The organism is Aeromonas sp. ASNIH5, assembly GCF_002902865.1.
GTDB lineage: Bacteria > Pseudomonadota > Gammaproteobacteria > Enterobacterales > Aeromonadaceae > Aeromonas > Aeromonas caviae.
The window spans coordinates 4,208,689-4,265,576 of record NZ_CP026122.1 but is presented as its reverse complement, the minus strand read 5'-3'; the positions used below and the strand labels follow the sequence as shown (position 1 = coordinate 4,265,576).

Genomic DNA, 56,888 nt, shown 5'->3' with positions numbered 1-56,888 from the left:
GCAGGGGCAGACTCAGGGTCACCCACTTCTGCGGGGGCAACTGGCGCAAGGCCGGAGCAATCTCGATAGACTTGCCGCAGGGCCAGCCACACTGCAGCCCCAGCGTCATGTCCCCCGCTGGTGCCTGCTGCACCCGCAGCGTCACCTGCAGCTCGCTCTCTCCCTTCAGGTAGGTGCGACGGTCCGCCCCCTTGACCTGGGTGGTCTGCAACTGGATCGTGGCCCCGGAGTCGACACCCGGCTTGTCCGCCCCGAGGAAGGTGACCGCTCGCGCATCCTGCTGGCGCAGGTAGTCGATGGGCTGAACCTTGATGAAGGTCATCTCGGTCACGCTGTTGCCGGAGACTTCAGTCCCCGTCCAGTTGCTGGCATCCCCCATGCGCAGACGGTGTTCTTCACCCGCCTTTGGCCCGAACAGCTCGAGCACCTTGTCAGCGGCGCTCAGTTTGGCGGGGTCGCTCTCGTTGCAGCCGAAGGTACGATTATCCAGGGTCAGGGTATTGAGGTTGCTGACCCGGGCCGCCACAGGGGAAGGCTTGCCGTAGCTGAGCCCGTAGCCATAGGGGAAGAGCGGTGCGTACTCACCCGCTGGATCCTGCTCGAAGGCTGGACGCTGCCAGCCCGGGATATGGGTGGGCGTGCGATTGATGGTGGTGGCGCACTTGCTGAAGGGCCACGAGAAGGAGAGGCGTCCCTGGAAGTCATGGGCCACCTTGCCCTTGGCATCCCTGAACAGCAGATCGGTGATCCCCTCCCCCTCGGTGCCCGGCAGCCAGGCGGCGACAAAGGCGGAAGAGAGATTGAGCTCCTCATTGACGTAGAGCGGACGTCCGGAGAAAAGCACGGTCACCACGGGGATGCCGGCCGCCTTCAGCCGCTTGAGGGTCAACAGGTCCTCGTGATAGCTGCTCTTGAGATCCCCATAGGCAAGGGTCTTGTTGTCAGGAATGTCGCCGAACCACTCGGCATAGGGATCCTCCCCCATGACCAGGATGGCGACATCGGGCTTGGCTCCCGCAAACTCACCGGATCCCGTGCTCACCTGCACATGATCCGCACCGACGGTGGCGGTCACCGCATCCAGCACGCTCTGGGCACCGGGGAAATCACCGCGCCCGTTTTCGCTGCCTTGCCAGGTCAGGCTCCAGCCCCCCACCTGCTTGCCCAGATCGTTGGCGGCGCTCCCAGCCACCAGCACCCGGCTCTGCCGGCTCAGGGGCAGGATCCTGCCCTCGTTCTTGAGCAGCACCAGCGACTTGCGTACCGCCTCCCGGGCCAGCGCCTTGTGCGTCACGGCACCAAGTTCACCCTGCTTGCCCGCCAGCTCACGGGCCGACGGCATGGGTTTCTCCCACAGCCCGGCCCGCATCTTGACCCGCAGGATACGCGTCACGGCATCGTCGATCCGGCTCATCGGGATCTGTCGGCTCGCCACGCCATCGAGCAGGCTCTGGCGAAACTCCATCCAGTCCTTGCGCGCCGTGACCATGAAGATGTCGACCCCGGCCAGCACCGCAGGCAGGCAGCTCCCCATGGTGCAACCGGCGATCTCGCTGTGACCGTTCCAATCAGAGACGACAAGGCCATCAAAGCCCATCTTGCCCTTGAGCACGTCGGTCAGCAGATAGCGGCTGCCGTGCAGCTTGCCGTTGTACTCAACCCCGTCCTCTGGCAGCACATCGCGGTTGAGCTCGTTGTGCCAGCTGTTGAACGAAGCCATCACCACCTGGGCACCGGCATCCAGCCCCGAGAAGTAGCCCACCGCGTGCAGGTTGCGCAGGTCCTCTTCCGAATAGAAGTTCTGACCCCGGTCGACCCCGTTCAGGGTGCCGCCGTCCCCCACGAAGTGTTTCACGTTCGAGATGACATGGCGCTGGCCGCGCAGATCCGTCGTGGAACCTTGCAGGCCACGCACCATCTCGCCAGCATAGTGATAGACGATGGTGGGATCTTCGGAATAGCCCTCATAGGTCCGGCCCCAGCGATCATCCCTCGGCACCGCCACCGTCGGGGCGAAGGTCCAATCCAGCCCGGTGGCGGCCACTTCCCGCGCCGTCACCTGGCCGATACGGTAGATGAGATCCGGATCCCGCGCCGCCCCCAGGCCGATATTGTGCGGGAACAGGGTCGCCGCGAAGACGTTGTTGTGGCCGTGCACCGCATCGGTCGCCCACATGAAGGGGATGCGATACCCCCTGCCCTCAAAGCCCGCTTCCGCCGCCTGCCAATAGGTGTCGGCCTGGTGTGCCCAGTCCTGGGCCGACGCGTGTTTGTTGTTGCCGGGCCAGCCCCCTCCCCCGTTGAGGACGGAGCCAATCTTGTAGCGCGTCACCTCCTCAGGTGTCACTTCACGAAAGTCGGGCTGGATCATCTGGCCAACCTTCTCCTCCAGGGTCATCCGGGAGAGCAGAGCCTGGATCTGATGCTCCATCCCCTCGTCCCTGGCAATGGCGCTGTGGATCTGCGGCCAGGTGGAAAAATAGGGCATGGTCGACAACTCATCCGCCATCCCGGCACTCCAGATGCCGCAGCCCACGAATAGGCAGGTCATAGACCTGGTGAGACCTGTAGTTTTACGCATTTTCCTTATGACTCTCCGGATGTTCTCGTTCATCGCCTGGACTCATCGTTCATGGCGAGTCGTCTTGAAAAACAGTCAAATTTGAAATCGATTGCAAGAATATTAAATGGTAAACAGAAATCTCTTCGTCATTCCAGCAGTATCTTTGTCATGCCATGACAAAGATCCCGCAGAAAGAGAAAATAGTGATGCAACTCACAAACTCGGGGGCGTGCATCATCAGCAGAATACCCAGGAAGGAACAGAGAGAACGGGTAGACTCATGTCAGGAAAATCAACAAAATAAAATTAAAACAATAATTTAAATGCAATCCACCACATTGATTTGCCGCATGAGCTGCCTGGAACGACACCGATATGGCCAAACGACTGGGGAGTCAGAGGAATGTTGAAAGGATTCAATGGAATTCAATTCAAGTGCATGAATATATCAATAAACGAAAATTTGCCGTCTCCATCACATTTCATAAAAGCAAACTTGATCTGCCAAAAAATTTACTGTTACCTGAATTGTGAAATCGATTTCCACTCAGGGATTGTGTGTGAATCTTGACAGTGAAATGCGGACCGCAGGATGACTCGGTCATTTTCTGCGTGAGTGCGAAAATCGACGCCATTATTTCCGTCTGTGATCAAAGGGGTAACAATGAAAACATCTCGGCTTAGTGCCCTGACGCTTGCCATGTCTTGCGTCATTGGCTTGCATGGCTGCTCCCTGCCCAGCGCAGGGGCATCTGGTTCAGGTACCTCCTCGGCATCTGCCGGGCCTGTGGGTGAATTGCTGACCAATGGGGGCTTCCAGGGAACCGATGGATGGTGGACGGCCGGGGGGACCCTGAACGCCGAGAACCAGATGGGCTGTATCACCTTCACCGAGTCGGGCTCCAATCCCTGGGATGTCATCCTGGGTCAGTCCAATCTCGGCCTGGTGCAGGGGCAAACCTACAAACTCCATTTCACTGCCATGGCCAAGAGCGACATCAACGTCAAGGCCCTGATCCAGCATGATGGCGCCCCCTACACCAACTACATGGTGCAGGACCTCGCCCTCGGCAGCACGCCCAAACCGTTCGATATCCAGTTCACACCTTCTGCCACTGACGAGAAGACCCAGTTCCAACTTCAGATGGGCACCCAGACACCGACCACTGTCTGTATCGGTGAAGCCACGCTATCGGGCCCCTCCTTGATCAAGAAATCGGAGCTGGGCAGCGTGCGCGTCAACCAGGTCGGCTATCTCAGCAAGGCTCTGAAACGGGCGACCATCGCCACCGACAGCAAGGACTCGCTCCCCTGGACCCTGCGCAATGCCCAGGGTGAGACCATCGCGGAAGGCAAGACCACGCCCTTTGGCCTGAATGCCGCATCCGGCGAGAACGTACAGATTGCCGACTTCAGTCAGGTCACCACCCCGGGCACCGGCCTGGTACTGGAGGTCGCCGGCCAGAAGAGTCATCCGTTCAGCATCGGCGATGACATCTATCACACCATGAAATTCGATGCCCTCTCCTTCTTCTATCAGCAGCGTAGCGGCATCGACATCGAAGCCAAATATGTCCAGCGCCCCGACCTTGCTCGCCCGGCAGGACACAAGCCCGAGAACGTAACCTGCTTCAACAAGCAGGACGCCAAGGGCAACCAGTGGCCTGGCTGTGACTTCATGCTGGATGTGACCGGCGGCTGGTACGACGCCGGCGATCAGGGCAAGTACGTGGTCAACGGGGGGATCTCGGTATGGACCTTGATGAACCTTTATGAACGGGAGCAGCTGGCGAAAGAGGGTGACAAGAACGCCTTTGCCGACGGCAAGGTCAAGATCCCGGAACAGCACAACGGCTACAACGATCTGCTGGACGAGTCCCGCTGGATGATGGAGTTCTTCCTCGCCATGCAGGTGCCCGAAGGCAAGAAGGCCTGGGTGCCGGTAGGCGATCAGTCCAAGCAGCTCGACAGCCTGAAACTGACCGAGATCGATGCCTCCGGCATGGTCTTCCACAAGGTCGCCGACGAAGCCTGGACCGGGATGCCGCTCCCGCCCCACAAGGATCCACAACCCCGTTTCCTGAGCCACCCCAGCACGGCTGCGACTCTGAACCTGGCGGCCACCGCCGCCCAGTCCGCTCGCGTATGGAAGGATCTGGATCCGGCCTTCGCACAGCGCAGCCTGCAGGCAGCGGAACGAGCCTGGAAGGCGGCCAACCGCCATCCGGACGTCTATGCCTATGACAACTTTGTGGGATCCGGTCCCTATGATGACACCAACCTGAAGGACGAATTCTACTGGGCTGCCGCCGAGCTGTTTGCCACCACCGGCAAAGCCGAGTACAAGCAGGCCGTCCAGCAGTCCCCTCTCTATCTGGCTGCCCCCAAGGGGGATCGCAGCGCAAGTGGTGATCTCTACTGGCAGGATCTCAGCAGTGCAGGGACCATCACGCTGGCCATGGTGCCTAACAAACTGGGCAAACAGGAAGTGGAGAAGGCACGCGCCGCTATCATCGCCGCAGCTGACGGCTACCAGAAGAGCGTGGTGACGGAGGGTTACCTTATCCCCTATCAGGCGACCGAATACCCCTGGGGCTCCAACTCCAACCTGATGAACCGCAGCATCTTCCTCGGGTTGGCCCATGACTTCACGGGAGAGCGCAAATACCTGCAGGCCATGTCCGATGCCATGGACTATGTGCTCGGCCGCAACCCCCTCGACCAGTCCTATGTGTCGGGCTACGGCAGCCGTCCGCTGAAGAATCCGCACCACAGGTTCTGGGCTCACCCCATCGACCCCGCGTCTCCCCTGGTTCCGCCTGGTGTACTCTCGGGCGGACCGAATTCCATCAACTTCAGCGATCCCGTTGCCTCCACCCTCAAGGGCAAGTGTACCGGCCAGACCTGCTGGAAAGATGAGATTGGTGCCTGGACGCTGAACGAGGTCACCGTCAACTGGAATGCCCCCTTCTTCTGGACGGTCAGCGTACTGGATGAAGGTGGATTGACCCGCTGATCACCCTTCCAATGCTCCGTCCCCGTGACGGAGCATTGTTTTACTCCCCTGCCGTTCTTGCCCAGGACAGCTCCCGCACCGGTCGCCACCCTCCGCTTTACGTTTCCCTTTTCCCTTTTCCCTTTTCCCTTTTCCCTTTTCCCTTTTCCCTTTTCCGTCATCATTCAGAGGCTGACGGCAGCAGAACCCTCTCTTATCGATCATTTCATTGCATCTGACCGCACCTTCGCAACCCTGCCTTTTACATGTCCGTCTCTTGGCCACCTTATTTGCGCATCCACTTGATCCCTCATGTGCCATCAGATCTGCTGACGCCATCTGGGCATCACCCGCTCCCCGCCTCTTCTACAGTGCCCCGCGCGCGAAGAAGGCGGGAAAGCAGGATACCCGGCTCCTGAATCGGGTTTCGTGACCCTCAGCGAGAACCACAAGGAAACCCCAGGCTGAGCCCGCCATCTGAGCAAGACACTGTACAGAGCCCCTTAGCCGCCACCATGACGCCCTGCCACCAGAGGGTGAAGGAGCACGGCGATGGGCTCGGTTATCCAGGATTGCTGGCATGGGCGCCGGATCGGCGCCATGCCGAAAGCGCCCCCTGCATCATGCAGGGGTGCAGGAGTGCAGGAGTGCAGGAGTGCAGGAGCAGCATGAAAACCACGACAGACTTGAAATCGATATTTCAAAATACCAAGTCGAATAAACATGGCGTAAACCACATCATAAAAACAATTATAACTAAATGATAAATAACGATATTTTATTTTATATGCCTTATATCAGATATCCATCAAGTGATCGCGATCACAATTACAAAATCCGATTCGTGAAATCGATTTCCCACATTGTTGCATCGATCTATAGTGAGCCCAGCTTAATAACTGAGGAATGATCATGAAAAAAATCATGTTGTGCTGCTCTGCCGGGATGTCCACCAGCCTGCTGGTGAAAAAAATGCTGGTAGAAGCCGAAAAACGGGGCCTGGCTGCCGAGATCAAGGCTTTTGGCGCATCGGAGTTCGATGACCAGATGCCCCATTACCAGGTGGTCTTGCTGGGACCGCAGATCAAGTACATGCAACCGGAGTTGCAAGCCAAGGCGGCGGCTCACGGCATCAAGGTACAACCTATCGACATGATGGATTACGGCATGCAGCGCGGCGACAAGGTGCTGGACTACGCCCTCTCCCTGATTGGTTAAGCGTGCTCACAAGGAAGGACACACACTATGAGTTCACTCTATGGGATGCTGGTCAAGTTGATCGAACAACGGATCGGCCCATTGGCAGGAAAACTGGGCCAGCAACGCTATGTTCTGGCCATCCGTGACGGTTTTATTGCCGCGCTGCCGTTCATGATCGTCGGCAGCTTCATGCTGGTCTTCATCTTCCCACCCATCTCCAGCGAAACCACCTGGGGCTTTGCCAGAGCCTGGCTCGATTTTTCCAACACCTATCGTGCCGAACTCATGTTGCCCTTCAACATGAGCATGGGGCTGATGACGGTCTTCATTTCGGTGGGCGTCGCATCCAGCCTGGCCAAGCAATACTCCCTGGACCCCATCACCACAAGTCTACTCTCCCTGATGTCGTTCATGCTGGTGGCGGCGCAATATAAAGACGGCACCATCTCCACCCAGTATTTCTCCGGTCAGGGCATCTTTACCGCTCTCATTTGTGCCATCTATTCGACCGAGGTCTACGCCTGGCTCAAGCGCAACAACATCACCATCCGTCTGCCCGAGCAGGTGCCGATGGGAGTGGCGCGCTCCTTCGAGGTGCTGATCCCGGTCCTGGCGATTATCCTGACCCTGCACCCCTTCAACATGCTGCTGCAGGAAACCACTGGCATGATCCTGCCCGAGGCGATCATGGCCATGCTCAAACCGCTGGTGGCGGCTTCCGACAGCCTGCCTGCCGTCTTGCTGGCGGTGCTGTTGTGCCAGATCCTCTGGTTTGCCGGCATCCACGGCACCATGATCGTCACCGGCATCATGAACCCCTTCTGGATGGCAAACCTGGCCAGCAACCAGGCCGCATTGGCCGCCGGCCAAGCCATTCCCCACACCTTCCTGCCCGGTTTCTGGGATCATTTCCTCTTTATCGGCGGCGTGGGCTCCACCTTGCCACTGGCATTCCTGCTGATGCGCAGCCGCGCCGTGCACCTGCGCACCATAGGGCGAATGGGCGTGGTCCCCGGGTTCTTCAACATCAACGAGCCGATCCTGTTTGGTGCTCCCATCATCATGAACCCGGTCTTCTTCCTGCCCTTCATCCTGGTGCCGGTGATCAACGCCATCCTGGCCTGGTTCGCGGTGGATCTGGGTCTGGTTGAGAAGGTCGTGATGCTGACCGCATGGACCACGCCGGCCCCCATCGGCGCCTCCTGGGCGACCAACTGGGCCTTCAGTCCGGTCATCATGTGCTTCATCTGCATGGGGATCTCCGCCCTGATGTACTACCCCTTCGTGCGGGCTTACGAACGCACCCTGCTCAAGCAGGAAGCCGAGACGGCTGAAGCGGAAGAAGCCGCTAGATCAGAAAAAGCAGACACAATCACACCGATTCAGAGTCAGGCGTAAGCGCCAGGCGTGCGGGCGCCACGCCGCCTGCACGCCGGTCATCAAGAGGAAACTGCAATGCAATATACATTCCCCGAAGGCTTCTGGTGGGGTAGCGCCTCGTCGGCCGCACAATCGGAAGGGGCTGCCAATGTGGGCGGCAAGGCACCAACCATCTGGGATCACTGGTTCGAGACGGAGCCACACCGTTTCCATGGTCAGGTTGGCCCGGCCAACACCTCCACCTTCTACGATCGTTATCGTGAAGACATCGCATTGATGGAACAGATTGGCCACAACAGCTTCCGCACATCCATCTCCTGGGCCCGGTTGCTGCCGGATGGCCACACCGTCAACCAGGAGGCCGTCGACTTCTACAACAAGGTTATCGATGAGCTGCTGGCCAAGGGGATCAAACCCTTCATCGGCCTGTTCCACTTCGACATGCCGATGTACTGGCAGGAGCAGGGAGGCTGGGAGAGCCGCGAAACCGTGGCGGCCTATGCCGAGTACGCAGCGCTCTGCTTCAAACTGTTCGGTGATCGCGTCGCCTGCTGGATGACCTTCAATGAACCCGTTGTGGTAGTGGAAGGAGGGTATCTGTATGACTTCCATTACCCGAACCAGATGGACTTCAAACGGGCAGCCCAGGTGGCCTATCACATGATGCTGGCCCACAGTCTGGCGGTGAAGCGTTATCGCACACTCTCCCTGCCCGGCCAGATCGGCATCGTCCTGAACCTGACCCCCTCCTATCCGCGCTCTTCAAACCCGGCAGACTTGAAGGCCTCGTTCATTGCCGACCTGTTCTTCAACCGCGCCTTCCTCGATCCTGCGGTGAAGGGGGTTTATCCCCAGGAGCTGATCGATATCCTGCGCGAGCACGATCAGATGCCAGTTGTGCAAAGCGGCGACTGCGAACTGCTGGCCGCCGGCAAGATCGATCTGCTCGGCATCAACTACTACCAGCCGCGGCGAGTGAAGGCACGCATGACGGCCATCAACCCGGACTCCCCTTTCCTGCCTGACTGGTTCTTCGAGAATTACGAGATGCCAGGCCGCAAAATGAACCCTTATCGCGGCTGGGAAATATATGAGCGCGGTATTTATGACATATTGATCAACCTGCGAGATAACTATGGAAATATCCCAAGCTATATCTCCGAAAATGGTATGGGTGTCGAAGGGGAGCACAGATTCATTGGTGAAGATGGTCAGGTAAAAGACGATTATCGTATCGACTTCATTCGCGGCCATCTCCAGTGGATTCATACCGCCATTGCCGAAGGAAGTCATTGCCGTGGTTATCACCTGTGGACCTTTATTGACAACTGGTCCTGGATGAATGCCTACAAGAACCGTTATGGATTCATCAGCCTTGATTTGGAAAGCCAGCAGCGCACCGTCAAGAAAAGTGGTGAATGGTTCGCCAACGTCTCTCGTAATAATGGATTTTAAGGAGTCATAAATGATGGATCTTGAAGAAGCAGTCATGGGCATCATCGTCAATGCCGGCCAATCTCGCAGTCTCTGTTTCGAAGCCCTGCGTCAGGCTCGTGCTGGCCAGTTCAGCGAAGCGGATGCCTTGCTGCTCCAGGCCACCGACGCGGGGAAGGCTGCCCATGCCGTACAAACCAAACTGATTGAAGCCGATGAGGGCGAAGGCAAGACCAAGATGACACTGGTCATGGTACATGCCCAGGATCACCTGATGACCTCCATTCTGTGCCGCGAACTGGCCACCGAACTGGTCGAGATCTATCGCCGCCAAGCCAGCTGATTTTAACTCATCGGATCGGGAGTCCGTGCTTTTGCCACCGTTATATACGGTGGCTTTTTTTATTCTGGTTATACCAGCCAGCCGTCATGTCTTTCATACCTTTTTCAGGCAATTTCAAAAGTATGAAACTGTCATGACGCGATACCAGTATAAGTTTCAATATCTGTTTATGGCTATTCTGATGCTGCTTGTAGTCATCAATAAAACACTCATTAATAAACACACAGGAATGTGGATAATATGCGTAAACTTGGACTGATGTCAGTATTGCTGATGGCGGGAGGATTATATTCCACTCAGGCATCGGCATGGTGGTGGAGCAATCAGGATTGGCAGGTCTCTGATGGTTGGCGCAATGGCGGGTCAGAATTCGACTGCACCTGGCGCGCCGCCAACGTCTGGATGGAGTCCGGCACGGCCATCCTCCATGCGAAATCCGACAAAGGGAACAAGAGCTGTGCTGAGCTGCGAACCTACAACTACACCCGCAAGGGTCGTTATGAGGTGCAGATGCAGGCAGGATCGGTGCCCGGCACCATCAGCTCCTTCTTTACCTATACCGGAGATGCAGGCACCAGCTCTCACTATGAAGTCGACATCGAGCTGATGGGGGGCACCAACCTGCTCCATACCAACGTCTGGATCCAGGGGCGTCAGTATCCCCAGGACATCGACCTGGGCAAGTACGGTATCTCCATCTGGAACATGGAGCGCTACGCCTTCAACATCGACGAGGCGGGAGTCACCTGGCAGGTCTTCAGCCGCACCCAGAACAAATGGGTGAGCGTGCGCCGCGAGAGCCGCCCCGTCACCAGCTGGATGCAGACGTTTGTGAATAACTGGATCAGCGCCAACCCGAGCTTCCCGCCCAGTTCCTACAACGGCCAGCCCGTCTACGCCAAATACAAGTACGCCAATGTGACGCCCTGGGAGTGATCGCGATGGTCAACTAAATCCGGGCACACGGCGGCATACCCAAAACCGAAGACACAAAAAAGCCCAACTGAATAAATCAGTTGGGCTATATAGATGGCGGAGGAGGTGGGATTTGAACCCACGGATGGTCGCCCATCGCCGGTTTTCAAGACCGGTGCATTCAGCCGCTCTGCCACCCCTCCGCAGCAGTGCGACGCATATTACCCATGCCCCCAGCCCTTGTAAATCCCCACTCCGTTTGTTTGCCCATTTATTGGGCTATCTGGCGCACAAAACCGGCAAAACCGCTGCAAACCGTGCTTTTTCAAGCGGATGGCTTGACTTGAAAACAGACTCACCCACTATAGGGGCCACTACCACATCCCCAGCAAGATGGACTTATGAGAATCAAACATGCCCTGTTCGCCGCCCTGACCGGCGCGACCCTGCTTGCGGCGCCCGTTCAGGCGAGCGAGCTGACCAAGAGCGATGTCGAGCAGATCGTGCGCGACTATCTGGTCAAGAATCCGGAGATCCTGGTCGAGATGTCCAACGCCCTGCGTGCCAAGCAGGAGAGCCAGCAGGCCGAGAACGACAAGACGCTGATAGAAGCCCATGCCAAGCAGCTCTTCGCCAACCAGGATCCCGAGAGCGGCAATCCCAAGGGCAGCCTGACGGTGGTGGAGTTCTTCGACTACAACTGCGGCTACTGCAAGCGCGCTCATCCCCTCATTCAGCAACTGCTCTCTGAGGACAAGGAGATCCGCTACATCTACAAGCAGTTCCCCATCCTGAGCGAAACTTCCTACTACGCCGCCCGCGCGGCGCTGGCGGTGAAGCTCGGCCAGCCCGACAAATACCAGGCCTTCCACGACAAGCTGTACGCCCATCAGGGACCCCTTTCCGACGAAGCCCAGGTGAAAGACGTCGCCAGGGCCGCCGGCGTGGACTGGAGCAAGGTCGAGGCGAAGATCAAGGACGGCAGCATCGATCAGAATCTGGGTACCAACCGGGCGCTGGCCGAAGCCATGGCCATTTCCGGTACCCCGGCCTTTATCATCGGCGATCAGATCCTGCGCGGCGCACCGCGGGATCTGGCCAGCCTCAAGGCTATCATCAAGGATGTCCGCGCCGGCAAGAGCATTCAGTAACCCGCGCGTTGTGCATGAAAAAACGCCCCGGCATGCCGGGGCGTTTTGCTGTTCAGGCTGCAAACCATCAGGCCTGATGGGCCGTCGCAAGAAGCTGTCAGCAAGGCGAAGAGCAGCGCTGGGACCCGAGTCTATATGAATAAATGAGGTTCCCGAGCAGCCCATGACCCGTGATCACGGCTTCGCAGCAGGGCCATAACCGTTCGGATTCTGGCTTTGCCAGCGCCAGGTATCGATCATCATCTGCTCCAGACCCCGCTCAGCCTGCCAGCCCAGCTCGTCACGGGCCAGAGCCGGTTCAGCCCAGCACTCGGCAATATCGCCGGGGCGACGGGGCTTGATCTGGTAGGGAATGGCACGGCCACTGGCTGCCTCGAACGCCTTGACCATCTCCAGCACGGAATAGCCCTGACCGGTGCCGAGGTTATAGGTGAAGACGCCGGTATCACTCTTGATGCGGGCCAACGCTTTGAGGTGACCGATGGCGAGATCCACCACGTGGATATAGTCGCGCACCCCGGTGCCGTCCGGGGTCGGATAGTCGTTGCCAAAGACCCCCAGCTCCTTGAGCTTGCCCACGCCGACCTGACTGATGTAAGGCAGCAGGTTGTTGGGGATGCCGTTGGGATCTTCACCGATGAGGCCGCTCTCGTGAGCCCCCACCGGGTTGAAGTAGCGCAGCAGCACGATGGCCCAGCGAGGATCGGATTTGGAGAGGTCACGCAGGATCTCTTCAACCATCAGCTTGGAGCGGCCATAGGGGTTGGTGGCGCTGGTGGGGAAATCTTCCCGCAGGGGTACCGAGGCCGGATCCCCATAGACGGTGGCCGAGGAGCTGAACACCAGCCGGAACACGCCGGCCCTGGCCATCTCTTCGCACAGCACCAGGGTGCCGGTCACGTTGTTCTGATAGTAGGTGAGCGGGATCTGGCCGGATTCCCCCACCGCCTTGAGGCCGGCGAAGTGGATCACCGACTCAATCTTGTGGGTGGCAAACAGCCGTTGCAGGCAGGCTCTGTCCAGAATGTCCCCTTCCACGAAGGTGACCGGCTTGCCGGTGATCCGCTCGACCCGCTTGAGAGACTCGGGGGAAGCGTTGGAGAGGTTGTCCAGTACTACGACCTGCTGCCCGGTACCAAGCAGCTCGACCAGGGTGTGGGAACCGATGTAACCGGCTCCCCCCGTCACCAGAATTGTCATTTTTTATCCCGTACTTTGCTGAAACTGGGGTTGAGTCTACCCGCACGACCCGCCCGGGAAAAGCTCGGGATACCAATGACGCCCGTCAATACTCCAGGCTCACATCCCCTCTGGCGGTGCAGGAACAGGCCAGCGCCACCCCGTTCTCGAGGTCCTGCGCGCTCAGGGTCATCACGCTCTGGCGCTCGATTTCGCCTTCCGTGGTGCAGCGACAGGCGCCGCACACCCCGGCGCGGCAAGCGGCCATCATGGTCTCCCCCGCCCCCTCCAGTGCCGCCAGCAGGGTCTGGCCAGGCAGTATCTTCACCTTCTTGCCGCTCTTTTTCAGGGTCAGCCAGAAGTGGTCGCTATCGGCCGCAACTGGCGCCGCGCCCGATGTAACAGCAGGCAGACCGAATGACTCCTGGTGCAACTGTGCTGCCGGCAGTCCCAGCTCCGCCAGCATGGTGCAGACGGCGGTCATGTAGGGGGCTGGGCCACACAGATAGACATGGCGGCTCAAGAGATCCGGCGCCAGTTCCTTGAGCATCCCCGGTGTGAGCCGGCCAACCCAGGGATGAGCCGTTGGCGCCTCTTCCCCTACTTTCTCCAGCACTAAAGCATGGCGCACACCGGCATGAGCCTCGGCCAGCGAAGCCAGTTCCCTTGCGAAGATCACATCCCCGGGGGTTCTGGCGCTGTGAATAAAGCGAATGTCTGCATCCGGCCGTTTGGCCAGCTCGTCGCGCAGCATGGCCCACATGGGGGTGATGCCGGAGCCGGCGCTGAGCAGCAGCGGCCGCTCGCAGGGCAAAGCGGTCAGGTGGAAATCGCCGAAGGGGCCGTCTACCCGGATCTCGTCCCCCACTTGCAGGCTCTGGTGCAGATGGTGAGAGACCAGCCCCACATCCTTGATGGTGACCTGCCAGAAAGGATCCTGCGGGCTGGAGGAGAGGGTGTAGGCGCGGCAGTGGGGCTGGCCGTCAATCATCGTGTGCAGGGTGACGCACTGGCCAGCCAGCACGGAGGGCAGGTCGCCAGCCAGGGGTTCAAATTGCCAGCTCGCCACATCGTGGGTCTCTGCCCGGCGGGCTATACAGCGCAGGCTCAAAGAGGTGGAGGTCATCGCAAGGCTCCTCTTGCTCGGAAATAGCGTTGAAAAAAGGCGAGCCATCAGGCTCGCCAAAGGCTTACAACATGCTGAGCGTGTAAGGCTGTATCTTTGCTCAGGCCGCCAGGATCTCGGCGAGATCCGCGTCTGCTGTGGTGGTTCCTTTCAGGCCGAACTGCTCCTCCAGCACCTTGAGCAGGGCAGGGGTGAGGAAGGCCGGGGCGGTCGGGCCGGTGCGGATGTCCTTCACGCCGAGTGCAAGCAGGGTGAGCAAAATGACGATGGCTTTTTGCTCGAACCAGGAGAGTACCAGGGTCAGGGGCAGATCGTTGACGCCGCACTCGAACGCGTCGGCGAGCGCCAGGGCCAGCTGGATGGCAGAGTAGGCATCGTTGCACTGACCCACGTCCAGCAGACGGGGAATGCCACCGATGTCGCCGAAATCGAGCTTGTTGAACTTGTACTTGCCGCAGCCCAGGGTCAGCAGCAGGCTGTCCTGCGGGATCGCCTTGGCAAACTCGGTGTAGTAAGCGCGCTCGGCACGGTCACCGTCACATCCCCCCACCAGGAAGAAGTGGCTGATTTCGCCAGCCTTGACCTTGTCGATCACCGCAGGAGCGGCCTGCATCAGGGCGTTGCGGGCAAAACCGATGGTGATGAAGTGCTCGAGCTCAACGTGCTTGAAGCCTTCCAGCGCTTGCGCCTTGGCGATCACGGCGGAGAAATCTTCCCCTTCCAGGTGGGTGACCCCAGGCCAGCCGACGATGGAGCGGGTGAAGATGCGATCGCTGTAGTTGCCCACGTTCGGGTCGATGATGCAGTTGGAGGTCATCACCACGGCGCCCGGGAAGTTGGCAAACTCCTTCTGCTGGTTCTGCCAGGCGGAGCCATAGTTACCCACCAGGTGCGGGTACTGCTTGAAGAAGGGGTAGGCCAGGGCCGGCAGCATCTCGCCATGGGTGTAGACGTTGATGCCAGTGCCCCTGGTCTGCTCCAGGATGAGCTTGAGATCCACCATGTCGTGACCGGAGACCAGGATGCACTTGCCCGGAACCGGAGTGACGCGAACCTGGGTCGGCTCGGGGTGGCCGAAGGCGGTGGTTTCACCGAGATCCAGCATCTCCATGATCTTGAAGTTGAGCAGGCCAATCTCCATGGCGCACTTGAACAGCGGATCCAGATCGCAGGGATCCGTACCGAGCCAGCTCATGATGCGATGGAATTCGGCGGCTACCCCGGCATCCTGCTGATCCAGCACCCGGGCGTGCTCCATGTAGGCGGCGGCACCCTTGAGGCCGTAGAGGCAGAGCAGGCGCAGCCCCATGATGTCTTCGTTGACCTCGTTCTTGCCCCGGTTGACCGCGGTCTGCGGCGCCTGGGCAAGCTGGGCCAGCAGATCGGCACCCGGCTCGAAGCTGGCCGCGGCGGGCAGTGTGTCGGCCTGCACCGCCAGCGGTGCCAGCTTGGCGGCCAGTTGCTGGCGATAGGCCAGCGCCTGGTTGACGTAGGCGACGATGCGAGCGGAGTCGAAGTTGACGTTGGTGAGGGTGGCAAAGAACGCCTTGGGCACGAAAGCGTCTATTTCGCTGTCGACGATGCCGTGCTCGCGGGCCGCCAGGGCCCAGGCGCTGAGCCCTTGCAGGGTATAGATCAGCACATCTTGCAGGTCGGAAGTTTCCGCCGTCTTGCCGCACATGCCTTGTGCATAGGCGCAGCCATTGCCTGCCGGGGTACGAATAGTCTGTTCACATTGCACACAAAACATCATGTCTCTCCTAATTGGACATTTCAGTTATCTGTTTTGTGGCGATTCTATTCCCCTCCTGGAAAACTTAATAGGCATTCAATTTACCAATTAACATTTCATTGATGCAGATCAAATAGAAAAAAGCCGCCCAAATCGGGCGGCAAGCGGGTGGGAAATCAAGGAGAGACAACTCGGGTTTGCAACAACAGGGGCAATGATACGGGCCGGGGCATGGGCAGCCGGCCCCAGGTTCATCAGGCCAGATAGGCGCGCAGCATCCAGACCAGTTTCTCCTGCTGCTGCACATAGTCGGAGAGGATGGACGCAGTCCCTTCATCACCGGCATCGGCGGCCTGACCCAGGATGCGGCGCTGGGCAACCAGCAGTTCGCGGAAGCTCGCCAGCAGGGATTCCACGCAGGCACGACCGTCATGCAACCCCTTCTGCTCGGGGATGGCGGACACCTGGATGTAGTCGCTGAAGCTGTGCAGGGGCACCCCATCCAGGGTCAGAATGCGTTCGGCCAGGGCATCGACTTTCAGCAGCAGGTCGTTGTAGATCTCTTCGAATTTCAGGTGCAGCTCGAAGAACTGGTTGCCGCGGATGTTCCAGTGGAAGCCACGGACGTTCATGTAGAGGATCTGGTAGCTGGCCAGCAGCTTGTTGAGCTCGGCGGCCAGGGCTTGTGATTGAACGGTATCAAGACCAATGGGGCTCTTCATGATTCACCTCCAGGTGGTAAGCATTATCGGGAACGGAGTCAGCTTATCCAGAAGCAGACTCAAAGGACAATCGTCCGTGCCTTACCGATCCATAGCCAATGGCTATCGTCGGCAAAAAAATGCACCGGCTTTCATTGCTCAAGCCGTTCGATATAGAGGATCACCTCGCCGAGATGAATGCCGAACTTGCTGATCTTCGCGCGGTTGATCAGGCGGTCGTCGTCCAGCAGATACATCCAGTCATCAAAGCTCACCCTCACCACGCTCTCATCCGGCAGAGCCAGATCGAGTTGATAACGCCAATTGAGGGCAAAGCCCGCTGTCTTGCCTACCGCCTCCCCCACCACGTCTGAAGCCGTGCCGCGCCAGTGGCCATCCGCCCCCTTGCTCAAGAACCAGGTGCGGGTCTGCCGACGGCCATCATCAAAGTAGAACTGCTCGAACAGCTCCCCCTTGCCCTCTCGCCAGTGCCCCTGCATCTCGACCCGAAAGCGACTGGTCACTTCGCCGCTGCGGTCCGTCACCAGGCCATGGGCCACCAGCTTGCCATTGAAGAAACGGGCGAGATCCCAACCCGGCCGGGAGCCGCGATAATCGTCAAGACCCGCGCCGCAACCAGAGAGCCACAGCAGGGGCAGCAACCAGGCAAGACGCCACCAAGAAGAGAACTTCATGGAATACTCCATCAGGATTGGCCGCGCAGGCGGCGGGTCAGAGCGGGATCCCGGCTGTCGTCAGTCAGCCAGATAGCAAGAAACGCGGGGGCGAAGGCGGGATCATATAGAGATCCAAGGAGGCGATCTCGCAACCAGAAGTGGCCCGCCCCCTGCTCGTCCACATAAAAAACCAGCTTGTCGCCGGGGGCGACATCCGGCCAGAGCGTGGCCAGTCGAGCCAGCCAGCGTTGGCGCTCACTCTCGCTGCCAAGGCCGAGCCGCTGCCACTCGGCGGCGGTCGCCTCCAGCAAATCCTGGCGCTCGATGGCCCTCGCGTAGGTAATGCTGAGGGCCTGCGGGTAGCGCCCCGGCTGATAGCGGCCGCTCTCGCTGTAGAGGGTGGCGTCATAGAGCTTGAACCAGAGCCAGCGCATCTCCCCCTGTCCCACGGTGCGCAGCCCCTGCCAGGGGGCGGCAACGCTCTGGGCGGTCGCAAACAGTGGCAGGCTCAAGGCCGCCAGCAGCAGGCTAGTTCCACCCCATGTGCCAACGGGCGGGATCCTCCAGTTCATGCCAGTCCATCTCCTGTTCCTGCAGGGTGTTGATATCCTGCATCACCACACTCGCCAGATGCCCCTGGGCATCGCGCTGGCAGGCCACCACCAGGTAGAAACGCTCGGCCAGCTCGCACTGGCCATCCCTGGTCCACTTGGAAAACAACAAGGTGTCGGTCGAAAAGGTGTTCATCTCGTCTCACCCTCCAGCTTGACCGTTACCCACAGGAGTACGGGTAACCACCACATCCAGATCACCGCCAGCAGCACTGCGCTTGTCCAGATGCCCCAGGGTAAGTTTACTGCCCCCATGGCGGCCCCCGCCATATAGGAGGAGGCGCCCCCCACCATGCCGAACAGCCCCTGTTGCCAGCGCGGCAAGGGGCGAAGCCAGGGAAGGCCGTGGGAGAGGGTCAGGGCGAAACCGCACCAGAGCAGCAACAGCCAGAGCGGAAAACCGGACGGAAAGTGAAACAGGCCGAGGCGCCAGAGCAGGATGTCGAGCAGGCAGCCTGCCAGGGCGACCGGGATGAGGCGCCAGTCCTGCCCACGGCGGGGGGAGAAGATGAAATGGAGCAGCAGCATCCCGAGCAGCGGGCCCGGTTGCTGCCATGTCACCGCCAGCAACCAGTAGAGGTTGAATCCCAGCAGGTGGGCCCACTGCCACATGATCAGCGACCGCTTGCCGGCAAGTCCCCGGACCAGCCATGGGGCCCCGGCTTGGCAGCCTCCAGTTGCACCAGGCTGATGGCCCGCTCCCAGAATCCCCCTTCACAGTAGGCGAAGTAGAAGTGCCAGAGCCGGATGAAATCCTGGCTGTAACCGAGTTTGGGCAGCTCCGGGGCCAGCGCCAGGAAGCGTTCGCACCAGTGGGCCAGGGTGCGGGCATAGTGGTGGCCGTGATCGTGCAGCCGTACCAGCTGCATGTCGGTCTCCCGCGCCAGCAGACCCGCCATCTGGGAGACGCAAGGCAGGCAGCCTCCCGGGAAGATGTAGCGCTGGATGAAGTCCACCCCGCGCAGATACTGGGCGTGGCGCTGATCGGCGATGGTGATGGCCTGGATCAGCAGGCGTCCGCCGGGCTTGAGCAGGCGCGACAACTGGCGGAAATAGTCAGGCAGGAAGGCGTGCCCCACCGCCTCGATCATCTCGATGGAGACCAGCTTGTCATAGCGTCCCTCCAGCTTGCGGTAATCCTCCAGCAGCAAGGTGATGCGATCCCCCAGCCCCTCCCGCTCGATCCACGCCTTGGCATAGTCGTGCTGGGCCCGGGAGATGGTAGTGGTGGTGACCCGGCAGCCGTAGTGACGGGCCGCATAGACGGCAAGACCGCCCCAGCCGGTGCCTATCTCCAGCAGGTGGTCGTCCGGCCCAAGCTCAAGCCGCTCGCAGATGGTGCGCAGCTTGGCCTGCTGCCCCTCCTCCAGGGTGGCATCCGGGTGGGGATAGATGGCGCTCGAATACTGCATGTGATCGTCGAGAAAGCCCTGATAGAGGGTGTTGCCAAGGTCATAGTGGGCGGCGATGTTCGCGCGCGAACCGGTCAGGGTATTGCGATTGAACCAGTGGCGCACCTTGTTGAACGGGAAGCTGAGCCAGCCGAGGCGCCGTTCCAGGGCGTCGAGCAGCGGCAGATTGCGGGCTAGCAAGCGCACCAGTGCCACCGGCTCCGGGCTGGTCCAGAGACCCTCCACCCAGGTCTCTCCTGCGGCGATGCTCCCTCCCAGCAGCAGGCGGCGATAAAACGCCGGATCCTGCACCACCAGCTCGGCATGCAGGTCGCTGCCCGCCTTGCCGAAACGGTGGCACTCGCTGCCGTCGTGGAGCACCAGCTGGCCCTGCTCAAGGCGCGCCAGCAATTTGAGCAGCAGTTGCTTGGCCCCCTTGTCGATGAAAGAGGCAGAGAGGGTTGATTGAGCAAGTTCCATTAGCAGCTCTCCGAATGGGTCAAGAGTGGGGTCGTTCGGTTGGGATGAACCCGCACCATGAGCTGCTGACAACACCAGGAAGCGGAGTTAAACGGGTGTGTCAGCGTCACGGGCGGCTCTCCGGATGGGTGAAGATGGGGGTGCGTTTGATAAAAAGGCGCAGGGCCTGCCAGTAGATCCCGAGCAGCACCTTCAGGGTCATCCAGGGCCAGCGAGCCAGCAGCGCCGCCAGCCCCTTGCGCGACAGCGGCGCGCGGCGCAGGGCCAGGGTGGCGTCAAACAGCTTGCTCTCACCGGATACGGGGTGGCTCTCGATATGGATCAGCGCCTCCTCTTTCGGCGCCCGGATGCGCCAGTGGTAGCGCATCCCCAGCCCCATGAAGGGGGAGACATGAAAATCCTTGTCATGGGGGGAGAGCGCCGCCAGATCCAGCAGGTAGTAGTGACGCTCGTTCCAGGGGGTATTGGAGACCTCAGCCAGCAGGTAGCGGGTCTCCCCCGCCCGATCGCAGAAATAGAAATTAACCGGGCTGAAATAAAACCCGAGGCAGCGCACGTTGCCAAGGAGCAGCACCCGCCCGCCGGGCTCCGCATCCCCCCCAAGGGCCGCCACCTTGTCCCAGACCGCCTGCTTGAGGGGCCCTTCGCTGCCCCGCAGATAGTCCTCGCGGCGAAACGAGAGCAGTCCGGCCCGCTCCACGGCAAACCAGCGCCCCTGCTCAAGCCCGGGCAGTTCGTCCAGATCCAGCCCCAGCATGAAGAGGCTGTATGAAAAAGCGTGGGCCCTGGGGGCGAAGCGGCGATGGCGCACCGAGCCTTGCCAGATGGCGCTGATCCCCTCCCCCATTCCCTCGTCCCCCTGCGTCAAGGCCGCGGCGCCGCTCATAGCTCGGCCCCGAAGCGTCTGGCCACGTCCAGGGCGCTGCGCACCCCGTCCTCGTGAAAACCGTTGTACCAGTAAGCCCCGCAGAAGTGGGTATGCTGATGGCCACAGATCTCGCCCCGTCGCTGCTGGGCGGCGATGGAGCCCTGATTGAATACCGGATGATGATAGACGAAACGGCGCAACACCTTGCTCTCGTCCACCCGTCCACTGGGATTGAGGCTGACGCAGAAGGGCGCGGAGGAGCTTACCCCCTGCAGGATGTTCATGTTGTAGCTCACCAGGGGGCGCGCCCCGTCATCCTCACCGAGCTGGTAGTTCCAGCTCGCCCACGCCTTGCGGCGCATCGGCAGACAAGAGGCGTCGGTGTGCAGCCAGACGTCGTTGGCCTGATAGGGCATGTTCCCGAGGATGGCCCTCTCTCCGTCGCTCGCATCCGCCAGCAGGGCCAGGGCCTGATCGCTGTGACAGGCGAAGATCACCTCGTCAAAATGGGCCTCCTGCCCCTGGCTGGTGACCACGACGCCATCCGCCACCCGGCGCACCGCCTCCACCGGGGTAGCGAGGCGGATGCGCGACTGCCAGCCCGCCGTGAGCGGCCCTATGTACTCTCGCGAGCCTCCCGGGATCACATACCACTGGGGCCGGTTCGCCACCTCCAGCAGCCCGTGGTTGGCGAAAAACCGCAGGAAGAAGCTCAAGGGGAAGGCACGCATGTCCGCCAGGGTGGAGGACCAGATGGCCGCTCCCATGGGCAGGATGTAGTGGCGGGCGAAATAGTCGCTGAATTTCCCCGCCAGCAGGAAGTCCCCCAGGGTCAGCTCGGGGGTCAGCTCCCGCTGGCGATGCGCGGCCAGCCAGGCCCGCGCCTCCCGGTTGAAGCGCAGGATCTCGGCGACGAAGCGATAGAAGCGCGGGCTCAGCAGATTGCGGCGCCGGGCGAACAGGGTATCGAGGTTGTGGCCGTTGTACTCCATCCCCTCGGGACTCTTGACCGAGAAGCTCATCTCGGCGGGTTGGCGCCCCACCCCGATGCGCTCCAGCAATTTGAGGAAGTTGGGATAGGTGCGGTCATTGAAGACGATGAAGCCGGTGTCGATGGCATAGTGGCGCCCAGCCTGTTCCACCTCCACGGTGGCGGTGTGGCCTCCCAGGGTCGGCGCCGCCTCGAACAGGGTGATGTCATGCAGCTTGTGGAGCAGAAAACCGGCGGTGAGACCGGAGATACCGGAGCCGACGATGGCGATCTTTTTCTTCATGAAGGGCGTCCTTTCGAAACGAGTGTGCGGCCAAGGCGCAGCCAGAGCCCTGTCGGCAGGGCGCCGAGCAGGCGCAGCAGCCAGATGAAGCGACGGGGAAAGTGGATCTGGTGGCGACCGGCGGCAAGCCCCGTCATGATGGCGCGGGAAGCCTCTTCCACCGTCACCAGGCAGGGCATGGGAAAATCATTCTTGTCGGTGAGCGGCGTCTGCACGAAGCCCGGGCGGATCAGGGTCACCCCGATGCCCTTGCTGGCCAGATCCAGGCGCAACGTATCCGCCAGATAATCGAGGGCCGCCTTGGAGGCGCCATAGGCCTCCGCCCGTGGCAGGGGCAGCCAGCTCACCGAGGAGCTGACGATGGCAAGCCGTCCACCCGCCCCCAACCGCGGCAGCAAGGCGGCCAGGGCGTTGCCGGTGGCAATGAGGTTGGTCTCGATGACCCGGGCAAACAGGGCGCCGTCAAAGCCTTCTGCCGGATCCATGTATTCACAGTTGCCCGCATTGAGGATGAGCAGGTCGAGGGCGGGCAGACTCGCGGCCACCCCGGCCATGGCGGCGCTGTCGCGCGCATCAAATCGCAAAGGGGTGATCCCCAGGTCGGCCAGTGCCTGCAAGCGCACCTCGTCCCGGCCACAACCCCACACCTGCCAGCCGGCGCGCCGATAATCCAGCGCCAGCTGGCGGCCGATGCCCGAGGTGGCCCCGGTGATCAGCACCCGGCCGCTCATGTCCCCAGCCTCCCCTTGATGGCCCGTACCACGGGCCCCAGCAGTGGCAACTGCTCGTAGAGCATGGCCCCGAGATCGAAGTAGTCCCGGTGCAGGCACACCTTGCCCCAGGAGTCGAACGTCAGCCGGGTGGCCCCCTCGACCCTGACGGCCCGACCACCGGCAATCCTGGGGTGGGAGAAGGTCATGACCCAGGCGAGCCAGGCTTCGTTGCCCGACTGCTGCTGACTCGTTATCTCGAAACTGCACTGGGCAAGGCGCTCATAAAGGGAGGAAAAGTAACGGGTGAGCGCGGCAAGCCCCTCTATCCGGTGCGCAGGATCGATGAAGAGCACCTCATCGGCATAGACCTCCGGCAAGCGGTGCAACTGATGCTTGTCCAATTGCAGGTAGAGGATGACAAAGCGGGCCAGCGCGTCATTCATGCTAGTTTTTCTCCAGTTCGCGGAACATCTCGATGGCCCTCACCCGTGCAACGGCATGATCCACCATGGGGGCCGGATAATCCTGCCGCCCCTTGAGCCGCAACCAGTCGTGGGGCTCGTGGAGATAGGCAGCAGGCACATCCGCCAGCTCAGTGACCCAGGTACGAATGAACTCCCCTTGTGGATCAAATCGTTGCCCCTGGGTGGTGGGGTTGAAGACCCGGAAATAGGGCGCCGCATCGGCCCCGGTCCCCGCCGCCCACTGCCAGCCGCCATTGTTGGCCGCCAGATCCCCGTCGATGAGCCGACTCATGAAGTAGTCCTCCCCAAGCCGCCAGTGGATATGGAGATCCTTGGTGAGGAAGCTCGCCACTATCATCCGCAGCCGGTTGTGCATCCAGCCGGTGGCGTTGAGGCAACGCATGGCCGCATCGACCACGGGGTAGCCGGTGCGCCCCTCGCACCAGGCGGCGAAGGCATCCGGATCCCAGCTCCACGGCAGGGCCGCCGTCTCCGGCTTGAAGGGGCGGTTCATGGAGAGGCTCGGGATCAGCACCAGCAAGTGGCGGTAGAACTCGCGCCAGATGAGCTCGTTGAGCCAGACAAAACCGGGTTGGGCCTTCGACAGGGGCCGGTAGCCGAGACGCTGCTGCAGCGCCCCCACGCACTGGCGGGCACTGATGATGCCCGCCGCCAGATAGGGGGAGAGCACGGAGGTGCCCGCCAGCGCCGGAAAGTCCCGGGTCTCGCCGTAATCGAGCACCGCCTGATCCAGAAAAGCGTGCAACCGGCGGCTCGCCTCGGCCTCCCCCACCGGCCAGCGGGTGTCCGCCGTCAGCTCCCCCAGCCCGTCGTCCACCCACTCCCGCTCGGCCAGGGGCAGCCACGGCAACGGCTCGCCGCGTGGTGCGGGGGCACGGTGAATGACGAAGCCATCCTCCTCGAGAGCCTTGAGCCAGGCGCGGCTGAAGGGGGTGAAGACCTTGAACATCTCCCCCGACCCGGTCAGCACCCGACCGGGCGGCAGCACGCAGCAGCCGTTGAACCAGTGGCTGGTCATGCCCTGCTCCCCCAGCGCGGCGCTGACGGCGTGGTCGCGGCGCAGCTCGTCAATCTCGATGGCCTGGTTGGCGTAGAGCTGGCTCACCCCGAGCTCCCGGCAAAGCGCCGTCAGCGCCGTCGGCACCTCGGCAAAGGTCTCGACCCGCAGCAGATGAAGCGGAATGCCGAGGGCCGCCAGCTCGCGGCCCATGGCATCCACCTGTGCCAGCATGAAGCGCTGGCGGACCGGGGCCAGCTTGTGCGTCTGCCACTGGGTCGGCGAGACGATGAAGAGTGCGGCGACCGGTTCATCTCCGGCGCAGGCGTGGCGCAGGGCCGGGTTGTCGGCCAGACGCAGATCGTTGCGAAACCAGACCAGCCTCATGACGGTGTTCTCCCGCCCTTGCCCTTCGCCTTGGCAGTGCGGGTCGTCACACTGACCTCTGCCAGGGTGGCGTGCCAGTTGCGGGCACGCCGCCACGGCTCATCGTAGAGGCGTCCCAGCTCGCCAAAGAAGCGGGTACCCGCAGGCCATTCGGCGGCCTGGTCCTGTTTGCCGAGCCCGGCCCCCAGCAGGATCAGCCAGGGGGGAGTGGCGCGCCCCTCCAGCAAGGTGGCATGGCGGGGCTCCACCGCCCCCAGCAGTTGCACCTCATAACCCTGACCAATGAGCTCATACGCAGCCCAGACCAGATCCAGCGGCCCCACCTGCCCCCAGCTTGCCAGGGTGACGGGCACGCCTTTCTCCTGCTCGATGAGGTGGCGGGCGAAGCGGGTATGCAGCCAGCCGAGCCACACCTGTTGCAGCAGCTCGCCATCGGGACGCTCGCGCCACAGCCCCAGCAGCCGCTCCACCAGGGGCTGCAGTACCCGGCTGCGCACCAGCTCGAAGGGGTAGCTCGCCAGCAGATCGCCAAGCTCGGCCTCCGCCTTGCGCTGGTTGAAGGCGAGCAGCGCCTGGCTGAACTGCTCCAGGGTCTGCTGCCAGTGATCGCTCACTGGCGCACTCTGGGGCTCGCTCAACAGCCCCTTCACCTGACCTATGCTCACCCCCCGCTCCAGCCAGCTCAGGATCTCGCCTATCTGGCGGATGTCCTGCTCGCTGTAGAGGCGATGGCCCTTCTCGGTTCGGGCCGGTTGCACCAGCCCGTAGCGGCGCTGCCAGGCGCGCAGGGTGACGGCGTTGACGCCGGTGAGGCGGGAGACCTCGCGAATGGGGTAGACGCCCTCGTCGGGGAGAGGCGCGGCGGCTTGTGATTCATCAGACATGAGAGAGTCCATCAGACGTTGGGAAGAGGCCCCGGTGATCCGCCGGGGCCTGCACAGGGTGTTCAGAGCCCGTAGCGCAGCTTGAGCGTGTCGGGATGAAGGTCGAGGTAGGCCTGATCGGCCAAATCCAGCCACACCTTCACAGCCCGTAACGCAATTTCAGCGTGTCGGGATGGGGATTGAGGTACACCTGCTCGGCGAGATAGGGGTTCGGGTACTCGCGCAGGTAGTGGCGGATCAGGGTAAGGGGCACCAGCAACGGGAAGACGCCGGTGCGGTACTTGTCGATGGTGTCGCACAGCTCCTGCTTCTGGGCCGGGGTCAGCACCCGCTTGAAGTAGCCCTGCAGGTGCATCAGCACATTGGTGTGGCTGCGGCGGTTGGCCCGTAGGGTCAGCGCCGCCATCAACCCCTGGATGTAGCTGTCGGCCACCTCCTGCAAGTTGGCCTTGCCAAGGTTGGCGAGCAGGCGCCCCAGCGCCCGGTAGTGGGTGGTGGCGTGGGAGAGCACCAGGTACTTGTAGCGTGAATGGAAGCGGATCAGGGCTGAGGCGGTGATCCCCCGGGCGCAGAGCTGCTGCCAGTCGTGGTAGGCGAAGACCCGCAGCACGAAGTTCTCCCGCAGGATGGGGTCGCACAGGCGGCCATCTTCCTCCACCGGCAGCAGGGGGTTGGCCTCCATCAGCGCCTTGGCAAAGAGGCCGACCCCCTCCTTGGCGCTCCCCTCGTTGTTGGCGCCATAGATGCGCACCCGCTCCATGCCGCAGCTGGGGGACTTGGCGCAGAGGATGTAGCCGGAGAGGAAGTCGAGCTGGCGTGCCTTCTGCTCGCTGAAGGCAATCAGCTTGTCGGTAACGTCGAAGCTGCCGTTGCTTGCCTCGGCCCGCACCTCGCCCTGGCGTTTCACCAGCCGGATGGCGGCGCGGGGTGCGCCCAGGCCAATGGCCATCTCGGGGCAGACGGGGTGATAGTCGAAATGGGCGCCCAGATCCCGTTCGCAGAAACTGGATCGTTTGTGGCCCCCGTCGAAGCGCACTTCCTGACCGAGCAGACAGGCACTGATACCGACCTTGATCTTGTACATGATGAAGCCCCTTGTATAAGCCTTGAGTAAGTTATAGCAGTTATACAAAAGATTGGAAGCTGTATAACTATTGCGAACTGATACGGCCAGGGGGCGGCGGGCGGATCAGCCCCCATAAAAAAAACCCATGACCGAAGTCATGGGTAAAGGTGAAGACCCTGCAGGAAGGATGATCAGAAGCTGTATTTCACACCCAGGCTGGAGATGGAGCCTTTTTGCAGATCCCAGTTGCGATAGGTGTAGTCGGCGGTGAGGGCCAGGTTCTGGGTCAGCTTGTACGCCGCCCCCGCCTTGAAGTCGTGCATGTCGTCGGTCATGTTGGCGTAGCGATAGCCGGTGGAGAGCTCGACGGCGCCGATGTCGTAGCGCAGGCCCACTTCTCCGTAGAGGCTGCCGCTCTTCTTGCGGGCCAGGGTATCCCAACCGGAGTGGTTCACGTCGGAGGCCAGCTCCCGTTCCAGGCTGTAGCCCATCAGGCCGGTTTCACCGTAGAGGTTCAGGCCGGTGCTGAGGGGGGTGTAGACACCCATCCCCAGGCTGGAGATGGCCATGCTGTCGTTGCCGCTGCTGCGGGAGGTGTATTCGCTGCCGATCCGGCCGTAGACATTGCTGGTGAAGCTCTTGGAGAGATCCAGGCTCAGGCCGCCGAAGTCGCGGTTCTCCCCATCCTTGCCACCGATGTAGTCAGACTTGGTGTGGGCCCAGGTGGCAGAGCCCTTGGCATAGCTGAAGGCATCTTGCGCCAGGACGGAGGTGGAAGAGAGACCGGCCAGAACCAGAACAGACAGTGCGATCTTTTGCATTTTGTTGACTCCATGGGTTGAGTTAGGCGGACCTAACTGGAATGGAGCCATTGTGACGGGCAAAGGGGGCAACGCCGAGGAGCAAGCTGTTGCCAAACCATGTCAGATGTAAGCGGATATTGCTGGCGGTTACCGGTGCAACACTCTGCGGGGGAGCGAGGGCTCCCCCGCTGTCATCCTAGCGGAACTCCACCTCGTCGATCTGCACCCGCACCAGCGGCTTGCCGATGAGGCCGGCGGGTCGTGCCAGCTCGATGGCCCGGGAGGCGCGTGCCTCCCCCTTGCGCAGGTAGGAGTCAGGCAGGCGGTTCTCCCCGACCCAGAAGCGCACGGGCTCGCTCGAGAGCTGCACCCCGTCGGCGCTGAACAGGGTCAGGCTGCCGTTGACGCGCACCACGTTGCGACTGCCGGTGTTGCTCACCACGAACTGCAGGCTGAGGGGATCGTCCCCCGCGACCTGGTCCAGCTTCACCGTGATGCCGTCCCGGGTCGCCTGGGAGAGCAAGTCGGGATGGGCCATGGCCTGCTCGGTCAGCACCGGGGCCGCGACACTCGCCGTCACTGCCTGACCGGCTACCGTGGCTGCCGGCTTGACCAGCAGGTATTCCCAGGTGAAATCGTCATTGAGTTGCACCTGGCGACCATCCGGCAAGGTGATCTGGTGCAGGGGAGCCGCCTCGGCCAGCAGAGGGCACAGACAGAGGGCGACCAGCAGTCGGGAGAGGGGTTTCATGGGCAGGCACTCGATAAAGGATGCGAAGGGGGCAGTATAAAGAGTCGTGCCCTCCTTGCCTATGACCCCCCTCACGTTACGCCCCGGCTCAGATGACCAGGGGGTGGGGATCCTCCAGCGTGGCCAGATCCAGGGTCACCAGATCGAACTGGGCACTCCTGAGGGCCTTCTGGATGGTGGGCTGCATGTCGAACACCAGGGCCCGCAGCCGTTCGGGCACCCGGATCCTCGCAAGGGTGGTGACCCTGTCACCCAGGGTATGGAAGAAGACCTGGGCGCCCCCCAGCCCCATGTCCACCAGCATCTGCTCGGCCATGTCGACCATCCGCAGGTGCCGCCTGTCCAGGGAAGTCATATCGACAAACCGCCGGCTCAGGCAGGCCTCCCCCACGTCTCCCCAGAGCGCCAGTTGCCGCTGGTGAAAGCCGTAGCGAAAATCCCGGTTGGTCATCCCCTGCTCGGCAAAGATCCAGAGGGTGTTGGCGGGCAGGCTGTGGAATCGGCGCAGGTACTCCCGCTTCTCCTCCACCGAGGCCGACATCAGCAGCGGCGGGCCCTCTTCATGTTCGAGCTGCTGGCAGAGGTAGCGCACCGGGTCGGTCACCTCGGCGAGGTGGCCCAGGTGGGCGCTGAAGATCATCTCGTCGGTCTTGAGCACCTGATGGGGGATGCCGTAGTGCCGGCAGTAGCGCTGTGCCCTGGCCACCGACTGGCGGCTGAGGGTGGGGTTGTCCAGGGTGATGGCGCGAAATCGCACCCCGCTGGCCCGGCACAGATCCATGCTGTAGCAGGATTCCAGTCGGCCGGAGAAGGAGACAAGCAGTTCGCTGTAACCGGCCAGGGTGTTGATGAGCCTCTGTTCCCTGGCTTGAAAGGTCTGATCGTATCCCCGATTCAGCGCAACGACATTGGCATCCATAACAACAACTCCGGATGATGAACTGGATACCATTTTGCCCGCACCAAGCTGAATATACACTTAAAGAGCATGGATAAAGCTGTACGTTATTTGCCCTCAATCAAGGTTTTGCCCACTTTTTTCGCTGCGAAGCGAAACTGGCGCCCCTCAGGCAGGCAACAACCCCTGAGCGATCAGATGCGCCCGGCACCGGGCCGGATCGGTGAAGATCAGCCCCCGCAGACCGAGCGCCTCGGCCGCCGCCACGTTGGCCGGGCTGTCGTCGATAAAGAGGCACTCCCCAGCCTTGAGGTCGAACGACACCAGCAGATAGCGGTAGATGTCGGGCTCGGGTTTGAGCATTCGCACCCGGGCCGACACCACCTTGCCGCTGAAGAAGCGCCAGAAGGACTGATGCTGCTCCAGCCAGTCGATGCTGGCGTGCCCCATGTTGGAGAGGGCATAGAGGGGGTGGCCTGCACCGTGCAATTCTTCGATGAGCTCCACCATGGCAGGATCCGGCACAAGGGAGGACGGCACCGCCTGCAAGATGGCCAGATTCTCCGCCATCGACAGGCCGGTGCGCCCCTGCGCCTGACGGGCCATGGTGTGCAGGGAGAGGGTCCCCCTGTCCACCTCCAGCCAGTCCGGGTGGTTGAACAGCTGCTCCGCGATCGCAGTCGCCCCCTCGGGTCCGCGCACCCCACTCACTATGGCCACCGGATCCCAGCGCACCACCACCCTGCCCAGATCGAAGATCACCGCCATCGTCTCGTCCCCTCTATGTGTTGTTGCCACGGATGTGGTCACGGCGGTTGCCACAAACAGGGACCAGAACGACGCTCACTCCCCCTCGGCAACCCGAGCCACCACCCTGCCCCGTTCAACGCCCCCGGGCAAGTTTTACTTGCATCGCACCGCCAAATCCCTTAATGGTTATGGCGTTACATTCAGGACACGCCCATGAACACACCATTCTTCTTTGTTTTCTCGTTTACCCGGCCCACATGAGGGAAGGCCCGTCGTCACGTGAACCATTCGCGTAAACAGAAACCAAAGACGAATCGAGCCTCCCCAGCGGAGGCTTTTTTTTGCACCACACACCACAGAATCACTGGATAGGGAACCACCATGGCAACGCTCGACGAGATCAGACACGACATCACCCAGTTGGATCAGGAGCTGCTCGCCCTGCTGGCCAAACGCAAGACCCTCAGCATCGAGGTCGCCCGCGCCAAGCAGGCCAATCCCCGTCCCATCCGTGACCACCAGCGCGAACAGGACTTGCTGGTCGCCCTGATCCAGAAAGGGCGCGCCCTCGGACTGGATGCCCAGTACATCACCCGCATCTACCACACCATCATCGAAGACTCCGTGCTCTCCCAGCAGGCCTACCTGCAGAGCCTGCTCAACCCCCAGCAGCAGGAGCCCATGACCAGCGTCGCCTACCTGGGACCGCGCGGCTCCTACTCGAGCCTGGCCGCCCGCAAGTACCTGGCCCGCTACAAGGATCAGGTGATCGAGGTGAACTGCCAGAACTTCCGCGAGGTGCTGGACACCGTGGAGTCGGGCCGTGCCGCCTTCGGGGTGCTGCCCATCGAGAACACCAGCTCGGGCTCCATCAACGAGGTGTACGACGTGATGCAGCACACCACCCTCTCCATCGTGGGTGAACTCACCTATCCCATCGAGCACTGCATCCTCACCGCCGTGCCCACCGAGCTGTCCCGCATCAAGACCTTCTACGCCCATCCCCAGGTGTTCCAGCAGTGCTCCCATTACCTCAGCAAGCTGGAAGGGGCGCGCCACGAGATCTGCGACTCCTCCTCCAGCGCCATGATGAAGGTCAAGGAGCTGGCAAGCCCGGAAGCGGCGGCCATCGGCAGCGCCGCCGGCGGCGAGCTCTACGGCCTGGACGTGCTGGCCGAGCAGCTCGCCAACCAGAAGGAGAACTACAGCCGCTTCATCGTGGTGGCGCGCAAGCCCATCGACGTTGCGCCCCAGATCCCGGCCAAGACCACCCTCATCATGTCCACCTCCCAGAAGCCGGGCTCCCTGGTGGAGGCGCTGCTGGTGCTGCGCAGCCACGAGATCAACATGACCAAGCTGGAATCCCGTCCGGTGCAGGGCAACCCCTGGGAGGAGATGTTCTACCTGGATGTCTCCGCCAACCTGCAGACCCCGGCCATGCAGGCCGCCCTGCTGGAGCTGACCAAGATCACCCGCTACATCAAGGTGCTGGGCTGCTACCCGAGCGAAGACGTCAAGCCGACCGCCGTGCCGCCCGTCTTGATGGGAAGCTGATGGGGAGCGGATCCCGCCCCTGCCACACAAAGGCGAGCCCCGGCTCGCCTTAGTGCTCTGTGCTCCCTCCCCGTGAGACGCGGCCCAGTCCCGCCCTTCCCTTCCGGCGTTAAACCGCCCTCCACCCCCTTCCTCGTGGACCCGGGATCCTGGCGCGGCTGTATTTCCACTCACCATCAGGCCATCTTCCTCCCGTTGCGGCCCCCTTTTGCCGCCTGCCGGGCCTTTCTATCGTTTGGCTTTATTTAACGACATGGCAACATCGTTAGATTTCCCTAAACAAAAAAGGTTCATCGCGGCTTTCCGGGGAAGGCCGCCTTGATTTTCAGAAAAAAGTATTCTGAGTCCCTAAATCCATATGCCATACGCTTTATCACTTTGATCTTGTTGTTCACCCCTTCCAGCACACTCGTGTGCATCGGGTAGTTTGCACTCGCCAGGATCCCCCGCATATATTTCGATAAATTTCGACCAAATCGTTGCAGCGGCGCTAGCCCGCTTTCCTTCACCTGCCGCATCCAGCTCCGCCATCGTCGCCATCCTTCCCACACGCTCGGCGCATACCAGATGCCCTTCAACCCCTCTTTCAGCACGTACACCATCGCCAGCGGTTGATTCGCCGCCAACAGCTCCTGCAACTTCACATCCTGTTTTTCACTCAACTTCGCCCGATTACGTAGCAGCAACCAACGCGCACTTTTGACCACTTTTCGCGCCGGTTTATCGCTTTTCAGTGCATTCGCCTGCTCCACTCGCACCCGGTCCACCACCTCTCGGCCATAGCGAGCCACCACGTGGAACAGGTCGTAGACCACCTCCGCCTGCGGGCAGTGTTGCTTCACCTCCAGGTCGAACGCCGTGTTCATGTCCATCGCCACCGCTTCAATCTGCTGGCATCGCTCGCCGAGCTGCTCGAAGAAGGGACGGATAGCGGCCCGGCTGTTGCCGTGCCCCACCCACAGGACGCGGGTTCGCTCGGCATCCATGATCACGGTGGCATAGCGGTGTCCCTTGTGCAGGGCAAACTCATCCATCACCAGCCGCCGCACCTCCCCAAGTTCGATGGTGCCCACACTGGTCTGCAAACGGCGCTTGTCGATCTCCTTGATGGTGTGCCAACCGACCCCGGTGAGCTGGCTGACATGGCGGATGGGGAGGTACTGAACGAGCGCTTCAATCCAGCACTGCATGCGCCGGGTGAGGCGGGAGCCAGAGGGGAGCCAGTCGATATGTTCACTGACGCGACCACAGCGCAGACAGTCGACGCGGCGAACAGGCAGTTGTAACCAGACTTGTCGGTCAAATAGGTCTCGCTCACGCACCCGGCGGATACGTTGGTCGTGGATCAATGGCGTGGGTTGCAGGCATCGGCGACAACGGGGCAACAGGTCGGCGCGAGGCTCAAGGGTAAACAGGGTGTGATGGTTGGCAGAAAGCGCTTGGGCGATGACGGTATAACCTGGCCAGAAGGAGGCAATATCAATATGATGCACGGCGACAGCAGGGTGATGGTGGTGGTGTGTTTGGAGACAGCCAGTTTACCAGCACCCTGTCTGTCAACTTCCACTTCCCCAAGATCCCGCGAAGAACCACAAAAAAGGCCACTATTCCGGCGCCCGGGCGCCTCTTGTTCTACCTCAGCCCCGTTTTTCCTCGCCACAGGCCGGATCCCGCCCGGCCCATCAACTCCGTTTCTCCTGCCAAAGATCAGTTACCGCCCAAGACGCCAAGCGCGTTTATCCTCCCCAGGCCCAATGCAGTCCAAGGCGCCAGCCCCGGTTATTCCCCGCAAATCCGAGCCCCTTCCCGGCCAAACAAAAAGGCGAGCCTGCGCTCGCCTTTGTCTGTGCCGTGATGATCGCCGGGCTCATGCCGGCGCCCCCCGGACCTACCCTAGAACTGGCCCGCCATCAGCTGGTTCAGGTGATAGAGGTTGCGGGTGTCGAGCTCCAGCTCGGTGGCATAGGTGTTGCCACGGGGATAGGTCGCCACCACCCGGGCACCGCGCACCATGCCCGCCACCGACACATCCAGGGAGTTGGAGGTCTGGGTCAGGTCCTTGTAGCTGCTCTGGCCGCGCACCTGCTGGCCGTTGAGCTGCTCCGCCAGCTCCCGGTAGGCGTCCATCTTGGAGGCGCGGATCGCCTGCAACATCTTCTCGGACTGGGAGGGACCGGGCTGGATGTCGATCACCGCATAACCCACTGCCTTGAGCACCGGGAAGTCATCGGGCTTCTCGCCCACGTCATAGTTCACCACCCGGTTGCCACTGCACGCCGTCAGCAACATGGCCATCAGGCAACCCAACAAGATTTTCATCGCTGTTTCCCCGTTTTCCTGTTCACCATACCCGATGTTTCACGGCTCAATGTCAGCCAGCCCGCTTCACGCTTCATGACGCGCCACCTCAAGGGGTTAGGTTGACCAGATGGCCGGACGGGCTCTGGCCCCCCCGCATCAGGTAACCGCGATTGATGGAGGCCCGGCCAAAGGAGTTGCTGGCACCGGACAAATATTGTTTCGGGATCAGGCTCTGGGCCGTGGTCTCCACCATCTTGGTGCGCAGATCAATGATGCGGGCGTTGACCAGGATCCCCTGCTGATTGCGGCTGAAGGTGCCGGTCAGGATGCGGGAGATGGGTAGCCGGGACGAGAGATCCTTGTAGTTTCGGCTCATCACGAAGTCCCCCTGCGGGGTCACCTGGATGTTGCCCGTGGTCTTGAAGTCCACCACCACCTCACCGCGCCGGTTCAGCTCGTAGATGAAGCTCTCCTCGATCTGCTGCCCCATCCAGTTGGTGTCCTTCAGGGTGTCGAGATCGACAAAGGAGGCGACCGCAATGGGCTCGGTCAGGGTCGTGAGAGACTTGCGCTCCATCAGCTGATCCGTCATGCGGGCCACCAGCCAGTTGAGCTCCATCCCCTTCGCCGCCTGGCGGGGGTCTCCCAGCTCCCGATTGATGGGGTCGGCCGACCCGCAACCGACCAATGCCAGCGCCACCGCCAGCACCGTGATAACTCTCTTCATGGATACCTTTCCTGTATCTGCACCTGACCTGTTATCGGTCGCAACCGCCAACACTTGAGGCGGGAATGCGCGCAGGATCCTCGATGATCCCCAAGCAGAGGCGCGTACTGTGCCACCGGAGCCCGCCGTACGGGCTCCGGCCAGGGAAGAAGGCATGGTTCTTGCTTTTATTTGGTCACCCGCTCCGGTGCAGACCGGATCTGTGTCCAGGATCCCTGACCCGCCCCACCGGCGGCAGCGGGGTCGCCCACTCAAGGTGTTTGTTATGAAAGTTTCGCTGCTGTTCACCCTGCTGCTGGCCAGCCTGTCGGCCAGGGCCGAACTTATCGAGGCCCAGGGCAGTGCCGCCATTCTGGGGGGCGACGAGGTCTACGCCCGCGAGCAGGCGACCCGGGACGCCCTGCGCCAGGCGCTGCTGGCCAGCGGTGCCTCCGTCTCCAGCATCCAGCGCCTGGAAAACGGCAGCCTGCGCTCCGAGCAGATCCAGATCCGCTCAGGCGGCGACATCCGCCAGTACCGCCTCAAGCGCGAAGAGGTGCGCAACGGCCGCATGTACATCACCCTCGTGGCCGACATCCAGGCGGAGCGGCAGATCTGCCAGACCCAGCACTACGCCAAGGATTTGACGCTGGTGCGCCTGCGCATGCGCTACCCGGACCAGGCAAGCACCGGTGCCCTGGACGACATGCCCGCCGATCTCTCCCGCCGGCTGTTTGAAACCCTGGCGACGACGCCCCAGGTGGTCGCACGCCAGTGGCTGGACGAGAACCTGCGCATCGACCCTCTCCATCTGCAACAGGGGGATCGCAGCGCCCTCGAGGAGATCAAGGCCCTGAGCCTGCGCACCGACAGCCAGTATCTGGTGCTCGGCAGCATCGACGACCTCTCCCTCGAGCCCCAGGGCAACGCCCTCACCAGCTGGTATGAGGATCCCGTGCGCAATTTCTCCATGCAGCTCTACCTGTTCGACGGCATCAACGGCAGCCTGCTCGGCCGCAAGGAGTACAAGGGCCGCGCCAACTGGACCTTCTCCAAGCGGGAACAGGTGGGCAGCAGCGGCGGCCAGTTCTGGCAGTCGAGCTTTGGCCAGGAGGTGGGCTACCAGTTGAAGGAGGCGGCCCAGGACATCGCCGCCGAACTCGCCTGTGCCCCCGTCACCGCCCGGATCGTGGCCCAGCACGAGCGCGGCCCCCATATCAACCTGGGCCGTCGCAACGGGGTCAAGCTCGGGGACCAGTTCCGGGTCCAGCACAGCGCCGACTTCGTCGACCCCTATGGCAAGTCCAGGGTGATGCGCAACCCCGCAGACGGTCTGTTCGAGGTGGTGCAGGTGTTCGAGGATGGCGCCATCATCAGCAGTCAGAACAAATATTCGCCGTTCAATGTCCAAATCGGTGACCTGGCCGTATTGGAATAGGAATCAAGGGTTTAAAAGCACAATGCTTCTTGTATAATGCCCGCCACAAGGTTCCCGTAGCTCAGCAGGATAGAGCGGTCCCCTCCTAAGGGACAGGCCACTGGTTCGACTCCAGTCGGGAACACCATACACAGCAAGGGGCTGGCATCGTCATGATGCCAGCCCCTTGTGCGTTGCTGCGCCATTTCCCCTGCATCCATGGCGGCCAGGTCCCGCCCCCCCCCCCCTCTTCAATGTCTCACTGCCACCAACAACCCCGCGAGCCCCACCAAAGATGATCCCGGCCATCCCCCGGTAGTTGCCACTCCCGGTGGCGGCACACCGTCATCTACCCTTGAAGGGCGCCGTCCGGCAGGACGGCCCTCCATTCGCCGAGACACAGAGAAGGACATCATGGGCAGCAAACGAAAATCCAGAACGGAAGAACCGGTCGTGGCCGAGGCGCAAAAGCCCCTTGGCAACAAGGCATACGAAAAAGCGCTGCGCCTCTTGCACGTGGAGCTGGTCAGGCTGCAGCAGTGGGTGGTGCACAAAGGGCTCAAGGTCTGCATCGTCTTCGAGGGGCGCGACGGGGCCGGCAAGGGGGGCACCATCAAGGCGATCACCGAGCGGGTCAGCCCCCGGGTCTTTCGGGTCGTCGCACTGCCCGCCCCCACGGAGCGGGAGAAGAGCCAGCTCTACTTCCAGCGCTACATCCCCCATCTGCCGGCGGCGGGGGAGATCGTCATCTTCGATCGCAGCTGGTACAACCGGGCCGGGGTGGAGCGCATCATGGGCTTTTGCAGCGAGGAGGCGAGCGACAAATTCCTGGCTGGCACCCCCATGGTGGAAAAAGCCCTGGTGGACTCAGGCATCATTCTGCTGAAGTACTGGCTGGAGGTGACCCCACAAGAGCAGGAGCGGCGGCTGCGTGATCGCATCGACGATGGCCGCAAGATCTGGAAGCTCTCCCCCATGGACATCAAGTCTTTCGATCGCTGGGATGATTACACCCGGGCGCGGGATGCCATGTTCATCGCCACCGACACCGCCTGGGCCCCCTGGTTCGTGGCCCACTCCGAGGACAAGAAACGGGTGCGCCTCAACATCATCTCCCACCTGCTGGCGCACATCCCCTACGAGGCGCTGCCGGCGGAGCCGGTGAAGCTGCCCAAGCGCAAGATAGGCAAAGTCAAACCATCGGAGCACCCGCTTCGCATCGTGCCAGCCCTCTTCTAGCCAGAGGGGGTGAGCCCTGGCTCACCCCCTTTCCCTTCCTACCCCAAGGGGCAACAGGCGCTGCCGGTATCACCCAATAGCTTGTTGTTGCTCACGTTTTCCCGTTTGCCTCCCCTATACTTCAGCGACATTCAGGTCTGGCCGAGCGAGGAGGCCCCCATGTTGCGACTGTTTGCCCTGCTGCTTGTCTGCCTGGTGCTCCCGGTGCGGGCGCTGACCCTGACCCCGGTGGCGGGGGAGCTACGCCACCCCTGGGGGCTCGCCTTCCTGCCGGATGGCGGCTACCTCGTCAGCGAGCGCCCTGGGCGCCTGCTGCGCATCGACGCGGGTGGCAACCGCCATGTGGTCTCCGGCCTGCCGCCCCTCGCCGCCACGGGTCAGGGGGGTCTGCTCGATCTCGCCCTGGACGGCGATGGCTGGCTCTATCTCAGCTACAGCGAGCCGGGGGACGGAGGCGCCGGCACCGCCGTGGCCCGGGCCCGACTGCAAAAAGACACCCTCGTCGACTGGCAACTGCTGTTTCGCCAAGAGCCCAAGGTGGCCGGCGGCGCCCATTTCGGCTCCCGCCTGGTGCTGACGGAGGACCACCTCTTCATCACCCTGGGGGATCGCTACAGCGAGCGGGAGCGGGCCCAGACGCTGGACAACCACCTCGGCAAGACGGTGCGTCTGCACAAGGACGGCCGGGTCCCCGCCGACAACCCCTTCGTCAAGACGCCGGGGGCCCTGCCGGAGATCTGGAGCCTGGGCCATCGCAACATGCAGGGGGCGGCCCTGCGCCCGGGCAGCCAGCAGTTCTGGGCTCACGAGCACGGTCCCCAGGGCGGGGACGAGGTCAACCTCATCCTGCCAGGCCACAACTACGGCTGGCCCAGAGTGACCTTTGGCGAGGAGTACGGGGGCGGCAAGATTGGCGTGGGCCAGAGCGCGCCGGGCATGACGGCGCCACGCTGGATCTGGGTGCCCTCCATCGCCCCCTCGGGCATGACCTTTTATCAGGGGGACCTGTTCAGGGAGTGGCAGGGGGATCTGCTGGTCGGCGCCCTGCGTGGTCAGGCCTTGTTGCGCCTGCACCTCGACGGAGACAAGATAGTGTCGGCAGAGCGGCTGCTGACCGATCTGGGGGAGCGGATCCGTACCGTCAAGGAGGGCCCCGACGGCGCCCTCTACCTGTTGACGGATTCAGGCCAGGGGCGCCTGCTCAAACTGACCCCATAGCATGAAAGGAGCAAGGATGAAGACGAATCGCATGCTGCTGGTGCTCTGCACCAGCCTCTGGTTGCTGGGCTGCAACACCATCCACGGGATGGGGCGGGACATCGAGAAGGCGGGGGAGGTGATCCAGGGCTCCGCCAAGCTGACGGACGCACCGGCCGCAGAGGGTCGCTGATCCCGGCCAGGTGGCGCTGTGGTTCGCCGCCTGTCGCCCCTCCTCTTACCCCTGTTCGGCGCTGGCCACCAGACTGGCCAGCGGCGCCATGGTCACCCTGACCCCGTGCTGTGCCAATGCCTCGCGGGCGCTCTGGGGCAGTTGCTCGTCGGTGATCACCTGATCGATCGCATCCCAGCTCACCACGTTGAAGGTCCCCACCTTGCCATATTTGGACGAATCGCAGATGAGGATGCGGGTCGCCGCCGACTCCACCACGGCCCGCTTCACCGGCACCTTCTGTTCGCTCGGGGTGGAGATCCCCTGACTGTCCCAGGAGGAGGCTGACAGGAAGGCGATGTCCAGATGGAGGTTGCGCAGGAAGTGGGCAGTGGCCTCCCCGGCACAGGACTGGTTCTCGCGAATGACCTGACCCCCGGTGTGATAGAGGCGGCAGCGGCCGTGCTCGATGAGGTAGGCGCAGACCATGAAGTCGTTGGTCACTATCATCAGGTCTTCCCGAAGCGCCAGCTCCCGGGCCAGCTCCAGGGAGGTGGTACCGGCATCCAGATAGACGGTGCTCCCCTCGCTCACCTGGGCGGCGGCGAGCCGGGCAATGGCCAGCTTGGCCCCCTGCATCAGGCTGCGCTTGGCGGCGTGGGAGGGCTCGCTCTTGATCCGCTGGGAGAGGCTGACCCCGCCGGAGACGGAGAGTACCCGCCCCTGCTCCTCCAGCTTCTGGATGTCGCGCCTGATGGTCATGTGGGAGACCTGCAGCCAGTCGGTCAGCTCCACTATGCTGACCACACCGCGCTCTGCCAGCAGTTGCAGGATACGTTGCTGTCGCTCTACGGGAATCATCTTGCCTCGCGCCTCGGGAAAAGGAAGGTGCCATTCTACCCCAGCGACCTGGGAAAAAATGATAAATAACCTGAAACGGGCTCACAAATCACATTTATTCACAATAAACACGCTAAAACTTGACCCAAAAGAATCTCAATCCGCATAAATAACAAAAATTAACACTCAATAAGTTATTTTTTGTGACGACTGCCTGATATTTCATCGCCGCAAGCCTCTACTATCTGCTCATCAGTCGTAATCGAGGAATCACGAGATGAGCACTCCCTATCATGTTGCGGTCATCGGCCTGGGCGCCATGGGCATGGGCGCCGCCCGTTCCTGCCTGCGGGCCGGGCTCACCACCTATGGCATCGACCTCAGCGAACAGGCCCGCGGCCAGTTGCAGCAGGCCGGTGCCGCCGCCGTCATGGCCGATGCCAGGCCCCTGGCCGAGACACTCGATGCCGTGCTGTTGCTGGTGGTCAACGCCACCCAGGTGCGCCGCATCCTGCTCGGCGAAGCGGGGTTGGCTCGCCACCTCAAACCGGGCACCGCCATCATGGTCTCTTCCACCATCGCCGCCGAAGAGGCGAGCGCCCTGGCTGCCGAGCTGGCGCTGATGGGGTTGCCGATGCTGGATGCGCCGGTTTCCGGTGGTGCCATCAAGGCCGATGCCGGCGAAATGACGGTGATGGCCGCAGGCTCCGACGCCGCCTTCGACAAGCTGGCCCCGGTGCTGGATGCGGTGGCCGGCAAGGTCTACCGGGTCGGCAGCGAGCCGGGCCAAGGCAGCACAGTCAAGATCATCCACCAGCTGCTGGCCGGGGTGCACATCGCGGTGGCCGCCGAGGCCATGGCGCTGGCCAGCCGGGCAGGGGTGTCCCTGGATCTCATGTATGACGTGGTGACCCATGCCGCCGGCAACTCCTGGATGTTTGAAAACCGCATGCCTCGGGTGCTGGCCGGTGACTACCAGGCCCGCTCCGCAGTGGACATCTTCGTCAAGGATCTCACCCTGGTGGCGGACACCGCCAAGGCGCTGCGCTTCCCGCTGCCGCTCGCGAGCACGGCGCTGAACATGTTCCTCGGCGCTAGCAACGCAGGGCACGGCCAGGAAGATGACAGCGCCGTCATCAAGATCTTCTCAGGCATCACCCTGCCGGGTCAGGAGGAGCAAGCATGAAACTCGGAGTCATCGCAGACGACTTCACCGGCGCCACCGACATCGCCGGTTTCCTGGTGGAGAACGGCCTCGCCACCATCCAGTTTGCCGGCATCCCGGCAGAGGCGGATCTGACCGGGGTCGACGCCGTGGTGATCAGCCTCAAGAGCCGCTCCTGCCCCGCGGACGAAGCGGTGCGCGACTCCCTGGCGGCCCTCGACTGGCTCAAGGCCCGCGGCTGCCCGCGCATCTACCAGAAGTACTGCTCCACCTTCGACAGCACGGCGGCGGGCAACATCGGCCCCGTCACCGACGCCCTGCTGGCGGCGCTGGAGAGCACGTTCACCCTGATCTGCCCGGCCCTGCCGGTGAACGGTCGCACCGTCTATCAGGGCAACCTCTTCGTCGGCACCCAGCCGCTCGCCGAGTCCGGCATGCGCCATCACCCCATCACCCCCATGACCGACAGCAACCTGCTGCGGCTGATGGAGGGACAGGCCCAGGGCCGTGCCGGTCTGGTGCCGTTCAATACCATCGCACAGGGCCCCGGCGCCATTGCCGACGCCTTTGAGCAGCTAACGCAAGCTGGTGTGCGCTACGCCGTGGTCGACACCCTGACCGAGCAGCACCTGCTGGACATCGCCACCGCCGCCCTCGACATGCCCCTGGTGACCGGCGGATCCGGCCTCGCCATCGGCCTGGCCCGTCAGCTTGGCAGCGGCGATCTGCAGGGTGCCCGCGAAGCGGGCTGGCCCAGAGGCACCCGCGCCGCGGTGCTGTCGGGCTCCTGCTCCGAGATGACCAACCGTCAGGTGGCCCGCTATCGCCAGCACGCTCCTGCCCTGGCGCTGGATGTGGTGCGCTGCCTCGAAGATGCCGACTACCCGGCCGAGCTGGCGCGCTGGGTACTGGACCAGCCCCGGACACCGGCGCCGCTGGTCTACGCCACCACCAGCCCGGTTGAGCTGGCCCGCATTCAGGAAACCCACGGCCAGCAGACGGCCAGCGACGCGGTGGAACACTGCTTTGCCCGCCTCGCCCAACTGCTGCAAGGCGCCGGCGTGGACCGCTTCATCATCGCCGGTGGCGAGACCTCGAGCCGGGTCACCCAGGCTCTCGGCGTCAAGGCGTTCCACATAGGCCCGCAGATCGCCCCCGGTGTGCCCTGGGTGCGGGCCATCGACGCCCCCCTCTCGCTGGCCCTCAAGTCCGGCAATTTCGGGAGCGACGACTTCTTCGACAAGGCTCAGGAGTACTTCCATGACTGAACAGGCACTGCGCGACACCATGGTGATGCTGGGAGCCTCACTCTTCCAGCGCGGTTATGCCACCGGGGGCGCCGGCAACCTCTCCGCCCTGCTGCCGGACGGTACCCTGATCGCCACCCCGACCGGCTCCTGCCTGGGACGGCTCAGCGCCGACAGGCTCTCTCACGTCAACCTGCAGGGGGAACACCTGGGGGGAGATCGCCCCTCCAAGGAGGTGGCCTTCCACCTTGCCATCTACCACAACAATCCGGACTGCCGGGCCGTGGTACACCTGCACTGCACCCACCTGACCGCCCTCTCCTGTCTGGAGGGGCTGGATCCGGCCAACGTCATCCGCCCCTTCACCCCCTACTACGTGATGCGGGTCGGCCAGTTGCCGCTCATCCCCTACTACAAGCCGGGGGATGCCCGCATCGCCGAGGAGCTGGGGCGCCGCGCTCCCGAAGGCAACGCCTTCCTGCTTGCCAACCACGGCCCCGTGGTGACGGGCAAGGATCTGGTGGATGCGGTCAACAACATGGAAGAGCTGGAGGAGACGGCGCGCCTGGCACTGATGCTCAATGGCCACTCCATCCGCTACCTGAGCGAACCCGAAATTGATGAATTGAGGAGGATGAAACCATGAGCAAGTTTGCCGCCAATCTCACCATGCTGTTTACCGAGGTGCCGTTCCTGGAGCGCTTCGCCGCCGCCCGCGACGCAGGCTTCGAGGCGGTGGAGTTCCTTTTCCCCTACGAGTGGCCGGCCGCAGAGCTGGGCCGCCGCTTGCGCGAGCAGGGGCTCTCCCAGGCCCTGTTCAACATGCCGCCGGGCAACTGGGGCGCGGGTGAGCGCGGCATGGCTGCCATCCCGGGGCGGGAAGCGGAGTTTCGCGGCCACCTGCCAAGCGTGCGTGACTATGCCCTGGCGCTCGGCTGCACCAAGGTACACGCCATGAGCGGCATCGTGGACCCTGCTCATAGCCTCTCGGCCCACCGCCAGACCCTGATCGACAACATCCGCTTCGCCGCCGACTTCCTGGCCGAAGACGGCATCAAGGTGCTGCTTGAGCCGCTTAACGATAGAGATGTGCCCGGTTACTTCCTGGCCCACCAGCTCGACGCCCTGGCCCTGGTGCAGGAGATAGACAGACCCAACGTGGGGGTGCAGCTCGATCTCTACCACGCCCAGATCATGGACGGGGACCTCACCCGTCTCATCGGCAAGCTGGGCTCGGCCATCGGCCACGTCCAGATCGCCTCGGTACCGGATCGCCACGAGCCGGACGAGGGGGAGATCGCCTACCCCCACCTGTTCAAGGCGCTGGCGCAGGCGGGCTACCACGACTGGATAGGCTGCGAGTACAACCCCAGAGCCGGCACCCGGGAAGGGCTGGGCTGGCTGACACAACAATAACGACCCTGAACATGAACGAGTCTGAGGATAACAAGATGCAGATCATCATCACCGGCGGCGGTGGCTTCCTGGGCCAGAAACTGGCCCGGGCCCTGCTGCAAGGCCCCCACCCCTTCACCGAGCTGCTGCTGGTGGACATCCAGCAGCCGCAATCCCCCCTACCGGACCCCAGGGTTCGCTGTCTGCGGGCCGACCTCACCGAACCCGGTGTCGCCGAGTCCCTCATCAGCGAGCGGACCGCCGTGGTCTACCACCTGGCCGCCATCGTCAGCAGCCACGCGGAGCAGGACTTCGATCTGGGCTGGAAGGTCAACCTGGACACCACCCGCACCCTGCTGGAGGCGTGCCGCCATGCCCGCCCCGGCATCCGCTTCGTGTTCACCAGCTCCCTCGCCGTCTATGGCGGCCCGCTGCCGGAGCTGGTGAATGACGGTACCGCCCTGACCCCCACCTCCTCCTACGGCGCCCAGAAGGCCATGGGGGAACTGCTGGTCAACGACTACAGCCGCAAGGGCTTCGTCGACGGTCTGGTATTGCGCCTGCCCACCATCTGCGTGCGGCCGGGCAAGCCGAACCGCGCCGCCTCGTCGTTTGTCAGCAGCATCATCCGCGAGCCGCTGCAAGGGGAGAGCGCCCTCTGCCCGGTGAGCCCGGATCTGCGCCTCTGGCTCTCCAGCCCCGCCACCGTGGTCGCGAACTTCCTGCTGGCGGCCAGACTTCCCGCCACCGGTGACGCCCGCAGCATCAACCTGCCCGGCATCAGCGTGACCGTCGGCGAAATGCTGGAGGCCCTCGCACGGGCCGGTGGCCAGGTGGCCCGGGATCGGGTGCAGTTTGCCGCCGATCCGGCCATCGAGCGCATCGTGGCGAGCTGGCCGGGACGCATCGACAACCAGCGGGCCAGCGCCCTCGGTTTCGCGGCAGACAGGACGTTTGCCGACATCATCGACAGTTTCATCACCCATGACATGCAGGAGGCATCATGAGCGACATCCCAACCCCCATCATCGGTCTCATCATCGCGGTCTTCGTGCTGGTGTTCCTGGTCATCCGCACCCGGGTGCACGCCCTGATCGCCATGCTGGCGGCGGCCTGCATCGCCGGGATCACCGGCGGCATGAGCATCGACAAGACCCTCACCGTGATCACCCAGGGCTTTGGCTCCACCCTCGGCAGCATCGGCATCGTCATCGGCCTCGGGGTCATGATGGGTCGCCTGCTTGAGGTCTCCGGCGCCGCCGAACAGATCGCCTACAGCTTCATCAAGTGGCTCGGCAAGCGCCGCGAGGAGTGGGCACTGGCCATCACGGGCTACATCGTCAGCATCCCCATCTTCGTGGATTCCGCCTTCGTCATCCTCTATCCGGTGGCCAAGGCGCTGGCAAAAAGTGGCAAGCGCTCCCTGCTCACCCTGGGGGTGGCGCTCGCGGGAGGCCTGGTGGTAACCCACCATACCGTGCCGCCGACCCCGGGCCCGCTGGGGGTTGCCGGCCTGTTTGGCGTGGACATCGGCGCCATGCTGCTGACCGGCATGGCCCTGGCCATCCCCTGCGTGCTCGGCATCGTCTTCTACGCCCAGTGGCTCGACAAGAAGTACCCCGAGTTCGGTGCCCAGGCCGCCCAGACCCCGGACGAGCTGCAAGCCACCTATGAGCAGTACCTCAAGGAGAAGGAGGGCAAGACCCTGCCGAGCCTGACCCTGTCGCTGCTGCCGATCCTGGTGCCCATCGTGCTCATCTTCGTCAAGGCCATCTTCACCACTCTGGCCACCCTGGAGGGCATGGACGGCCTGATGGCGAACCCCCTGGTGCAGGGCATCAACTTCATCGGCACCCCCATCATCGCGCTGGCCATCAGCGTGCTGCTGGCGGTCTATACCCTGGTCCCGCACATGGACAGGCACGCCACCGCCGCCCGCCTGGAAGAGGGGTTGCAATCCGCCGGCATCATCCTGCTGGTGACCGGTGCCGGTGGGGCGCTGGGGGCTGTGCTGCGCGACAGTGGCGCGGGTCAGCAACTGGCCGAGCAGATCGCCCAATTGCCCATCTCCCCCATCCTGATCCCCTTCATCGTGGCGACTCTGGTGCGCCTCATCCAGGGGTCCGGCACCGTGGCCATGGTGACGGCGGCCTCCATCTCCGCCCCCATCCTGGCGCAGATCCCCGGGGTCAACATGCTGCTGGCCGCACAGGCCGCCACCATGGGGTCGCTCTTCTTCGGTTACTTCAACGACAGCCTGTTCTGGGTGGTCAACCGCATGATGGGGATCTCCGACGTCAAGCAGCAGATGATCGTCTGGTCCATCCCGACCACCATCGCCTGGGCCATCGGCGGCACCGGCGTCGCCCTGCTGAACCTGCTGTTCGGCTCCGGCGGCACCTGGTTCGACCCCGTGCTGCCGCTGCTGGTGCTGGCCCTCATCGTCTGGTACGTCAAGGGGCAGTCCCTGGCTCCGGCGGCAGGGGCCGTCCCGAGCCGGGAGTCATAACTCGCGCCGTCACGGCACCGCTGTCTGACGAGGGCCAGTCTGCTAGACTGGCCCTCTTTTTCGTTCATTCATCTTGCAAAGGAGTGTTGGATGCCTGCGTCTTCCTGGTGGGACAAGTCCACCGGTTTTGCCCTGCTCACCATCTTGCTGTGGGCCTCCCTCGCCGCGCTCACCTCCCGGATCACCAGCGTCTCGCCGCTGGTGCTGGTGGGGCTGGTGCTGCTGTTCTGCGGGGCGGGCACCCTGCCATTCTGGCGCCAGTGGCGCGCCAGCCCTCTCACCTGGCTGGTGACCATCACCGCCCTGCTGCTCTATCACCTGCTGCTGTTCACAAGCTTTCGCCACGCCCCCGTGCTGGAGGCAAACCTCATCAACTACCTCTGGCCGCTGTGCATCATCCTGTTCACCCCCTTGCTGCTGCCGGGTCATCCCCTGAGCCTGCACCATCTGCTGGCCGGGGCCCTGGGTCTCGCGGGATCGGTGCTGGTGATGGTCGATGGTCACCTGCAACTGCAACAGGCCCATCTGCCCGGCTACCTGCTGGCCCTCGGCGCTGCCATCGTCTGGGGCGCCTACTCCGTGCTCTCCCGCCGCCTGCCTCCCGCTCCCGCCGTGGTCACGGCCGCCGCCTGCCTGCCCGCAGGGCTCCTGGCCCTGCTGCTGGCATGGATGCTGGAAGGCCCCTTGCCATTCGCCCGGATCCCCCTGGGGGACTGGCTGCTCATCGCCGGGCTCGCCCTCGGCCCCATGGGGGCGGCCTTCGTCACCTGGTATCTGGCGCTGCGGGACGGAGATCCGCGCCGCATCGGCGCGCTCGCCTACCTCACCCCCTTGCTGAGCACCCTGCTGCTGGTCTGGCTCAACGGCGAGGCGCTCACCCCGCGCCATCTGCTGGCGGGGGGGCTCATCATGGGCGGCGCCCTGCTCGGCCTGCTGGTGAAGAGCCCAAGTCAACGGGAGCTGGCACGGCCACTGTCATAAAAACGCCATCAGACCTGATTAAGCTCGCGCCCATTGCGTGATTCAAGCAGGAATCTGATGTGAAAATTGCCCATTTTGCCTCCCTCTCTTCCCTCGTCTTGCTGCTGGTGGCCGGTGTTCAGGCCACCGCGCTCTATCATGGCTGGCAACAATTCAACCACTCGGCCCAGGCCCAGCGTCTGCAGGAGCGCCTGCAACAGCAACTGAGCGGTCCGTTGCAGGGGGCGCTTCGCGACTATCTCGGCAGCGGGGATCCCCTGCTGCTGGCCCAGGCACAGGGAGTGCGCCAGCAGGCGCTGGCGCTGTTGTCCCGCCTGGAGGATCCCCAGACCCAGCCGCTAAACGCCCGGCTTGAGCAGATGAAAACCCGCATTGACGGCGACTATCTGGCGGCGGGCAAGCTCTCCGGCAACAGCCAGTGGTTGCTGCAAAATGCCGAGAACGAGTTGACCACCCAGGCCAAAGCCTTGCTCCGTTACGGCCAGCAGGGAGCAGCCGCCGGGCGGGATCCGGTCCTGGCCGAGCAGTATCGCCAGGGGGCGGCCGACATCCTGACCGCCCTCCCCTCCCTCGCCCACCAGCGCCAGAACTACATGGAGCAGGCGAGTGCCAAGCGTCTCGAAGGGCTGCAATTCGAGCTGGCTGCCCTGCAAAAGCAGGCCGACGCCCTGGCCGCCCTGCCGAGCATGGAGCTTTTCGAGGAGGCACCGGCCGACGAATTCACCCTGGGAGAGCCAATACGCAAGGAGCTCGGGGATCAGCCCAAAGCCGAGTTGACCTCCCTGCTCAAGCGCTATCCCCAGGAGCTGGAAAACAGCCGCAAGGCGCTGCAACAGCAGCAGGCCGCTCGTCAGATGGTGCAGCAGGACATCACCCAGCTGCTGCAAGCGGGGGAGCAATTGGGCGAACAACTCGCCGCCGCCCGTCAGACCATGAACCGGGAGCTGGCCACCGTGCTCGGCGTGCTGGCGCTCTGCCTGGTCGTGGTGGCCCTGCTGTTCGCCCTGGTGCAGCGTCGCTGGCTGGTCAGGCCCCTGCTGCAACTGCGGGCAGCCTTCCTGCAGCTCGACGCCACGGGTCAGGCCCAGCTGCTGACCCCGGGGCGCGAGCGCAACGAACTGGCGGACATCGTCGCGAGCTACAACCGCCTGATACAGCGCCTGCAACAGGATCAGCAGCAGAAAGAGGGCCAGCTATCGGCGGTGTCGCAAAGTCTGCAAGGGATGGTCAACCAGGTGCAGGAGATCCATCACAGCACCCGCACCACGGAGCAGGCGGTGGATGAGAGCGACACCATGATGCAGGAGCTCAACCAGCTCGCCAGCGAGGTGCACCAGGTCGCCGCCGAAATCGCCCAGCACGCCCAGCACAATGAACACTCCATGAGCCAGAGCGAGCGGCTGGTCGGGGGCATGCTGACGGCTACCGCCCAGACCGGGCTCGCCATCGACGAGAGCAGCGGCGCCCTGGCCCAGCTGACCCGCTCGGTGGAGGACGTGACTGCCATCGTCGACGTCATCGGCCATATCTCCCAGCAGACCAACCTGCTGGCCCTCAACGCCGCCATCGAGGCGGCCAGGGCCGGGGAGCAGGGACGCGGCTTCGCGGTGGTAGCCGACGAGGTGCGCCACCTCTCCGCCGACACCCAGCGCTCCCTCGGCCAGATCACCGAGATCCTGGCCAGCCTCACCCAGGCGGGGGATCAGCTCGCCACCGTGCTGGCCCGCATCACCGCAGAGGCCGCCGAGCAGCGCCAGCAGGCGGAGCAGCTGCGCCAGACCACCCTGACGGTGCGGGAGATGGCGCGCAGCACCGCCGTCATCGCCCTGCAAGGGGCCGACAATGCCAAGAGCCAGGAGCACAGGCTGGCGAGCTTCGCCGCCCTCATCGGTCGCATCAGCCAGCACGCCCGCCAGGGCAGCCGCCTCTCGGTACAGGTCTCGGAGCACATACACCACCAGGCCCAGCAGATCCCCCGGATCCTGAGCCAGGCCTGATAACCCCCGGGTCTGGTTCGCACCAGACCCGGGGCGCGTTCCCTGTCTACCTGCCCGCAGTACGGCCTTGCCGCAACCCTTCCCCTGATACTCCCGTCACGTCTTCACGGACGATGACGGGTTGCCTCATCCATTCAGTCACAGGCTCCCTCACCCCTTTCACATCTCTGGTCCCCCTGTCTGTCGGGGCGACGGCTCACGCTCACGACAGTGAGCATCCGGCCGGGTCCATCTTTTTTTGTGATACAAAATTATATGTTGCCACCGGGTTAACAAAGAAAGTTCTGCCTTGATGGCAAGATCTGCGCAGGAGAACGGTGAAATCACCATGAAAGCGCTGTCATTGCCGACATGAGCGGCCTGGGAGTGCCCACACCAAGAATCATGATTATTTGCACTCGGTCATATTTTTGAAACTTGGCGGGAACTTTACATTGATATTTCGCACCGCGAACGTACTCTTGGTGATGTCAGATCGCCAAGGATCGACAGCCAAAAAATAACGACTGTAACGATGCAGATAGCCCCGACCGATGCGCCAAGGCATCAGGCACAAGGGCTCGACAGAGAACCATTTTTTTGCCCTTCGGGGTGTTGATTGCAATGCCAATACCGAGCGGCGGGTGCCTACCCGGCTGCCGGATAAAAAAGCTAAGTCCATAAAATCAGGAGCAATAACAAATGGAAAAAGTGATCTTCAAGCGCGCCGCGTTGAGTGCTGCCGTGGTCGCGGCACTGGTCGCACCTGGCATGGCGTTCGCCGCTCAAGACATGATGAGCCCGGAATACGGCAAGTCCTACAGCGCCTTCATCGACGAAGGCAAGCTCACCGGTGGCCTGTTCTACTTCCAGCGTGAGCGTGATCGCGTCCAGGCCGGTCCGGGTCAGGATGGCAAATACCACTCCAACCTGAGCCATGCCACTACCCAGGCAGCCCTGAACTTCAACTCCGGCTATGCATGGGGTGTGGTCGGCGTCGACGTGGGCGGCTTCGGTGCCTACGACCTGGCCGTTGACGAGAGCAATGGCGTCAACGAAGAGAACGAGTTCTCCTTCTGGGGCGACAAGTGGGGTTCAGGTGGTGACGGCGTTCCCGAGAACGGCTTCAGCCTCTCCAACGCCGCCCTGAAATTCAAGTTCGGTGACGCCGTCACCGCCAAGGGTGGTTACACCCAGCTCTATGTACCCGGCATCCTCGGCGTCAACTGGTCCTATCAACCCGGTACCTACCGTGGTGGCCAGATCGAAGGCACCTTCGGCGGCCTCTACCTGACCTACGCCATCGCCGACGAGTACAAGGCTCCCTGGTTCAAGAACACCACCGGCTTCTCCAAGAGCAGCCCCTATGCCAGCGATCCCTTCACCGATGCGAACAAGATCGACTACATCCACGGTCTGGCCGCTCGCTACACCTTCGAGAACGGCACTGCCGTCACCGCCGGCTTTGGTCAGTCCGAAGGCTACATGGACAGCTACCACTTCAAGCTGGCCCACAAGTTCGACGTACTGGGTGGCCTGAACACCAGCTACCAGTTCTACGGTTCCGACACCGAGAACAGCGACTATGACGGCCTGGCCTGGCAACAAGCCCTGACCGCCAGCTGGGCAGCCGGCCCCTATGGCTTCCGTCTGGAAGGCCTGTGGACCAAGGCTGAAGGGGATCTGGGCAACTACCTGCCCCGTCTGACCCGCGGCTACGGCAACTCCCAGGGCGCGAACGAAATCTGGTGGGATTCCCGCTCCGACTGGAACCACAACGACGAGAAGGCCCTGTTCTTCGGCGTGACTCGTTCCCTGGATGATCTGGTGGGTGCACCGGGCTGGGGCGTGGGTGTCTCCGGTGCCTACGGCTGGGATGCCAACAACGGCGACAAGTCCCTGGAAGGCGGCAAAGAGTGGGCAGCCAACTTCGACGTCATGTACACAGTGCAGGACGGCAAGCTGAAGGGCACCCTGTTCAAGCTGCACTACACCGACTACAACAACGAACAGGACGACAAGGGCAGCTGGTACTACCCGAACATGTTCAGCTCCGAGCATGACGTCAAGTTCCACATCATCATGCCGTTCACCATCATGTAATCAGGCATCTGACGTGACCGAAAACCGGGCCTCTGGCCCGGTTTTGTTTTTGGTGGCACCACGCTACCATGCCAGCTTCGGGCCACCTGCCGGCCGTCAATCAGGACCATGCTCATGCCCCATCCCTTCGTGCTCGTCACCGGCTGCTCCAGCGGCATCGGCCTCGCCGCCGCAAGAAAGCTCGGCGCCCGGGGCTTCACCGTCATCGCTTCCGCCCGCAAGGCCGAGGATGTGGCCCTGCTGCAGCAGCAGGGTCTGTTGGCGGTGCAACTGGATCTGGCGGACAGCGCCAGCATAGAGCGAGGGGCGGCAGAGGCGCTGGCCCTGGCAGAAGGGCGCCTCTACGGCCTCTTCAACAACGGCGCCTACGGCCAGCCCGGTGCGCTGGAAGATCTGCCCACCGAGGCGCTGCGCGAGCAGTTCGAGACCAACCTCTTTGGCTGGCATCACCTCATTCGCCAGATATTGCCCCCCATGCTGGCGGCAGGCGAGGGGCGCATCGTACAGAACAGCTCGGTGCTTGGCCTGGTGGCCATGAAGTATCGTGGCGCCTACAACGCCAGCAAGTTCGCGCTGGAAGGCTATACCGACACCCTGCGCCTGGAACTCGCGGGCAGCGGCGTGCACATCAGCCTGATCGAACCCGGCCCCATCGACACCCGGTTTCGCGCCAATGCCCGGGAGGCCTTCCTGCGCCACATAGACCCCGCCACCAGCCGCCATCAGGACGCCTATGCCCAGACGCTGGCCAGGCTGGAGCGTGAAGGGGGTGCCCGGGGCTTTACCCTGCCAAGCGAGGCCTGCATCCCGCCGTTAGTGCATGCGCTCACGAGCAAGCGTCCCAGGCACCGCTACCCGGTCACCTTCCCGACCAAATTGTTTACCGTGCTGCGCCGCCTGCTGCCAAGCCGCTGGCTTGACAAGCTGCTGATCAAATCCGCCTGATAAAGGGGCCCTCGGTGGCCCTCCTCTTGACATGCACCTGTCTCAGCAACGATACCCGCTCAATAGTGCTGGCCGTTGCTGTAGTAGTGACTCTTGACGATGGGCAGCACCTGCACCACCACATAGGTCTGCTCCCCCAGCACCCCTTTCAGGTGGCGGGTGATGAGGGCGGCAGCGGCATCCTGCATCTCCTGCGGTCGTTCGAACCAGACCAGCTCCACGAAGGGGAAACCGGCTTCGGGCTGGCCATCTCGTACCCACTGGCTCGGCACGCACTCCAGGGTGATGAACTCCGGCTTGCCACCGGTCAGGGCGCAGAGCTCCGCCATCAGGGGGGCGCTTATCCGCTGCAGGGTGTCGACAGAAACTGCCCGAAAACGAAGGTGGGGCATGGGAAACCTCTTGGCTGTGACAAATGAAGACTTATCATAGAGCACTCATCCCGCTCACATAAGGTGCCTCATGAGATTCCATCCCACGCTGCTCTCCTTCCTGCTCTGCCTGCTGCTGCCGCTCCATGCCATGGCCGATCCGGCCTTTTACCGCATCAACAAGGGCAACGAACAGCACTGGCTGCTGGGGTCCATCCACGCGGGCAAACCCTCTCTCTATCCCCTGCCGGACCCGGTGGAGCGCGCCTGGCAGCAGAGCCGCGCCCTGGTGATGGAGGTGGACATGACCCACATCAGCCAGGAGCAGTGGCAGGAGATGGGCGCCATCACCCGGCTCGTCGACGGCAAGACCCTCAAGGATCACCTGCCCATCGACCTCTACCGTCGCACCCTCATCGCTGCGGGCCAGAACGGTCTGAACGAGAGCATGCTGGCCCCGCTGCGTCCCTGGTTTGCGGCCATTACCCTGACCCAGGCGGCCCTGGAGCGCACCGGCTATCGCGGTGAATACGGTGTCGACCAGCACTTCGCCAAGCGGGCGAACGACGGCGGCAAGCCCATCGTCGGGCTGGAGACCCTGCTGGAGCAGCTCGGCTATCTCGCGAGCGTCGGCGACAACCAGACCCTGATGCTGGAGAGCACCCTGGACGAGCTGCCCGACATCCAGCAGGGGTTCGACGCCGTGATGACCGCCTGGCAGAACGGGGATCAGGACACCCTCATCAATCTGCTCAGGGAGGAGATGGCGCCGCCCAAGCTGCAAGCCTGGCTGGAACAGACCCTGCTGGCAGAGCGCAACCGCAACTGGGTCAAGAAGTGGCCCAGCCTGCCGAACGAGAGCTTTATCGTGGTAGGGGCCCTGCATCTTTACGGCGAGCACGGGCTGCTCGCCCTGCTGGAGCAGCAGGGCTGGCGCATCACGCCCCTCACCGAACCGACCCTGGAGAAGGCAAAATAGCGTCCAGTCCGGCGACCTGACGCGCCGGATGCGCGTCGGCTCACAGAATTTGCTGCCGATTAAATAACCAGAGAGGGAGTTGATCGAGATCATCCCCTCCCTCCTGAAGAGGTATCTATCATGCCTGTCACCGCCCAGTGACAGGAGTGAACGAGATGGAATTCTGGATGAACCTGATGTTCGGCAACAGCGTGGGGCTGATGTCCATGCTGGTGATTTTCGGCACCTTCCTGCTCATCAGCGCCTATGCGGTCTATTTCATCTACAAGGTGATGCACGCAGAGCCGCCCAAAGAGGGGCAATAACCAGGCTCGCTCAGACCGCCTTACCCGGCAGGGGCCTGGGCCTGCGAGCGTTGCCATTCTAAGGCCCACCAAGGCCCGCTATACTGGCTCCCTCATTTTCATGCGGGGAGCCTGCCGTGTCTCATAACGACGAACTCTCACTGTTCCTGCAGGAAGTGGCCGACGTGCGGCCCCTTCGCAGCGACCATATCGCCCCCGTTGCGGGCAACAACCAGCCCACCGAGGCGCAACTCGCGCGCCGGGAAGCCGCCACCGCCGAACAACTCACCCTGGATCACCTCGGCACGGAAGCAGTCGAGATGCTGGACCCCCATGCCATCGTCGGCTTCAAGCGTGACGGCGTGCAGGAGGGGGTCTACAAGAAGCTGCGCCTTGGCAAATACGAGCTGCAAGGCTCCCTCGACCTGCACCACAAGACGCTCAACGAGGCCCGTATCGCCCTGGTGCAGTTCATTGCCGAATGCGAAGTGCGGGATATCCGCTGCCTGCTGATCCTGCACGGCAAGGGGGAGCGCAGCACCCCGCGTGCCCTGCTCAAGAGCCATGTCAGCGCCTGGCTGCCACAGTTGCCTTCGGTGATGGCCATGCACAGCGCCGAGCGCCGCCACGGCGGCAGCGGTGCGCTCTACGTATTGCTGCGCAAGAGCGAGCGCAAGAAGGCGGAAAACCGCGAACGGCACCAGAAGCGCCTCGGCTGACTGCCTGAGGGTGGCACCAGGATGGATGGCAGTGCTAGCATCGGGCGGCCCCGATCATGCCAGGTACGGGGTGCATACCATCAGGGACGATAACAAGGACAATCCCATGTCATACCAGAAACTCGAACAACATCAGCAACAACTGCACCGCCTCTCCCACCTCTCCGCCATCTGCGGCTGGGATCAGGCCGCCATGATGCCGGAGGGGGGCAACGAGGCCCGCGCCGAAGCAATGGCGGAGCTCGGCGTGCTGATCCACGGCAAGCGCACCGCCCCCGAGCTTGGGGAGTGGATTGCCAAGGCAGAGAGTGAACCGCTGGACGAGCACCAGCGTGCGAACCTGCGGGAGATCAAGCGCCAGTGGCAGGATGCAAGCCTGCTGCCGGGGGCGCTGGTGGAGGCGCTGTCGCTCGCCGGCAGCAAATGCGAGCACGCCTGGCGTCGCCAGCGCAAGGAGAACGACTGGGCAGGTTTTGCCCCGAACCTCGAGGAGGTGGTGCGCCTGTCGCGGGAGGTGGCGACCTTGCGCGCCGACGCGCTCGGGGTGCGCCCCTATGACGCCATGCTGGCGCTGTACGAGCCCGGCATGACGAGCGCGAGGCTGGATCAGATCTTCGGCGATCTGACGAGCTGGCTGCCCGGCCTCATCCAGACCGTGAGCGAGCGGCAGAAGAGCGACACCCTCCTCACCCCGCAAGGCCCGTTCCCGGTTGCGACGCAGCAGGCGCTCGGCCAGGAGGTGATGGGACTGCTCGGCTTTGATTTTGCTCACGGCAGGCTCGACGTGAGCAGCCACCCGTTCTGCGGCGGCGTGCCGACGGACGTGCGCATCACCACGCGCTACAACGAGCAGGAGTTCGTCTCCAGCCTGATGGGCATCGTCCACGAGACGGGCCACGCACGCTACGAGCAGGGCCTGCCGCGCGCACTGCTCGGCCAGCCGGTGGCCGAGGCGCGTTCCATGGGCATTCACGAGAGCCAGAGCCTGTTCTGCGAGATGCAGCTCGGCCATCACCCCGCGTTCCTCGCGCTGATTGCGCCGCGCATTCGCGCGCACTTCGGGGCAGAGGATGCGCTCGCACCCGCGAACCTCGAGAAGCTGTACAACAGGGTCGAGCCCGGCTTTATCCGCGTCGATGCGGACGAAGTCACCTACCCGGCCCACGTCATCCTGCGCTACGAGCTGGAGCGAGACCTGATGGAAGGGCGCATCGAGGTTGCGGACATCCCCGAGCTGTGGGACGCGAAGATGCAGCAGTGGCTCGGCTTGTCCACGAAGGGCAATTACCAGAACGGTTGCATGCAGGACATCCACTGGACGGACGGCTCGTTTGGCTACTTCCCGAGCTACACGCTCGGCGCCATGTACGCGGCGCAGCTGCGCTTCGCACTCGAGCGTGAGCTCGGCGACATGGGCACGCTCGTAGAGTCCGGCCGCCTGCCGGAGATCTTTGGCTGGCTCGGTCGCCATATCTGGTCCCAGGGCAGCCTGCACTGCACGGACGAGCTCATTCGCCGCGCGACCGGTGAGGCGCTCAATCCCCAGTGGCTGCGCAAACACCTCGAACAGCGCTACCTAAAATAACCGCTCCCGGGCGCGCCCCTCGTCGCGCCCGCTTTTCCCCTGCCCGACTATTTTTGCTATTCCTGTCCGTTTTTGGCTAGTCACCCCTCTCGCCCCCGCTTAGTCTCTGGGACATGCCCACAGCAACCCGAGCCATGCCATGACCACAGCGCCCCCGCATTCATCCCAACGGGACGAGATCATCCCGGGTCTCACCCGGGAGCAGTGCCACGCCGCACGCCTCGCGCGAGACGCGCGTTTCGATGGCCGCTTCTTCACCGGGGTGCTCTCCACCGGCATCTATTGCCGCCCCGTGTGTCCGGCGCGGGCACCGCACGAGCACAATGTGCGCTATTTTCGCTTCGCGGCGGCGGCAGAGCAGCACGGGCTGCGCCCCTGCCTGCGCTGTCGCCCCGAGCTCGCACCGGCCCAGAGCGGCGATCTGCCACCGCTCGTCGCCCAGGTGCTGGCGCGCATCGAGCGCGGCGAGCTGGCGGAGCACAGCCTGGGCGAGCTCGCGGCGCAGGCCGGGATCACGGAGCGCACCCTGAGGCGCCAGTTCGAGCAACATCTCGGCGCCTCGCCGAAACAGGTGGAGCAGACGCGCCGCCTGCTGCTTGCGAAACGGCTGCTGACGGAGACGCGCCTGCCCATCACGGACGTGGCGTTTGCCGCAGGCTTTGCGAGCATTCGTCGCTTCAACGACGCCTGGCTGCAGGCGTATGGCATGACGCCGGGCGCCCTGCGCAAGCAGGAAGGGGGTGCGCCGCAGGAGACGCCGCAATCGAGCCTGCAACTGCACCTGCTGTATCGCCCGCCGTTCGACGTCCAGGCCATGCTCGCGTTCTACCGGTTGCGTGCCATTCCGGGGCTGGAGCGGGTAGATGAGCACGGTTACGAACGCCGTCACCGGGTCGGCGAGCAGGAGGGGCTCATCCGCATCGAGCCCGTCGAGGGGGAGAGGCTCAGACTCACGGTGCGGGATCTGCCGCCGGGTGCGCTGCCGGACATACTGTACCGCGTGCGCCGCATGTGGGATCTCGACGCCGACATGGGCCGCATCGGCGAACACCTGGGGCAGGATCCGCTGCTCGCCGGCATCCAGGGACGATGGCCCGGGGTGCGGCTGCCGGGGGGGTGGGATGAATACGAGGTGATGCTGCGCGCCATCGTCGGCCAGCAGGTGTCGGTCAAGGGTGCCATCACCATCATGGGGCGCCTGGTGGCGCGCACCCAGGCGCAGTTCGGCACCGCGCAGCTGCCCACCCCGACCCAGCTGTGCGAGCTGGATCTCGACGGCATCGGTATGCCGGGCAGCCGCATCCGAACCATGCAAGGGCTTGCCTCGGCCCTCGCAAGCGGCGCGCTCACCCTGGGCAGCGCGAGCGACGAGCAACTGCTCGCGCTGCCGGGCATAGGCCCCTGGACTGTCGCTTACTGGCGGCTGCGCTGCGGGCTCGACACGGACGC

53 protein-coding genes, 2 tRNA genes and 1 other annotated feature (2 of these 56 only partly in view) are annotated in these 56,888 nt (G+C 62.9%); of the genes, 28 read left to right on the top strand and 27 right to left on the bottom strand.

Going from position 1 to position 56,888, the window contains the following annotated elements; genetic code table 11:
- A protein-coding gene (locus C2U30_RS20190) for a glycoside hydrolase family 3 protein (protein ID WP_233720995.1) crosses the window boundary here: on the bottom strand, positions 1–2,551 show its 5' portion. 170 nt of this gene lie to the left of the window's left edge; the window shows 2,551 of its 2,721 coding nt (coding positions 1–2,551); its start codon is at positions 2,549–2,551; its stop codon lies beyond the left edge, outside the window.
- 676 nt (positions 2,552–3,227) lie between these two features.
- Here C2U30_RS20190 and C2U30_RS20185 point away from each other — a divergent pair.
- From C2U30_RS20185 to C2U30_RS20160, 6 genes are all read left to right on the top strand, one after another.
- On the top strand, positions 3,228–5,579 hold the full coding sequence (locus C2U30_RS20185; RefSeq protein ID WP_324761741.1) for a glycoside hydrolase family 9 protein: 2,352 nt from the start codon (positions 3,228–3,230) through the stop codon (positions 5,577–5,579).
- Positions 5,580–6,470: 891 nt separating this feature from the next.
- Positions 6,471–6,776: a PTS sugar transporter subunit IIB gene (locus C2U30_RS20180; protein WP_010673339.1), complete on the top strand. Its 306-nt coding sequence runs from the start codon at positions 6,471–6,473 to the stop codon at positions 6,774–6,776.
- A 27-nt stretch (positions 6,777–6,803) separates the two neighbouring features.
- Complete coding sequence (locus tag C2U30_RS20175) at positions 6,804–8,156, top strand: PTS sugar transporter subunit IIC (protein ID WP_103244408.1); 1,353 nt, start codon at positions 6,804–6,806, stop codon at positions 8,154–8,156.
- 57 nt (positions 8,157–8,213) lie between these two features.
- A complete protein-coding gene (locus tag C2U30_RS20170) occupies positions 8,214–9,593 on the top strand; it encodes a glycoside hydrolase family 1 protein (RefSeq protein WP_102948832.1) in 1,380 nt (459 codons plus the stop codon).
- A gap of 10 nt (positions 9,594–9,603) precedes the next feature.
- Positions 9,604–9,915, top strand: coding sequence for a PTS lactose/cellobiose transporter subunit IIA (locus C2U30_RS20165; protein WP_010673336.1), 312 nt, complete (start codon positions 9,604–9,606; stop codon positions 9,913–9,915).
- 240 nt (positions 9,916–10,155) lie between these two features.
- Complete coding sequence (locus C2U30_RS20160) at positions 10,156–10,851, top strand: family 16 glycosylhydrolase (RefSeq protein ID WP_080560416.1); 696 nt, start codon at positions 10,156–10,158, stop codon at positions 10,849–10,851.
- A 94-nt stretch (positions 10,852–10,945) separates the two neighbouring features.
- Here C2U30_RS20160 and C2U30_RS20155 read toward each other — a convergent pair.
- Positions 10,946–11,033 (bottom strand) — tRNA-Ser (locus C2U30_RS20155).
- A 198-nt stretch (positions 11,034–11,231) separates the two neighbouring features.
- On the opposite strand from C2U30_RS20155, the gene C2U30_RS20150 reads away from it, so the two are divergent.
- On the top strand, positions 11,232–11,981 hold the full coding sequence (locus C2U30_RS20150; protein WP_039041345.1) for a DsbA family protein: 750 nt from the start codon (positions 11,232–11,234) through the stop codon (positions 11,979–11,981).
- A gap of 174 nt (positions 11,982–12,155) precedes the next feature.
- Here the strand turns inward: C2U30_RS20150 and galE are convergent, their stop codons facing one another.
- The 20 genes from galE to C2U30_RS20050 all read right to left on the bottom strand — a co-directional run bounded on the left by galE (position 12,156) and on the right by C2U30_RS20050 (position 29,772).
- Complete coding sequence (gene galE / locus C2U30_RS20145) at positions 12,156–13,181, bottom strand: UDP-glucose 4-epimerase GalE (RefSeq protein WP_041211255.1); 1,026 nt, start codon at positions 13,179–13,181, stop codon at positions 12,156–12,158.
- An 85-nt stretch (positions 13,182–13,266) separates the two neighbouring features.
- The gene (locus C2U30_RS20140) at positions 13,267–14,286 is read right to left on the bottom strand and encodes a hybrid-cluster NAD(P)-dependent oxidoreductase (protein ID WP_041211254.1); all 1,020 of its coding nucleotides are present in this window, start codon (positions 14,284–14,286) and stop codon (positions 13,267–13,269) included.
- Positions 14,287–14,386: 100 nt separating this feature from the next.
- Complete coding sequence (hcp, locus tag C2U30_RS20135) at positions 14,387–16,036, bottom strand: hydroxylamine reductase (RefSeq protein ID WP_103244739.1); 1,650 nt, start codon at positions 16,034–16,036, stop codon at positions 14,387–14,389.
- Between the two features lie 236 nt (positions 16,037–16,272).
- On the bottom strand, positions 16,273–16,740 hold the full coding sequence (locus tag C2U30_RS20130; RefSeq protein ID WP_010673329.1) for a Dps family protein: 468 nt from the start codon (positions 16,738–16,740) through the stop codon (positions 16,273–16,275).
- 131 nt (positions 16,741–16,871) lie between these two features.
- Positions 16,872–17,414, bottom strand: coding sequence for a DUF3833 domain-containing protein (locus C2U30_RS20125; RefSeq protein ID WP_103244407.1), 543 nt, complete (start codon positions 17,412–17,414; stop codon positions 16,872–16,874).
- Positions 17,415–17,425: 11 nt separating this feature from the next.
- Positions 17,426–17,968, bottom strand: coding sequence for a chalcone isomerase family protein (locus C2U30_RS20120; RefSeq protein WP_069651764.1), 543 nt, complete (start codon positions 17,966–17,968; stop codon positions 17,426–17,428).
- Positions 17,925–18,143, bottom strand: a complete 219-nt coding sequence (locus C2U30_RS20115; RefSeq protein ID WP_010673326.1) for a TIGR02450 family Trp-rich protein — start codon at positions 18,141–18,143, stop codon at positions 17,925–17,927. The genes C2U30_RS20120 and C2U30_RS20115 overlap by 44 nt, the downstream gene beginning before the upstream one ends.
- Positions 18,140–18,619: a DUF2878 domain-containing protein gene (locus C2U30_RS20110; RefSeq protein ID WP_010673325.1), complete on the bottom strand. Its 480-nt coding sequence runs from the start codon at positions 18,617–18,619 to the stop codon at positions 18,140–18,142. The genes C2U30_RS20115 and C2U30_RS20110 overlap by 4 nt, the downstream gene beginning before the upstream one ends.
- Before the next feature lie 2 nt (positions 18,620–18,621).
- Positions 18,622–19,878 carry an SAM-dependent methyltransferase gene (locus C2U30_RS20105; protein WP_010673324.1) on the bottom strand — a complete coding sequence of 419 codons (1,257 nt, stop codon included), beginning with the start codon at positions 19,876–19,878 and terminating at the stop codon, positions 18,622–18,624.
- Positions 19,879–19,984: 106 nt separating this feature from the next.
- Positions 19,985–20,764, bottom strand: a complete 780-nt coding sequence (locus C2U30_RS20100; protein WP_103244406.1) for a DUF1365 domain-containing protein — start codon at positions 20,762–20,764, stop codon at positions 19,985–19,987.
- Positions 20,761–22,020 (bottom strand): NAD(P)/FAD-dependent oxidoreductase, encoded by a 1,260-nt coding sequence (locus C2U30_RS20095; RefSeq protein WP_103244405.1) that lies wholly within the window; start codon positions 22,018–22,020, stop codon positions 20,761–20,763. The genes C2U30_RS20100 and C2U30_RS20095 overlap by 4 nt, the downstream gene beginning before the upstream one ends.
- Positions 22,017–22,751 carry an SDR family NAD(P)-dependent oxidoreductase gene (locus tag C2U30_RS20090; RefSeq protein ID WP_010673321.1) on the bottom strand — a complete coding sequence of 245 codons (735 nt, stop codon included), beginning with the start codon at positions 22,749–22,751 and terminating at the stop codon, positions 22,017–22,019. Before C2U30_RS20090 ends, C2U30_RS20095 begins: the two co-directional genes overlap by 4 nt.
- Positions 22,748–23,176 (bottom strand): nuclear transport factor 2 family protein, encoded by a 429-nt coding sequence (locus C2U30_RS20085; protein WP_010673320.1) that lies wholly within the window; start codon positions 23,174–23,176, stop codon positions 22,748–22,750. The genes C2U30_RS20090 and C2U30_RS20085 overlap by 4 nt, the downstream gene beginning before the upstream one ends.
- 1 nt (position 23,177) lies before the next feature.
- Positions 23,178–24,602, bottom strand: coding sequence for a deoxyribodipyrimidine photo-lyase (phrB, locus tag C2U30_RS20080; protein WP_103244404.1), 1,425 nt, complete (start codon positions 24,600–24,602; stop codon positions 23,178–23,180).
- Positions 24,599–25,486, bottom strand: coding sequence for a MerR family transcriptional regulator (locus tag C2U30_RS20075; RefSeq protein WP_103244403.1), 888 nt, complete (start codon positions 25,484–25,486; stop codon positions 24,599–24,601). Before C2U30_RS20075 ends, phrB begins: the two co-directional genes overlap by 4 nt.
- A gap of 139 nt (positions 25,487–25,625) precedes the next feature.
- Positions 25,626–26,570 carry a YbgA family protein gene (locus tag C2U30_RS20070; protein ID WP_010673317.1) on the bottom strand — a complete coding sequence of 315 codons (945 nt, stop codon included), beginning with the start codon at positions 26,568–26,570 and terminating at the stop codon, positions 25,626–25,628.
- A 173-nt stretch (positions 26,571–26,743) separates the two neighbouring features.
- Complete coding sequence (locus C2U30_RS20065) at positions 26,744–27,373, bottom strand: outer membrane beta-barrel protein (RefSeq protein ID WP_039041374.1); 630 nt, start codon at positions 27,371–27,373, stop codon at positions 26,744–26,746.
- 178 nt (positions 27,374–27,551) lie between these two features.
- Complete coding sequence (locus C2U30_RS20060) at positions 27,552–28,106, bottom strand: DUF3157 family protein (protein ID WP_103244402.1); 555 nt, start codon at positions 28,104–28,106, stop codon at positions 27,552–27,554.
- A gap of 88 nt (positions 28,107–28,194) precedes the next feature.
- Positions 28,195–29,025 carry a hypothetical protein gene (locus C2U30_RS20055; protein ID WP_039041372.1) on the bottom strand — a complete coding sequence of 277 codons (831 nt, stop codon included), beginning with the start codon at positions 29,023–29,025 and terminating at the stop codon, positions 28,195–28,197.
- A gap of 147 nt (positions 29,026–29,172) precedes the next feature.
- A complete protein-coding gene (locus C2U30_RS20050; RefSeq protein WP_103244401.1) occupies positions 29,173–29,772 on the bottom strand; it encodes an HAD family hydrolase in 600 nt (199 codons plus the stop codon).
- A gap of 191 nt (positions 29,773–29,963) precedes the next feature.
- Positions 29,964–30,097 (top strand) — a sequence feature (Phe leader region).
- A gap of 38 nt (positions 30,098–30,135) precedes the next feature.
- On the opposite strand from C2U30_RS20050, the gene pheA reads away from it, so the two are divergent.
- A complete protein-coding gene (gene pheA / locus C2U30_RS20045; RefSeq protein ID WP_103244400.1) occupies positions 30,136–31,308 on the top strand; it encodes a prephenate dehydratase in 1,173 nt (390 codons plus the stop codon).
- Between the two features lie 290 nt (positions 31,309–31,598).
- Here the strand turns inward: pheA and C2U30_RS20040 are convergent, their stop codons facing one another.
- The 3 genes from C2U30_RS20040 to C2U30_RS20030 all read right to left on the bottom strand — a co-directional run bounded on the left by C2U30_RS20040 (position 31,599) and on the right by C2U30_RS20030 (position 34,336).
- A complete protein-coding gene (locus C2U30_RS20040) occupies positions 31,599–32,801 on the bottom strand; it encodes an ISL3-like element ISAeme19 family transposase (protein ID WP_076611394.1) in 1,203 nt (400 codons plus the stop codon).
- 400 nt (positions 32,802–33,201) lie between these two features.
- On the bottom strand, positions 33,202–33,627 hold the full coding sequence (locus C2U30_RS20035; protein WP_010673311.1) for an LPP20 family lipoprotein: 426 nt from the start codon (positions 33,625–33,627) through the stop codon (positions 33,202–33,204).
- Positions 33,628–33,715: 88 nt separating this feature from the next.
- Positions 33,716–34,336 carry a FlgO family outer membrane protein gene (locus tag C2U30_RS20030; protein ID WP_010673310.1) on the bottom strand — a complete coding sequence of 207 codons (621 nt, stop codon included), beginning with the start codon at positions 34,334–34,336 and terminating at the stop codon, positions 33,716–33,718.
- Between the two features lie 265 nt (positions 34,337–34,601).
- On the opposite strand from C2U30_RS20030, the gene C2U30_RS20025 reads away from it, so the two are divergent.
- The 5 genes from C2U30_RS20025 (at position 34,602) to C2U30_RS23065 (ending at position 38,361) form a co-directional block, all read left to right on the top strand.
- Positions 34,602–35,753: a flagellar assembly protein FlgT gene (locus C2U30_RS20025; protein ID WP_039041370.1), complete on the top strand. Its 1,152-nt coding sequence runs from the start codon at positions 34,602–34,604 to the stop codon at positions 35,751–35,753.
- Positions 35,754–35,803: 50 nt separating this feature from the next.
- Positions 35,804–35,880: transfer RNA gene (locus C2U30_RS20020), tRNA-Arg, on the top strand.
- Between the two features lie 266 nt (positions 35,881–36,146).
- Positions 36,147–36,971 carry a polyphosphate kinase 2 gene (ppk2, locus tag C2U30_RS20015; RefSeq protein ID WP_041214649.1) on the top strand — a complete coding sequence of 275 codons (825 nt, stop codon included), beginning with the start codon at positions 36,147–36,149 and terminating at the stop codon, positions 36,969–36,971.
- 159 nt (positions 36,972–37,130) lie between these two features.
- On the top strand, positions 37,131–38,189 hold the full coding sequence (locus C2U30_RS20010; protein WP_103244399.1) for a PQQ-dependent sugar dehydrogenase: 1,059 nt from the start codon (positions 37,131–37,133) through the stop codon (positions 38,187–38,189).
- A 16-nt stretch (positions 38,190–38,205) separates the two neighbouring features.
- The gene (locus C2U30_RS23065) at positions 38,206–38,361 is read left to right on the top strand and encodes an entericidin A/B family lipoprotein (RefSeq protein WP_010673301.1); all 156 of its coding nucleotides are present in this window, start codon (positions 38,206–38,208) and stop codon (positions 38,359–38,361) included.
- A 45-nt stretch (positions 38,362–38,406) separates the two neighbouring features.
- Here the strand turns inward: C2U30_RS23065 and C2U30_RS20000 are convergent, their stop codons facing one another.
- Positions 38,407–39,201 carry a DeoR/GlpR family DNA-binding transcription regulator gene (locus C2U30_RS20000; RefSeq protein WP_010673300.1) on the bottom strand — a complete coding sequence of 265 codons (795 nt, stop codon included), beginning with the start codon at positions 39,199–39,201 and terminating at the stop codon, positions 38,407–38,409.
- A 256-nt stretch (positions 39,202–39,457) separates the two neighbouring features.
- On the opposite strand from C2U30_RS20000, the gene ltnD reads away from it, so the two are divergent.
- The 10 genes from ltnD to C2U30_RS19950 all read left to right on the top strand — a co-directional run bounded on the left by ltnD (position 39,458) and on the right by C2U30_RS19950 (position 51,501).
- Positions 39,458–40,366 carry an L-threonate dehydrogenase gene (ltnD, locus tag C2U30_RS19995; protein ID WP_045523655.1) on the top strand — a complete coding sequence of 303 codons (909 nt, stop codon included), beginning with the start codon at positions 39,458–39,460 and terminating at the stop codon, positions 40,364–40,366.
- Positions 40,363–41,613 (top strand): 3-oxo-tetronate kinase, encoded by a 1,251-nt coding sequence (gene otnK, locus C2U30_RS19990; RefSeq protein WP_103244398.1) that lies wholly within the window; start codon positions 40,363–40,365, stop codon positions 41,611–41,613. The genes ltnD and otnK overlap by 4 nt, the downstream gene beginning before the upstream one ends.
- Complete coding sequence (gene otnC / locus C2U30_RS19985) at positions 41,606–42,238, top strand: 3-oxo-tetronate 4-phosphate decarboxylase (protein WP_042882422.1); 633 nt, start codon at positions 41,606–41,608, stop codon at positions 42,236–42,238. Before otnK ends, otnC begins: the two co-directional genes overlap by 8 nt.
- A complete protein-coding gene (otnI, locus tag C2U30_RS19980; RefSeq protein ID WP_103244397.1) occupies positions 42,235–43,008 on the top strand; it encodes a 2-oxo-tetronate isomerase in 774 nt (257 codons plus the stop codon). Before otnC ends, otnI begins: the two co-directional genes overlap by 4 nt.
- An 11-nt stretch (positions 43,009–43,019) precedes the next feature.
- A complete protein-coding gene (gene denD, locus C2U30_RS19975; RefSeq protein ID WP_233720991.1) occupies positions 43,020–43,994 on the top strand; it encodes a D-erythronate dehydrogenase in 975 nt (324 codons plus the stop codon).
- Positions 43,991–45,496 carry a GntP family permease gene (locus tag C2U30_RS19970; protein WP_010673294.1) on the top strand — a complete coding sequence of 502 codons (1,506 nt, stop codon included), beginning with the start codon at positions 43,991–43,993 and terminating at the stop codon, positions 45,494–45,496. Before denD ends, C2U30_RS19970 begins: the two co-directional genes overlap by 4 nt.
- A 90-nt stretch (positions 45,497–45,586) precedes the next feature.
- Positions 45,587–46,477 carry a DMT family transporter gene (locus tag C2U30_RS19965; protein ID WP_103244395.1) on the top strand — a complete coding sequence of 297 codons (891 nt, stop codon included), beginning with the start codon at positions 45,587–45,589 and terminating at the stop codon, positions 46,475–46,477.
- A gap of 59 nt (positions 46,478–46,536) precedes the next feature.
- The gene (locus C2U30_RS19960; protein ID WP_103244394.1) at positions 46,537–48,474 is read left to right on the top strand and encodes a methyl-accepting chemotaxis protein; all 1,938 of its coding nucleotides are present in this window, start codon (positions 46,537–46,539) and stop codon (positions 48,472–48,474) included.
- Between the two features lie 681 nt (positions 48,475–49,155).
- Entirely contained in the window at positions 49,156–50,556 is a 1,401-nt protein-coding gene (locus C2U30_RS19955; protein ID WP_010673291.1) for an OprD family outer membrane porin, read from the top strand.
- 114 nt (positions 50,557–50,670) lie between these two features.
- A complete protein-coding gene (locus C2U30_RS19950; protein WP_103244393.1) occupies positions 50,671–51,501 on the top strand; it encodes an SDR family oxidoreductase in 831 nt (276 codons plus the stop codon).
- A gap of 59 nt (positions 51,502–51,560) precedes the next feature.
- On the opposite strand, the gene C2U30_RS19945 is transcribed toward C2U30_RS19950, so the two are convergent.
- The gene (locus C2U30_RS19945; RefSeq protein ID WP_103244392.1) at positions 51,561–51,893 is read right to left on the bottom strand and encodes a DUF1904 family protein; all 333 of its coding nucleotides are present in this window, start codon (positions 51,891–51,893) and stop codon (positions 51,561–51,563) included.
- 70 nt (positions 51,894–51,963) lie between these two features.
- Between C2U30_RS19945 and C2U30_RS19940 the strand changes: the two genes are divergently transcribed.
- From C2U30_RS19940 to C2U30_RS19920, 5 genes are all read left to right on the top strand, one after another.
- Positions 51,964–52,851: a TraB/GumN family protein gene (locus C2U30_RS19940; protein WP_041211227.1), complete on the top strand. Its 888-nt coding sequence runs from the start codon at positions 51,964–51,966 to the stop codon at positions 52,849–52,851.
- 155 nt (positions 52,852–53,006) lie between these two features.
- Entirely contained in the window at positions 53,007–53,156 is a 150-nt protein-coding gene (locus C2U30_RS19935; RefSeq protein ID WP_010673287.1) for a DUF3149 domain-containing protein, read from the top strand.
- A gap of 116 nt (positions 53,157–53,272) precedes the next feature.
- Complete coding sequence (gene smrA / locus C2U30_RS19930; RefSeq protein WP_042074873.1) at positions 53,273–53,854, top strand: DNA endonuclease SmrA; 582 nt, start codon at positions 53,273–53,275, stop codon at positions 53,852–53,854.
- Between the two features lie 106 nt (positions 53,855–53,960).
- The gene (locus C2U30_RS19925) at positions 53,961–55,439 is read left to right on the top strand and encodes a carboxypeptidase M32 (RefSeq protein WP_199767303.1); all 1,479 of its coding nucleotides are present in this window, start codon (positions 53,961–53,963) and stop codon (positions 55,437–55,439) included.
- 139 nt (positions 55,440–55,578) lie between these two features.
- Positions 55,579–56,888, top strand: the 5' portion of a protein-coding gene (locus tag C2U30_RS19920) for an AlkA N-terminal domain-containing protein (protein WP_103244390.1). Its footprint extends 199 nt past the window's final position; 1,310 of the gene's 1,509 nt are visible here — the first part of the coding sequence; the start codon lies at positions 55,579–55,581; its stop codon lies off the right edge, out of view.

Coding starts and splice junctions, on each gene's coding strand:
- C2U30_RS20185 (WP_324761741.1), top strand. CDS start 3,228: ATGAAAACATCTCGGCTTAGTGCCCTGACGCTTGCCATGTCTTGCGTC.
- C2U30_RS20180 (WP_010673339.1), top strand. CDS start 6,471: ATGAAAAAAATCATGTTGTGCTGCTCTGCCGGGATGTCCACCAGCCTG.
- C2U30_RS20175 (WP_103244408.1), top strand. CDS start 6,804: ATGAGTTCACTCTATGGGATGCTGGTCAAGTTGATCGAACAACGGATC.
- C2U30_RS20170 (WP_102948832.1), top strand. CDS start 8,214: ATGCAATATACATTCCCCGAAGGCTTCTGGTGGGGTAGCGCCTCGTCG.
- C2U30_RS20165 (WP_010673336.1), top strand. CDS start 9,604: ATGATGGATCTTGAAGAAGCAGTCATGGGCATCATCGTCAATGCCGGC.
- C2U30_RS20160 (WP_080560416.1), top strand. CDS start 10,156: ATGCGTAAACTTGGACTGATGTCAGTATTGCTGATGGCGGGAGGATTA.
- C2U30_RS20150 (WP_039041345.1), top strand. CDS start 11,232: ATGAGAATCAAACATGCCCTGTTCGCCGCCCTGACCGGCGCGACCCTG.
- galE (WP_041211255.1), bottom strand. CDS start 13,181: ATGACAATTCTGGTGACGGGGGGAGCCGGTTACATCGGTTCCCACACC.
- C2U30_RS20140 (WP_041211254.1), bottom strand. CDS start 14,286: ATGACCTCCACCTCTTTGAGCCTGCGCTGTATAGCCCGCCGGGCAGAG.
- hcp (WP_103244739.1), bottom strand. CDS start 16,036: ATGTTTTGTGTGCAATGTGAACAGACTATTCGTACCCCGGCAGGCAAT.
- C2U30_RS20130 (WP_010673329.1), bottom strand. CDS start 16,740: ATGAAGAGCCCCATTGGTCTTGATACCGTTCAATCACAAGCCCTGGCC.
- C2U30_RS20125 (WP_103244407.1), bottom strand. CDS start 17,414: ATGAAGTTCTCTTCTTGGTGGCGTCTTGCCTGGTTGCTGCCCCTGCTG.
- C2U30_RS20120 (WP_069651764.1), bottom strand. CDS start 17,968: ATGAACTGGAGGATCCCGCCCGTTGGCACATGGGGTGGAACTAGCCTG.
- C2U30_RS20115 (WP_010673326.1), bottom strand. CDS start 18,143: ATGAACACCTTTTCGACCGACACCTTGTTGTTTTCCAAGTGGACCAGG.
- C2U30_RS20110 (WP_010673325.1), bottom strand. CDS start 18,619: ATGTGGCAGTGGGCCCACCTGCTGGGATTCAACCTCTACTGGTTGCTG.
- C2U30_RS20105 (WP_010673324.1), bottom strand. CDS start 19,878: ATGGAACTTGCTCAATCAACCCTCTCTGCCTCTTTCATCGACAAGGGG.
- C2U30_RS20100 (WP_103244406.1), bottom strand. CDS start 20,764: ATGAGCGGCGCCGCGGCCTTGACGCAGGGGGACGAGGGAATGGGGGAG.
- C2U30_RS20095 (WP_103244405.1), bottom strand. CDS start 22,020: ATGAAGAAAAAGATCGCCATCGTCGGCTCCGGTATCTCCGGTCTCACC.
- C2U30_RS20090 (WP_010673321.1), bottom strand. CDS start 22,751: ATGAGCGGCCGGGTGCTGATCACCGGGGCCACCTCGGGCATCGGCCGC.
- C2U30_RS20085 (WP_010673320.1), bottom strand. CDS start 23,176: ATGAATGACGCGCTGGCCCGCTTTGTCATCCTCTACCTGCAATTGGAC.
- phrB (WP_103244404.1), bottom strand. CDS start 24,602: ATGAGGCTGGTCTGGTTTCGCAACGATCTGCGTCTGGCCGACAACCCG.
- C2U30_RS20075 (WP_103244403.1), bottom strand. CDS start 25,486: ATGTCTGATGAATCACAAGCCGCCGCGCCTCTCCCCGACGAGGGCGTC.
- C2U30_RS20070 (WP_010673317.1), bottom strand. CDS start 26,570: ATGTACAAGATCAAGGTCGGTATCAGTGCCTGTCTGCTCGGTCAGGAA.
- C2U30_RS20065 (WP_039041374.1), bottom strand. CDS start 27,373: ATGCAAAAGATCGCACTGTCTGTTCTGGTTCTGGCCGGTCTCTCTTCC.
- C2U30_RS20060 (WP_103244402.1), bottom strand. CDS start 28,106: ATGAAACCCCTCTCCCGACTGCTGGTCGCCCTCTGTCTGTGCCCTCTG.
- C2U30_RS20055 (WP_039041372.1), bottom strand. CDS start 29,025: ATGGATGCCAATGTCGTTGCGCTGAATCGGGGATACGATCAGACCTTT.
- C2U30_RS20050 (WP_103244401.1), bottom strand. CDS start 29,772: ATGGCGGTGATCTTCGATCTGGGCAGGGTGGTGGTGCGCTGGGATCCG.
- pheA (WP_103244400.1), top strand. CDS start 30,136: ATGGCAACGCTCGACGAGATCAGACACGACATCACCCAGTTGGATCAG.
- C2U30_RS20035 (WP_010673311.1), bottom strand. CDS start 33,627: ATGAAAATCTTGTTGGGTTGCCTGATGGCCATGTTGCTGACGGCGTGC.
- C2U30_RS20030 (WP_010673310.1), bottom strand. CDS start 34,336: ATGAAGAGAGTTATCACGGTGCTGGCGGTGGCGCTGGCATTGGTCGGT.
- C2U30_RS20025 (WP_039041370.1), top strand. CDS start 34,602: ATGAAAGTTTCGCTGCTGTTCACCCTGCTGCTGGCCAGCCTGTCGGCC.
- ppk2 (WP_041214649.1), top strand. CDS start 36,147: ATGGGCAGCAAACGAAAATCCAGAACGGAAGAACCGGTCGTGGCCGAG.
- C2U30_RS20010 (WP_103244399.1), top strand. CDS start 37,131: ATGTTGCGACTGTTTGCCCTGCTGCTTGTCTGCCTGGTGCTCCCGGTG.
- C2U30_RS23065 (WP_010673301.1), top strand. CDS start 38,206: ATGAAGACGAATCGCATGCTGCTGGTGCTCTGCACCAGCCTCTGGTTG.
- C2U30_RS20000 (WP_010673300.1), bottom strand. CDS start 39,201: ATGATTCCCGTAGAGCGACAGCAACGTATCCTGCAACTGCTGGCAGAG.
- ltnD (WP_045523655.1), top strand. CDS start 39,458: ATGAGCACTCCCTATCATGTTGCGGTCATCGGCCTGGGCGCCATGGGC.
- otnK (WP_103244398.1), top strand. CDS start 40,363: ATGAAACTCGGAGTCATCGCAGACGACTTCACCGGCGCCACCGACATC.
- otnC (WP_042882422.1), top strand. CDS start 41,606: ATGACTGAACAGGCACTGCGCGACACCATGGTGATGCTGGGAGCCTCA.
- otnI (WP_103244397.1), top strand. CDS start 42,235: ATGAGCAAGTTTGCCGCCAATCTCACCATGCTGTTTACCGAGGTGCCG.
- denD (WP_233720991.1), top strand. CDS start 43,020: ATGAACGAGTCTGAGGATAACAAGATGCAGATCATCATCACCGGCGGC.
- C2U30_RS19970 (WP_010673294.1), top strand. CDS start 43,991: ATGAGCGACATCCCAACCCCCATCATCGGTCTCATCATCGCGGTCTTC.
- C2U30_RS19965 (WP_103244395.1), top strand. CDS start 45,587: ATGCCTGCGTCTTCCTGGTGGGACAAGTCCACCGGTTTTGCCCTGCTC.
- C2U30_RS19955 (WP_010673291.1), top strand. CDS start 49,156: ATGGAAAAAGTGATCTTCAAGCGCGCCGCGTTGAGTGCTGCCGTGGTC.
- C2U30_RS19950 (WP_103244393.1), top strand. CDS start 50,671: ATGCCCCATCCCTTCGTGCTCGTCACCGGCTGCTCCAGCGGCATCGGC.
- C2U30_RS19945 (WP_103244392.1), bottom strand. CDS start 51,893: ATGCCCCACCTTCGTTTTCGGGCAGTTTCTGTCGACACCCTGCAGCGG.
- C2U30_RS19940 (WP_041211227.1), top strand. CDS start 51,964: ATGAGATTCCATCCCACGCTGCTCTCCTTCCTGCTCTGCCTGCTGCTG.
- C2U30_RS19935 (WP_010673287.1), top strand. CDS start 53,007: ATGGAATTCTGGATGAACCTGATGTTCGGCAACAGCGTGGGGCTGATG.
- C2U30_RS19925 (WP_199767303.1), top strand. CDS start 53,961: ATGTCATACCAGAAACTCGAACAACATCAGCAACAACTGCACCGCCTC.